At 70.5% G+C, this 44,897-nt stretch carries 42 protein-coding genes and 1 pseudogene; 26 read left to right on the top strand and 17 right to left on the bottom strand.

Annotation, left to right across the window (positions count from 1 at the left end; translation table 11 throughout):
• On the bottom strand, positions 1 to 1,397 hold a 1,397-nt coding region (gene ligD / locus E1202_RS25700; protein ID WP_132685705.1), incomplete at its 3' end, for a non-homologous end-joining DNA ligase LigD.
• A gap of 123 nt (positions 1,398 to 1,520) precedes the next feature.
• Between ligD and E1202_RS25695 the strand changes: the two genes are divergently transcribed.
• Together E1202_RS25695 and E1202_RS25690 are read left to right on the top strand one after the other, a co-directional pair.
• Positions 1,521 to 2,039 (top strand): VOC family protein, encoded by a 519-nt coding sequence (locus tag E1202_RS25695; RefSeq protein ID WP_132685704.1) that lies wholly within the window; start codon positions 1,521 to 1,523, stop codon positions 2,037 to 2,039.
• 80 nt (positions 2,040 to 2,119) lie between these two features.
• A complete protein-coding gene (locus E1202_RS25690; protein ID WP_132685703.1) occupies positions 2,120 to 2,872 on the top strand; it encodes a lipoate--protein ligase family protein in 753 nt (250 codons plus the stop codon).
• Here the strand turns inward: E1202_RS25690 and E1202_RS25685 are convergent.
• The 3 genes from E1202_RS25685 to E1202_RS25675 are packed head-to-tail and all read right to left on the bottom strand — an operon-like array spanning position 2,862 to position 4,392.
• Positions 2,862 to 3,512 carry a zf-HC2 domain-containing protein gene (locus tag E1202_RS25685; RefSeq protein ID WP_132685702.1) on the bottom strand — a complete coding sequence of 217 codons (651 nt, stop codon included), beginning with the start codon at positions 3,510 to 3,512 and terminating at the stop codon, positions 2,862 to 2,864. The genes E1202_RS25690 and E1202_RS25685 overlap by 11 nt on opposite strands.
• Positions 3,509 to 3,994 carry a sigma-70 family RNA polymerase sigma factor gene (locus E1202_RS25680; RefSeq protein WP_235879010.1) on the bottom strand — a complete coding sequence of 162 codons (486 nt, stop codon included), beginning with the start codon at positions 3,992 to 3,994 and terminating at the stop codon, positions 3,509 to 3,511. Before E1202_RS25680 ends, E1202_RS25685 begins: the two co-directional genes overlap by 4 nt.
• A 23-nt stretch (positions 3,995 to 4,017) precedes the next feature.
• The gene (locus E1202_RS25675) at positions 4,018 to 4,392 is read right to left on the bottom strand and encodes a hypothetical protein (protein ID WP_132685700.1); all 375 of its coding nucleotides are present in this window, start codon (positions 4,390 to 4,392) and stop codon (positions 4,018 to 4,020) included.
• Positions 4,393 to 4,512: 120 nt separating this feature from the next.
• Here E1202_RS25675 and E1202_RS25670 point away from each other — a divergent pair, with 120 nt between their 5' ends.
• The 12 genes and pseudogenes from E1202_RS25670 to E1202_RS25615 all read left to right on the top strand — a co-directional run bounded on the left by E1202_RS25670 (position 4,513) and on the right by E1202_RS25615 (position 17,702).
• Positions 4,513 to 4,941, top strand: coding sequence for a Rieske (2Fe-2S) protein (locus E1202_RS25670; protein WP_132685699.1), 429 nt, complete (start codon positions 4,513 to 4,515; stop codon positions 4,939 to 4,941).
• 179 nt (positions 4,942 to 5,120) lie between these two features.
• Complete coding sequence (locus E1202_RS25665; protein WP_132677730.1) at positions 5,121 to 5,321, top strand: heavy-metal-associated domain-containing protein; 201 nt, start codon at positions 5,121 to 5,123, stop codon at positions 5,319 to 5,321.
• Positions 5,322 to 5,350: 29 nt separating this feature from the next.
• Positions 5,351 to 7,579, top strand: a complete 2,229-nt coding sequence (locus E1202_RS25660) for a heavy metal translocating P-type ATPase (protein WP_132685698.1) — start codon at positions 5,351 to 5,353, stop codon at positions 7,577 to 7,579.
• A 91-nt stretch (positions 7,580 to 7,670) separates the two neighbouring features.
• Entirely contained in the window at positions 7,671 to 7,907 is a 237-nt protein-coding gene (locus E1202_RS25655; RefSeq protein WP_235879009.1) for a hypothetical protein, read from the top strand.
• 124 nt (positions 7,908 to 8,031) lie between these two features.
• Complete coding sequence (locus E1202_RS25650; RefSeq protein WP_132685696.1) at positions 8,032 to 8,451, top strand: CBS domain-containing protein; 420 nt, start codon at positions 8,032 to 8,034, stop codon at positions 8,449 to 8,451.
• Position 8,452: 1 nt separating this feature from the next.
• Complete coding sequence (locus E1202_RS25645) at positions 8,453 to 9,109, top strand: response regulator (RefSeq protein WP_132685695.1); 657 nt, start codon at positions 8,453 to 8,455, stop codon at positions 9,107 to 9,109.
• A 105-nt stretch (positions 9,110 to 9,214) separates the two neighbouring features.
• A pseudogene (locus E1202_RS25640) lies at positions 9,215 to 12,325 on the top strand (HAMP domain-containing protein); the annotation flags it as partial.
• 153 nt (positions 12,326 to 12,478) lie between these two features.
• Positions 12,479 to 13,675: a four-carbon acid sugar kinase family protein gene (locus E1202_RS25635; protein ID WP_165943989.1), complete on the top strand. Its 1,197-nt coding sequence runs from the start codon at positions 12,479 to 12,481 to the stop codon at positions 13,673 to 13,675.
• Positions 13,672 to 14,664, top strand: a complete 993-nt coding sequence (gene pdxA, locus E1202_RS25630; protein WP_235879008.1) for a 4-hydroxythreonine-4-phosphate dehydrogenase PdxA — start codon at positions 13,672 to 13,674, stop codon at positions 14,662 to 14,664. The genes E1202_RS25635 and pdxA overlap by 4 nt, the downstream gene beginning before the upstream one ends.
• 23 nt (positions 14,665 to 14,687) lie before the next feature.
• Positions 14,688 to 15,470 (top strand): DeoR/GlpR family DNA-binding transcription regulator, encoded by a 783-nt coding sequence (locus tag E1202_RS25625; protein ID WP_235879007.1) that lies wholly within the window; start codon positions 14,688 to 14,690, stop codon positions 15,468 to 15,470.
• Between the two features lie 184 nt (positions 15,471 to 15,654).
• On the top strand, positions 15,655 to 16,779 hold the full coding sequence (locus E1202_RS25620) for an MFS transporter (RefSeq protein WP_132685691.1): 1,125 nt from the start codon (positions 15,655 to 15,657) through the stop codon (positions 16,777 to 16,779).
• 134 nt (positions 16,780 to 16,913) lie between these two features.
• Positions 16,914 to 17,702, top strand: a complete 789-nt coding sequence (locus tag E1202_RS25615) for an endonuclease I family protein (RefSeq protein ID WP_132685690.1) — start codon at positions 16,914 to 16,916, stop codon at positions 17,700 to 17,702.
• A 223-nt stretch (positions 17,703 to 17,925) separates the two neighbouring features.
• Here the strand turns inward: E1202_RS25615 and E1202_RS25610 are convergent, their stop codons facing one another.
• The 5 genes from E1202_RS25610 to E1202_RS25590 form a co-directional block, all read right to left on the bottom strand.
• Positions 17,926 to 18,342 (bottom strand): nuclear transport factor 2 family protein, encoded by a 417-nt coding sequence (locus E1202_RS25610; protein WP_132685689.1) that lies wholly within the window; start codon positions 18,340 to 18,342, stop codon positions 17,926 to 17,928.
• On the bottom strand, positions 18,339 to 18,881 hold the full coding sequence (locus E1202_RS25605) for a PadR family transcriptional regulator (RefSeq protein ID WP_132685688.1): 543 nt from the start codon (positions 18,879 to 18,881) through the stop codon (positions 18,339 to 18,341). The genes E1202_RS25610 and E1202_RS25605 overlap by 4 nt, the downstream gene beginning before the upstream one ends.
• Positions 18,882 to 18,895: 14 nt before the next feature.
• On the bottom strand, positions 18,896 to 19,870 hold the full coding sequence (locus tag E1202_RS25600) for an NAD(P)H-dependent flavin oxidoreductase (protein ID WP_207918914.1): 975 nt from the start codon (positions 19,868 to 19,870) through the stop codon (positions 18,896 to 18,898).
• Positions 19,871 to 20,017: 147 nt separating this feature from the next.
• Positions 20,018 to 20,794 (bottom strand): SDR family NAD(P)-dependent oxidoreductase, encoded by a 777-nt coding sequence (locus E1202_RS25595; protein ID WP_132685687.1) that lies wholly within the window; start codon positions 20,792 to 20,794, stop codon positions 20,018 to 20,020.
• Positions 20,791 to 22,377, bottom strand: a complete 1,587-nt coding sequence (locus E1202_RS25590) for a long-chain-fatty-acid--CoA ligase (protein WP_235879006.1) — start codon at positions 22,375 to 22,377, stop codon at positions 20,791 to 20,793. Before E1202_RS25590 ends, E1202_RS25595 begins: the two co-directional genes overlap by 4 nt.
• A 21-nt stretch (positions 22,378 to 22,398) precedes the next feature.
• Here E1202_RS25590 and E1202_RS31575 point away from each other — a divergent pair, with 21 nt between their 5' ends.
• The 3 genes from E1202_RS31575 (at position 22,399) to E1202_RS25580 (ending at position 24,555) form a co-directional block, all read left to right on the top strand.
• The gene (locus E1202_RS31575; RefSeq protein ID WP_165943988.1) at positions 22,399 to 22,548 is read left to right on the top strand and encodes a hypothetical protein; all 150 of its coding nucleotides are present in this window, start codon (positions 22,399 to 22,401) and stop codon (positions 22,546 to 22,548) included.
• 49 nt (positions 22,549 to 22,597) lie between these two features.
• Positions 22,598 to 23,815 (top strand): MFS transporter, encoded by a 1,218-nt coding sequence (locus E1202_RS25585; protein WP_132685686.1) that lies wholly within the window; start codon positions 22,598 to 22,600, stop codon positions 23,813 to 23,815.
• A gap of 116 nt (positions 23,816 to 23,931) precedes the next feature.
• Positions 23,932 to 24,555 (top strand): HNH endonuclease family protein, encoded by a 624-nt coding sequence (locus E1202_RS25580; RefSeq protein ID WP_132685685.1) that lies wholly within the window; start codon positions 23,932 to 23,934, stop codon positions 24,553 to 24,555.
• Between the two features lie 45 nt (positions 24,556 to 24,600).
• On the opposite strand, the gene E1202_RS25575 is transcribed toward E1202_RS25580, so the two are convergent.
• Together E1202_RS25575 and E1202_RS25570 are read right to left on the bottom strand one after the other, a co-directional pair.
• Positions 24,601 to 25,581, bottom strand: coding sequence for a TAXI family TRAP transporter solute-binding subunit (locus tag E1202_RS25575; protein ID WP_132685684.1), 981 nt, complete (start codon positions 25,579 to 25,581; stop codon positions 24,601 to 24,603).
• Positions 25,571 to 27,631 carry a TRAP transporter permease gene (locus tag E1202_RS25570; protein WP_132685683.1) on the bottom strand — a complete coding sequence of 687 codons (2,061 nt, stop codon included), beginning with the start codon at positions 27,629 to 27,631 and terminating at the stop codon, positions 25,571 to 25,573. Before E1202_RS25570 ends, E1202_RS25575 begins: the two co-directional genes overlap by 11 nt.
• Before the next feature lie 154 nt (positions 27,632 to 27,785).
• Here E1202_RS25570 and E1202_RS25565 point away from each other — a divergent pair, with 154 nt between their 5' ends.
• Entirely contained in the window at positions 27,786 to 28,406 is a 621-nt protein-coding gene (locus tag E1202_RS25565; RefSeq protein WP_132685682.1) for an L-threonylcarbamoyladenylate synthase, read from the top strand.
• 27 nt (positions 28,407 to 28,433) lie between these two features.
• Here the strand turns inward: E1202_RS25565 and E1202_RS25560 are convergent, their stop codons facing one another.
• The gene (locus E1202_RS25560) at positions 28,434 to 29,546 is read right to left on the bottom strand and encodes an LLM class flavin-dependent oxidoreductase (RefSeq protein ID WP_132685681.1); all 1,113 of its coding nucleotides are present in this window, start codon (positions 29,544 to 29,546) and stop codon (positions 28,434 to 28,436) included.
• Between the two features lie 349 nt (positions 29,547 to 29,895).
• Here E1202_RS25560 and E1202_RS25555 point away from each other — a divergent pair, with 349 nt between their 5' ends.
• Positions 29,896 to 30,099 (top strand): cold-shock protein, encoded by a 204-nt coding sequence (locus tag E1202_RS25555; RefSeq protein WP_125088080.1) that lies wholly within the window; start codon positions 29,896 to 29,898, stop codon positions 30,097 to 30,099.
• A 144-nt stretch (positions 30,100 to 30,243) separates the two neighbouring features.
• Here E1202_RS25555 and E1202_RS25550 read toward each other — a convergent pair whose 3' ends face one another.
• The gene (locus E1202_RS25550; protein WP_132685680.1) at positions 30,244 to 30,801 is read right to left on the bottom strand and encodes an FABP family protein; all 558 of its coding nucleotides are present in this window, start codon (positions 30,799 to 30,801) and stop codon (positions 30,244 to 30,246) included.
• A gap of 132 nt (positions 30,802 to 30,933) precedes the next feature.
• On the opposite strand from E1202_RS25550, the gene E1202_RS25545 reads away from it, so the two are divergent.
• The 4 genes from E1202_RS25545 to E1202_RS25535 all read left to right on the top strand — a co-directional run bounded on the left by E1202_RS25545 (position 30,934) and on the right by E1202_RS25535 (position 36,452).
• The gene (locus E1202_RS25545) at positions 30,934 to 31,464 is read left to right on the top strand and encodes a hypothetical protein (RefSeq protein ID WP_132685679.1); all 531 of its coding nucleotides are present in this window, start codon (positions 30,934 to 30,936) and stop codon (positions 31,462 to 31,464) included.
• 407 nt (positions 31,465 to 31,871) lie between these two features.
• On the top strand, positions 31,872 to 31,997 hold the full coding sequence (locus E1202_RS32685; RefSeq protein WP_268952363.1) for a hypothetical protein: 126 nt from the start codon (positions 31,872 to 31,874) through the stop codon (positions 31,995 to 31,997).
• A gap of 188 nt (positions 31,998 to 32,185) precedes the next feature.
• Positions 32,186 to 35,341, top strand: a complete 3,156-nt coding sequence (locus E1202_RS25540; protein WP_132685678.1) for an arabinosyltransferase domain-containing protein — start codon at positions 32,186 to 32,188, stop codon at positions 35,339 to 35,341.
• A 190-nt stretch (positions 35,342 to 35,531) separates the two neighbouring features.
• Entirely contained in the window at positions 35,532 to 36,452 is a 921-nt protein-coding gene (locus E1202_RS25535) for an AEC family transporter (RefSeq protein WP_132685677.1), read from the top strand.
• Positions 36,453 to 36,461: 9 nt separating this feature from the next.
• Here the strand turns inward: E1202_RS25535 and E1202_RS25530 are convergent, their stop codons facing one another.
• The 4 genes from E1202_RS25530 to E1202_RS25515 are packed head-to-tail and all read right to left on the bottom strand — an operon-like array spanning position 36,462 to position 41,384.
• The gene (locus tag E1202_RS25530) at positions 36,462 to 38,738 is read right to left on the bottom strand and encodes a molybdopterin-dependent oxidoreductase (RefSeq protein ID WP_132685676.1); all 2,277 of its coding nucleotides are present in this window, start codon (positions 38,736 to 38,738) and stop codon (positions 36,462 to 36,464) included.
• Between the two features lie 58 nt (positions 38,739 to 38,796).
• On the bottom strand, positions 38,797 to 39,621 hold the full coding sequence (locus tag E1202_RS25525; protein ID WP_235879005.1) for a hypothetical protein: 825 nt from the start codon (positions 39,619 to 39,621) through the stop codon (positions 38,797 to 38,799).
• A 57-nt stretch (positions 39,622 to 39,678) separates the two neighbouring features.
• Entirely contained in the window at positions 39,679 to 40,437 is a 759-nt protein-coding gene (locus tag E1202_RS25520; protein WP_132685674.1) for a CoA-transferase subunit beta, read from the bottom strand.
• Positions 40,438 to 40,445: 8 nt separating this feature from the next.
• Positions 40,446 to 41,384: a CoA transferase subunit A gene (locus E1202_RS25515; RefSeq protein WP_132685673.1), complete on the bottom strand. Its 939-nt coding sequence runs from the start codon at positions 41,382 to 41,384 to the stop codon at positions 40,446 to 40,448.
• A 119-nt stretch (positions 41,385 to 41,503) separates the two neighbouring features.
• Here E1202_RS25515 and E1202_RS25510 point away from each other — a divergent pair, with 119 nt between their 5' ends.
• From E1202_RS25510 to E1202_RS25500, 3 genes are all read left to right on the top strand, one after another.
• Complete coding sequence (locus E1202_RS25510) at positions 41,504 to 42,397, top strand: LysR family transcriptional regulator (protein WP_132685706.1); 894 nt, start codon at positions 41,504 to 41,506, stop codon at positions 42,395 to 42,397.
• Between the two features lie 97 nt (positions 42,398 to 42,494).
• On the top strand, positions 42,495 to 43,835 hold the full coding sequence (locus tag E1202_RS25505; protein ID WP_132685672.1) for an MFS transporter: 1,341 nt from the start codon (positions 42,495 to 42,497) through the stop codon (positions 43,833 to 43,835).
• Complete coding sequence (locus tag E1202_RS25500) at positions 43,786 to 44,835, top strand: cyclase family protein (protein ID WP_235879004.1); 1,050 nt, start codon at positions 43,786 to 43,788, stop codon at positions 44,833 to 44,835. The genes E1202_RS25505 and E1202_RS25500 overlap by 50 nt, the downstream gene beginning before the upstream one ends.
• The last annotated feature ends 62 nt before the right edge of the window (positions 44,836 to 44,897 follow it).

The following is a 44,897-nucleotide window of genomic DNA, read 5'->3' as shown; positions in this document are numbered from 1 at the left end:
GGTCGGGCGCTGTAGGGGGCGACCAGCGTCTTGTTGAGGACGTTCTGCGTGTAGTCGAGCCGCGCCAGGCCACGCCGGTCGGTCTTCGTCCACGCCCAGCTGACGAGTTCCGGGACGGTGTTGCCGACCGCGCGCGACACCTTCTCCACCCACGCCCGGGTCTCGGCGTAGGTGTAGCGCGGCTCGATCGGGACCCAGATCTGGATGCCGCGCTGGCCGGTCACCTTCGGTTTCGCGACGACGCCCAGGTGATCCATCGCCGCCCGGTGCAGCCTCGCCAGCGTCAGCACCTCGTCGAAGCTCGTCTGCTCGCCGGGGTCGATGTCGAACAGCGCCCAGCTCGGATGTTCCACGTCGCTGGTCGGCGAGGTCCACGGGTGCAGTTCGAGCGCGGCGTAGTTGGCCAGCCAGGCGAGCGCGGCGGGGCTGTCCGGGACGATGTAGCGCTGCACGTCGTCGGCGTCGGCGCCCGGGTACTCCCAGGTGGACAGCCACTCCGGGGCGTGGCCGGGCGCCTGCTTGTGCCAGAAGCCGGGGGAGTCCACGCCGTTGGGGAAGCGGTGGCTGTTGAGCGCCCGGCCCACCAGGTACGGCAGCATCACCGGCGCGATCCGCGCGTGGTAGGCGACCAGCTCGCGCTTGGTGATCGGCTCCTCGCCGTCGCGGCCCGGGAAGAGGACCTTGTCGAGGTTGGTCAGGGAGATCCGGTGGCCCTGCAGGTTCCAGGTCCCCTTGGACTTGAGCCCTTCCAACTCGGCGAGCTCGGAATCGGTCGGCGGTTCCCAGCTCGGGCGCAGCCGGATCTCGGCCTGGTCGGCGGGCAGGTCCCCGCGCCACATCGCCTCCGGGGCGGCGGCGACCTCCTCGTTGGTGCGGCCGCTCTTGACCGACCTCGGGTGCTGCTCGGGATCCCAGCCGTCCTCGGCGTGCTCGTCGCGCTTGTGCAGCAGCAGCCACTGCTTCTCGCCGCGCCGGACCAGCACGAACCGGCCGCGCAGCTTCTCGCCGTGCAGCTCGAAGTGCAGGGTGCCGGCTTCGAGGGCGGCGGCCGTGTCGTCCTCGCCCGGCGTCCAGGTGCCGCGGTCCCAGACGATCACGTCGCCGCCGCCGTACTCGCCTGCCGGGATGGTGCCCTCGAAGTCGGCGTACTCGAGCGGGTGGTCCTCGACCTGCACGGCCATCCGGCGCACCGCCGGGTCCAGCGTCGGCCCCTTGGGCACCGCCCAGCTCAGGAGCGCACCGTCGAACTCCAGCCGCAGGTCGTAGTGCCTGCGGCGAGCGCGGTGGCGCTGCACGACGAAGCGGTCGCCGGTCCCGGTGGTGCCGTCGCCGCGGGGCTCGGCGGTGCGCTCGAAGTCGCGCATCCGCCGGTAGGTCGCCAACCGGCCTTCGTTCACGGGTTCAGCCTGACACGGGCGGGCGCAGGTCAGCGCGTCGTGACGAGCGGTTCGCCGGAGTTCGGCTGATCGCCGGGGAACCGGGATGGACTAAGATTGGTTGAAAGTGAAAGGAGTTTGACCATGCCGCAGCCGCAAGGGGCCGAGCTGGAGGCCATCCGGGCCCGCCGCGACGAGCTTCGCGACCAGTACCTGATGCCCGGCGGGAAGCGCCTGGCGCCGACCGTCAAGGGCTTCCACCACGTCGCGCTGATCTGCAAGGACGTCGAGGAGACCATCCGCTTCTACCAGGAGCTGCTGGGCTTCCCGCTGGTCGAGCTGGTGGAGAACCGCGACTACGCCGGTTCCAGCCACTTCTTCTTCGACGTCGGCAACCGCAACCTGCTGGGGTTCTTCGACTTCCCCGGCCACGACCACCCGCCGTTCGAGGAGACGATCGGCGCGGTGCAGCACATCGCGCTGTCCACCGACGCCCAGAACTTCGCCGCCGCCCGCCAGCGACTCGATGAGGCCGGCGTCGGCTACGTCGGTCCGGATCGGGGCATCGACGACAGCCTCTACATCCGCGACCCCAACGGGATCGGCCTGGAGTTCTACCGCGAGGAGCTCGCGGTGTTCAACGGAACCCCGCTGCTGGACTGACGGCTGGGCCGCGTCCAGCGGAGGTCGGCCGCCCGGTTTCCGCTGCGATCGCGGAGTCGTGCGCTGCGTAGACTGTCGCCGTGGATGTGTTGCGCGGGGCGTTGGGCGTGGGCGGGGATCAAGCGCTGGAGGTGGCCACGGCGCACGCGATGCTGCGGCGGATCAGCGCGGGTGAGACCGGGGCGGCGCTCCGCGTCTACCGGCCCGAGGCGCGGGTGGTGGCCTTCGGCCGCCGGGACAGCCTCCTGCCGGGGTTCCCCGACGCCGTCGCCGCCGCGCACGACGCCGGGTTCACGCCGGTGCTGCGGGCGCCCGGGGGACGGGCCGTGGCCTACACCGAGAACTCGCTGGTCGTCGACCACGCCGGGCCCGACCCGGGACGGCTGGCGGGCTTGGAGGAGCGGTTCGTCGGCTATGCCGAGCTGTGGTCCGAGATCCTCGCCCAGCACGGCATCGACGCGCAGGTCGGGGCGGTGCCGGGGGAGTACTGCCCCGGCGCGCACAGCGTCAACGCCCGGGGGCGGGTGAAGCTCGTCGGCACGGCGCAGCGGATGGTGCGCGGCGCGTGGCTGTTCAGCGCGGTGGCGATCCTCGATGACGCGGACGTGCTGCGACCGCTGCTCACCGAGATCTACCGCGCACTGGACCTGCCCTTCGACGACGACTCGGTCGGCTCCCTCGCCGATGAGGCCCCGGGTCGCTCGCTGGAGGGCTTCGAGGACTCCGTCCTCGCCGCCTACGACCAGCGCTACGGGCTCGAACCGGCGGCGCTGCCGGAGGAGCTGCTGACCCGCGCCAAGGGGCTGGCCGAGGACCACCGCGTCACCGGGTGACGGGCAGCGTCAGCATCGCCGGGCCGTTGGGGGTGCGCAGCTCCAGCGACCGGATGTCGCTGCGCCGCACCGGTGTCGTCACCTTGAGCACGGCGTTGTTGTCGGGCATCGCGAACCACCGCGCCAGCACCTCGCTGGTGCCGTCCCGGCGCACCACGACCAGCACGTAGTCACCGCCGCGCCGGCCCTCGTACTCGCAGTCCACGTCGACCCGCGTTCCCGAGCGCAGGTCGCGGAGGTTGACGCTGGCCGCGACCGGGTAGGCGCCCAGCGCGGTCATCTCGGTGCCCGGCCCGGTCTGGGCGAGCTCGGTGGACAGCACCAGCGCCGCGCACGCGGCCACCGCCACCGCGGCGGCCGAGACCGTCCCGGCCAGGCGCCGCGTCCTGCTCCGGCGGACCTCGGCGAGCAGGGTGGGCAGCGGGTCCGCGGGGCCGGTCCCGGCGTCGAGCGGGGCGGGATCTGCCCGGGCGAGGAGTCCGGGCAGACCGGCGAGCTCGCCGACGGCGGCCGCGCAGGTCTCGCAAACACCGAGGTGCCGCTCGAACTCGGCGCGGTCCTCCGGGGACAGGGCGCCGAGCACGTAAGCGGCGTCGAAGTGGGCGAACTGATCGCCCTGCGGGTCTCGTCGCCGGCTCACCGCGTCACCCCTCTCTCCTCCAGCGCCAGGCGCAGCGCGCGCAAGGCGTAGTGCGTGCGGGACTTGATCGTCCCCTCCGGGACGCCGAGGCGTGCGGCGGCGTCGGCCACCGACATGCCCTGGTAGAAGCACAGCGCCAGGACCTCGCGGTGGCGGGTGCTGAGCTCGGCGATCGCGTCGGCGACCAGCCAGCCCTGCACGGCGCGCTCGGTGGCGTCGTCGTTGATCTGCTCCGGGGGAGCCTCGGTCATGATCTCCGCGCGCGAGGTGCCGGAGCGCCACTCGTCTATGGCGATCCGCCGGGCCACCGTCAGCAGCCACGAGCGGGCGGAGCGCTCGGACTGGTCGAGGACCTTCGGGTGGCGCCAGGCGCGCAGCAGGGTCTCCTGCACGACGTCCTCGGCGTGGGCGCGGTCGCCGTTGGTGAGCTCCAGCGCGTAGGACCGCAGCGCAGCCGCGTGCTGGTCGTGCAGCACGCGCATCAGCTGCGCCTCGGGGCCGTCGGTCACACCGCGGCCCGGGTGCGGTCGCGGGTGAGCAGCAGCGCGGTGCCGAACACCACGCAGCCGAGTTCGGTGATCACGCCCCAGGCCTCCTCGCTGGTGGCGAACTGCTCCTGCACGCCGAAGAAGCCGACGGTCAGCGACAGCGTGTAGGCGGCGAGGGTGGCCAGACCGAAGCCGATGGCGGCGATCGCGGGCAGCGGTGAGCGCCAGACGAGCACGGCGATCGCGATCACCACCCCGGCCACGACGTTGACCAGGAAGGACGGGCCGACGACGGCCATGTCCTTGGCCCAGTCCTGCCACACCACCCAGTGCACCCACGCCGAGCCGAGCAGGCCCAGCGCCACCAGTGCTCGCAGTATCCAACCGACCATCGCCGCGCTCCTAGAGCCGCCGGAACATCCGTGTACGCGAGTGAACACGCGGAGTCGGTGCGTTCGGTTCAACGTCGAACGGAATTGAACCGATCTCGCCGGACTCTCGTGTTCGAGCGCATGACAGATGAGACACGCTCCCGCCGTTCCGTTCTCGCTGCCGGTGGCGCCGTCGCCGGTGTCGCCGCCCTGTCGGCCTGCGGTGCCGAGCCCGCGCCGCAGCAGCCCGCCCCGGACCAGCCGCCCGCGCCGTCGGGGCGGTCGCTCACCCCGCTGGCCGCGGTACCTGTCGGGGGTGCGATCCCCGTGCCGGCGCCCGATGGCAGGCAGGCCATAGTGGCCAGGCCGGACGACTCCGCGGTGGTGGCCTTCGACGCCGCCTGCACGCACAAGGGTTGCCCGGTCAAGCCCGAGGGCGCGGAGCTGAAGTGCCCTTGCCACGGTTCGGTCTTCGACGCCCTGTCGGGTTCGGTGAAGAAGGGTCCGGCGGACCGCCCGCTGGCCTCGATCCCCGTTCGGGTGGAGGGCGACCAGATCGTCACCGCCTGAGTCCGGGCGTGGAGCCGGGCGTCATCGACTCCCGGCTCCACCGCAGGTGACGTTACCCCTGAGGGGTATTCTGAATTCACGTCGGACCTCGCTTGAACAGGTACCCCCTGGGGGTATAGATTCGAGGGTGTCGGCGCGACGCGTCGGCGTGCGACCCGCGAACCGAGAGGGATGGACCGATGAGCGAGACGACCTACCACGTGACCGGAATGACCTGCCAGCACTGCGTGGCTTCGGTGACCGAGGAGGTCGGCGCCATCGACGGTGTGACCGACGTGAAGGTCGACCTGCCCAGCGGCGCGGTCACCGTCGTCGGCAGCGCGCAGGAGGCCGCGGTGCGCGCGGCTGTCGAAGAGGCCGGCTACGAGCTGGCCTCATGACGGACCGGACCGGCGCGAAGGGAACTGGCATGACCACGGTAGAGCACTCCGCAGACCGGACCGTCGAGCTGGCGATCACCGGTATGACCTGCGCTTCGTGCGCCAACCGCATCGAGCGCAAGCTCAACAAGCTCGACGGCGTCGCCGCCAGCGTCAACTACGCCACCGAGAAGGCGCAGGTCTCCGCGCCCGACGGCCTGGACCCGCAGCGGCTGGTCGAGGTCGTCGAAGCGGCCGGTTACGGTGCCGCTCTGCCCACCGCGGAGCCCGAGCAGGAGGAACCGGCCGACGCGCTGCGGCAGCGGCTGCTCGGATCGCTGACCCTGTCGGCGCCGGTCGTGGTGCTGGCGATGGTGCCCGCGTGGCAGTTCACCTACTGGCAGTGGATCTCGCTGGTGCTGGCCGCGCCGGTGGTGGTCTGGGGCGGGTGGCCGCTGCACCGCGCGGCGTGGCTGAACCTGCGGCACGGCGCGGCGACCATGGACACCCTGGTGTCGATGGGCACGCTCGCGGCGTTCCTCTGGTCGCTCTACGCGCTGCTGTTCGGACACGCGGGCATGCCGGGCATGACCCACCCGTTCGCGCTGACCATCGAACGCGGCGATGCCACGAGCTCGATCTACCTGGAGGTCGCCGCAGCGGTCACCACGTTCGTGCTGGCCGGGCGCTACTTCGAGGCGCGCGCCAAGCGTCGAGCCGGAGCCGCGCTGCGGGCGTTGCTGGAACTGGGCGCCAAGGACGTGGCCGTGCTGCGCGACGGCGAAGAGGTCCGGGTGCCCACGGCGCAGCTGACCGTCGGCGATCGCTTCGTGGTCCGCCCCGGCGAGAAGATCGCCACCGATGGCGTGGTCGAGGAGGGCGGTTCGGCCGTCGACGCCTCGATGCTCACCGGTGAGTCCGTTCCGGTCGAGGTCGGCCCAGGTGACGCGGTCGTGGGCGCGACCGTCAACGCCGGTGGCCGGCTGGTCGTGCGCGCCACCCAGATCGGGGCCGACACCCAGCTGTCGCAGATGGCGCGGATGGTCGAGGAGGCCCAGACCGGCAAGGCGCAGATCCAGCGGCTCGCCGACCGCGTGTCGGCGGTGTTCGTGCCGATCGTGATCGGTCTGGCGCTGCTGACCCTGCTGGGTTGGCTGGTGGCCGGGCAACCGATGACGGCGGCGTTCACCGCCGCGGTGGCCGTGCTGATCATCGCCTGCCCGTGCGCGATGGGATTGGCCACGCCGACCGCGCTGCTGGTGGGAACCGGTCGCGGCGCGCAGCTGGGCGTGCTCATCAAGGGCCCGCAGGTCCTGGAGTCCACCCGCCGGATCGACACGGTCGTGCTGGACAAGACCGGAACCGTGACCACCGGGAAGATGCAGCTGCTCGACGTGCACACCGCCGAGGGCACCGATCGCGACGAGGCGCTGCGGGTGGCCGGAGCCGTGGAGAACGCCTCCGAGCACCCCATCGCCCGCGCCATCACCACCGGCGCGCGCGACGAGGTCGGTGAGCTCCCGGAGGTCGTGGAGTTCGCCAACCTGGAAGGGCTCGGCGTCCAGGGGGTGGTCGAGGGTCGGGCTGCGCTGGCCGGTCGCGCGGCGCTGCTGGAGCAGTGGGGCCTGCACCTCGACGGACCGCTCGCGGAGTCCAAGGCCGCGGCCGAGTCCGAGGGCAAGACCGCGATCGCGGTGGCCTGGGACGGCGCGGTGCGCGCTGTCCTGGTCGTGGCCGACACGGTGAAACCGACGTCGCAGCAGGCGATCTCGCAGCTGCGGGAGCTCGGCCTGACCCCGGTCCTGCTCACCGGCGACAACGCGGCGGTGGCCGCCGCGGTCGCCGCGCAGGTCGGCATCGACGAGGTCATCGCCGAGGTCATGCCCGCCGACAAGGTCGAGGTCGTCAAGCGCTTGCAGCGCGAGGGCAAGGCGGTGGCGATGGTCGGCGACGGCGTCAACGACGCCGCGGCCCTGGCGCAGGCCGACCTCGGCCTGTCGATGGGAACCGGCACCGACATCGCCATCGAGGCCGGTGACCTGACGCTGGTGCGCGGTGACCTGCGCGCCGCGGTGGACGCGATCCGGCTGTCGCGGCGCACGCTGACGACCATCCGGGGCAACATGTTCTGGGCGCTGGCCTACAACGTGGCGGCGCTGCCGCTGGCCGCGGCCGGGCTGCTCAACCCGATGATCGCGGGTGCGGCGATGGCGTTCAGCTCGCTGTTCGTCGTCGGCAACAGCCTGTGCCTGCGTGGCTTCCGCACCACGGCGCGATAACCGGCACTCGCCGCGCACGACGCCCACCCGGTCCTTGATCGGGTGGGCGTTTGCGCGTGCCGGGCTTGACCGGGTGGGGTGCAATGGGGGCATGGCGGAATTCACCACAGCAACCCTGCAACCAGGGCAGATCGAGTCCAACGACCAGGGCGAGCGCATCGGTAGGTCGGCCGGTGGGCGGCTGGTCCAGCTGCGTCGGCGGCGCGCCGACCGCGGGTTCGTCGTCACCGTGGACGCCGAGCCGCGTGCGGAGGTTCCGGCGGAGGTGCTCACGCTGGAGTGGGCCGCCGCCAACTCCGCGTTCGACCGCCTGATGCACGAGTACTGAGCCCGGAGCGCCCGGCGTCGCCCCGGCGCCGGTTCTGCGGATTCGGCATCCGATCACGCGGGTTTCGGTCTCCGGGGCCTCGGGTAGTGCGGGAACATCCCCACAACGAAGAGGAGGCCGCATCATGACCACGGCACGCGACATCATGCATCCCGGTGCGGAATGCATCGGGGAGAACGAGACCCTCTTCAAAGCTGCGCAGATGATGCGCGATCTCGACGTCGGTTCACTGCCGATCTGCGGGCAGGACGACCGGCTGCACGGCATCATCACCGACCGCGACATCGTGCTCCGCTGCTGCGCGGAGGGCCGCGACCCCTCTCACGTCAAAGCGGGCGAGTTGGCGCAGGGAGCGCCACACTGGATCGATGCGCGTTCGGACGTCGACCAGGTGCTGACCGTGATGGAAGAGCACAAGATCCGCCGGGTACCGGTGATCTCCGACCACCGGTTGGTCGGCATGATCAGTCAGGCCGACCTCGCCCAGCACATCGGCGATGACCAGCTCGCGCACTTCGTGGAGACCATCTGCGCCGGGAAGTGAGATGACCACAAGGGTGTTCGTGGTCGATGACCACGACGTGATCAGGCGCGGCATCGCCGCGCTGGTGGATGCCGAGCAAGACCTAGAATTGGTGGGAGAGGCGGGCAGCGTGGCCGAGGCGCTGGCCTGGGTGCCGAAGAGCAACCCCCAGGTGGCGGTGCTCGACGTGCGCCTGCCCGACGGCAACGGCGTCGAGCTGTGCCGCGAGCTGCGCTCCCAGCTGCCGGAACTGCGTTGCCTGATCCTGACCTCGTTCGACGATCACGAGGCCCTGATGGACGCGATCATGGCCGGTGCCAGCGGTTTCGTGCTCAAGGGTGTGGTCAGCCAGGAGCTGGTCAGCGCGCTGCGCACGGTCGGTGCGGGCAAGTCGCTGCTGAGCCCGCAGCGGACCGAGGCCATGCTCAACTGGCTGCGCAAGGAGCAGGAGAGGGCCGATCCGCTGCGGGAGCTCACCGCCCGCGAGCGGCAGGTCTTGGAGCTCATCGGCGAGGGCATGACCAACCGCGAGATCGCCGAGCGGATGGTGCTGGCCGAGAAGACCATCAAGAACTACGTCTCGCAGATGCTGGCCAAGCTGTCGATGCGGCACCGCAGCGAGGCCGCGGTGCTGGCCACCGAACTGCGGCTGGACCGCGATTCCCGCAACAAGCACTGAGGCGCCGACGGCGGGAGGAGGGCGTCGATGTCACAACCGCCGGACCGCGATGACGCCGAACAGGTGCTGGACCGGTTGCTGCCCGCCCTGCGGGAGCTGCGCGACGGCAACTTCCGGCGCCGCTTGGTGGTCACCGGTGACGGTGCTGCGGCGGAAGCCGCCGCGATCTACAACGAGGTGGCCGAGCGCAACCAGCGGCTGGCCGGTGAGCTGCAGCGGGTGGGGGAGTCGGTGGCGCGCGGCCAGCTGCCGGTCGCCCCGGTCGCGCTCGACGGCGACGTCCAGGGCGGGTGGGCGCTGGCGGCGGACTCGGTGAACTTCATGGCCGACAACCTCACCAGCCAGGTCCGCGACATCGCCAACGTCGCCACGGCGGTGGCGGCCGGCGACCTGACGCAGAAGATCGACGTCGACGCGCAGGGCGAGATCCTGCAGCTGAAGAACACGATCAACACGATGGTCGATCAGCTCTCGGCGTTCGCCGCCGAGGTCACGCGGGTGGCGCGCGAGGTCGGTACGGAGGGCAAGCTCGGCGGCCAGGCCCGGGTGTACGGCGTGGCGGGGATCTGGAAGGACCTCACCGACAACGTCAACATCATGGCCGACAACCTGACCAACCAGGTGCGCGGCATCGCCCAGGTGACCACGGCCGTGGCGCGCGGCGACCTGTCCAAGAAGATCGACGTCAACGCGCGAGGCGAGATCCTGGAGCTCAAGACGACGATCAACACGATGGTCGATCAGCTCTCGGCGTTCGCCGCCGAGGTCACGCGGGTGGCGCGCGAGGTCGGTACGGAGGGCAAGCTCGGCGGCCAGGCGGAGGTCGCCGACGTCTCGGGCACCTGGCGGCGGCTGACCGAGAGCGTCAACCGGCTCGCCGGAAACCTGACCACCCAGGTCCGCGCCATCGCCCAGGTCGCCACCGCGGTCACCGAAGGGGATCTGACCAGGCAGATCACCGTCGACGCCTCCGGTGAGGTCGCGGAGCTCAAGGACAACATCAACGCGATGATCAGCAACCTCAAGGAGACGACCCGCGCCAACCAGGAGCAGGACTGGCTCAAGACGAACCTGGCCCGGATCTCCGCGCTGATGCAGGGCCAGCACGACCTCGACGCGCTCGCGCAGCTGATCATGTCCGAGCTCGCGCCGCTGGTGTCGGCCCACCACGGCGCGTTCTTCCTGACCCGCACCGACGAGGACGGCCACCGCTACCTGGAGCACACCGCGGGCTACGGCAGCCCGCCGCCGCGCCAGGGCCCGCCGCTGCGGTTCGACTTCGGGGAGTCCCTGGTGGGGCAGGCGGCCGTGGACCGAAGGTCGATCCTGGTCGAGGACGCCCCGCCGGACCACATCCAGATCACCTCGGGGCTGGGCGAATCCGCGCCGACCAACGTGGCCATCGTGCCGGTGCTGTTCGAGGGAGCGGTGCTCGGCGTCATCGAGCTCGCCGGGATCCACCGGTTCAGCTCGGTGCACCTGGACCTGCTGGACCGGCTCAAGGAGTCCATCGGCGTCGAGGTCAACACCATCGTGGTCAACACGCGCACCGAAGCGCTGCTGGGCGAATCCCAGCACCTGGCCAGCGAGTTGCAGGCCCGTTCCGAGGAGCTGCAGAACCAGCAGGACGAGCTGCAGCGCTCCAACACCGAGCTGGAGGACAAGGCCGCGCTGCTGGCCAGCCGGAACAAGGACATCGAGCTCAAGAACATCGAGATCGAGCAGGCCCGCCAGGAGCTCGAAGAGCGCGCCCGCCAGCTCTCGCAGGCCTCGGCCTACAAGTCGGAGTTCCTGGCCAACATGTCCCACGAGCTGCGGACACCGCTCAACAGCGTGCTGATCCTGGCCAAGCTGCTCGCCGACAACATGGACGGCAACCTCACCCCGCAGCAGGTGGACCTGGCCAAGACCGTGCACCAGGCCGGATCGGACCTGCTGCAGCTGATCAACGACGTGCTCGACCTGTCCAAGGTGGAAGCCGGCCAGATGAACCTGCTGCCCGAGGACGTCGCCCTGGGCGAGCTGGCGCGCAGCCTCGAGTCGATGTACCGGCCGGTGGCCGCCGAGAAGGGCCTGGAGTTCCGGGTCGTCGTCGCGCCCGCGCTGCCGTCGAGCGTGCACACCGACCGCAGCCGGCTGGAGCAGATCGTGCGCAACCTGCTGGCCAACGCGGTGAAGTTCACCGACCGCGGCAGCGTCGAACTGCGGATCCGCCCGGCCCAGCCCACCGAGGTCAACAGCGGGGCGCTGCGCCGGGCCCGGCAGCGCATCGTGTTCTCGGTGCGCGACAGCGGGATCGGCATCCCCGCCGACAAGCTGTCGCTGATCTTCGAAGCGTTCCAGCAGGTCGACGGCACCACGGTGCGCAAGTACGGGGGCACGGGACTGGGGCTGTCGATCAGTCGGGAGCTGACCACGCTGCTCGGCGGTGAGCTGCAGGTCCGCAGCGAACCCGGCCAGGGCAGCACCTTCAGCCTCTTCCTGCCGAGCGAACCCGCCGTCGACAAACCACCTCAGATTGTGGAGCCCGCGGACGATGACGCAGCTGCCGAGGAAGCACCTTCCGAGGAAGCACCTGCCGTCGAGACGCCGGACGTTGAGACGCCTGCGGTCGAGGCACCCGCGGCGGAGGCACCCGAGGTTGAGACGCCTGCGGTCGAAACACCCCCGCACCCGCGGGTTCCGAGCGAGGCCGAGAGCAGCCTGGACGTCTCCGCCGAAGGCATCGACCCGCCGCTGCGCTCCAGCGAGCTGATCAACCGCGAGACGCAGCCGCACGTGCACCGCGCCGCCGAACCCGGACAGCGCGGTGCGTTGCAGTTCAACTCGGAGAAGGTCCTGGTCGTCGACGACGACGAGCGCAGCGTGCACGCCATGCGGGTGCTGCTGGAACAGCACGGGCTGCTGGTCGTGCACGCCGACAACGCGCTGGGCGCGCTCCGGGAACTGCGCAGGCACAACGACATCGTCATCGTGCTGATGGACGTGATGATGCCGCAGCTGGACGGCAACGAGGCCATCCGCATGATCCGCGAGATGCCCCGCTACCGGGATCTGACCATCATCGCCGTGACCGCCAAGGCGATGAAGGGCGACCGCGAGCAGAGCATCTCGGCGGGCGCGACGGAATACCTGACCAAACCGGTCGACGCCGACCTGCTCCTGGACCTGCTCTCGGAACACCTACCAGCGGGAATGGTCACCGAAGCCGAATAGCGGCCCGCCGTCCGACACATCGCGCACAACGTTGCGCACTGTGCACTCGCTGGATAGGACTATTGCGTGATTCGCGCAGCGATCTCTATGGTTAGACCAAGCCCGACGGGGGGTGCTCGTTGGGTTTTTCGGCGAGCAGAAGAGCAGGTGATCATGGGATCGCGAGTCCTGGTCGTGGCCGATGACCTCAGCGGTGCCGGTGATTCCGGAGTCCCCTTCGCGCTGCGCGAAATGCGCACTCTGCTGGCGTTGGACGACACCGGTGACGCCGAGGTGTTCGTGGCCGACACCGACAGCAGGCACATCGAACCCGATCTCGCCGCCAAGCGCGTGCACGAGGCACTGGACGGGCACGCGCAAGGCCGCGTCGTTTTCAAGAAGATCGATTCCACCCTTCGCGGCAACGTGGCCGCCGAAGTCGGTGCGATCGTCGAGCACGCCGCCGGAGCGGGGGTGCTGCTGTGCCCGGCCTCGCCGGCCACCGGTCGCACCGTGCTCGGCGGAGTCGTGCACATCAACGGAATCCCGCTGCACCACACCGATTCCTGGAACGCCGAACCCGACGACGCGCCGGTGGACATCGCTTCCGCCCTCGACGGGCTGAAAGTCCGCCACGTCGCACTGGCCTCGGTGCGCGGCAAGCCCGCGCAGCTGCGCGAACGGGTCGCGCAACTGCTCACCGAAGCCGAAGTGGTCATCTGCGACGCGGTGTCGGAGAGCGACCTGCGCGCCGTGGCCACCGCGGGCTCCGCCGCTCCCGCCCCGCCGCACTGGGTGGGAGCCGCAGGTCTGGCCGACGCGCTGGCCGAACTGCTGCGCCCCGGATACGACATCGAACCGCCACCCCCGGTCGACGGACCCGTGCTGGCCGTGGTCGGCAGCGCCCACCGCGTCTCCCGCCAGCAGGCCGACTACCTCGCCGAACGCTTCGGCCACACCCGGCGGCTGTCGGCGCGCGCCCTCGTCGACGCCGAGCCCGCCGCGCTCGCGCGCATCGGCGAACAGCTCCACGACGCGCTGTGCACGGGCGACGTGCTGGTCACCGTGGAAGGACCGGTGGAAGCGGGCCTGGCGCGAGAGCTCACCGCCGCGCTCGCGGAGGTGTGCGCACCGGCGACCGAACGGGCCGGGCTGCTGGTGCTCACCGGCGGTGAGACCGCCCGCGCCGTCCTCGGCAGACGCGGGGTCAGCGGGTTGCGGCTGCTCAACGAACTGGAACCCGGTGTGGTGCTGGGCCGCACCATCGAGAAGGAACCCGGCTACGTCATCACCAAGGCCGGCGCGTTCGGCGCGCCGGACACCCTGCACCGCGCGGTGTCCGCGGTGCGTTGCGGAAGGGCCGTCGCGTGACCTTGCCTGCCATCGCCGTGACCATGGGCGACGCCGCCGGAGTCGGACCCGAGGTGATCGTGCGCGCGCTCGCCGAACCCGAGCTGCAGGGCCTGGCCCGCCCGGTGGTGATCGGCGACGCCGCCCGGTTGACCAGGGCCGCCGAGATCTGCGGGATCGACGTGCGCGTCAAACCGGTCTCCGGACCGGCCGAGGCCACCGAGGATCCGAACACCGTCGAGGTGCTCGACCTCGGGGGCATCCCGGCGGACCTGCCCTTCGGGGAGCTCTCCGCGGTGGCCGGTGAAGGCGCCTACCGCTACGTCGCCGAGGCCGCTGAACTTGCGATGGCGGGGCAGGTGCAGGCGATCTGCACCGCGCCGCTGAACAAGGCCGCGCTGCATTCCGCCGGGCACCGCTACCCCGGCCACACCGAACTGCTCGCCGAGCTGTGCGGTGTGCCGGAGGTGTCGATGATGCTGTCCACCGGGACGGTGCGGGTCATCCACGTGACCACGCACATCGGGCTCATCGACGCCATCGAGCGGATCGAGCCCGGACTGGTCGAGCGCACCGTGCGGCGCGGGCACCGCACCCTGGTCGACTCCGGTGTGGCCGCGCCCCGCATCGCGGTGTGCGGCATCAACCCGCACGCGGGGGAGAACGGCCTGTTCGGGCACGGCGAGGAGGAAGCCAAGATCGAGCCGGCGCTCGCCGCCTGCCGCGCCGACGGCATCGACGCGCAGGGCCCGCTGCCGGCCGACACGGTGTTCTTCCGCGCCGGACGAGGTGATTTCGACCTGGTCGTGGCGATGTACCACGACCAGGGGCACGGGCCGGTGAAGATCCTCGGCCTGGAAGCAGGGGTGAACATCACCGTGGGACTGCCGGTCATCCGGACCTCGGTGGATCACGGGACGGCCTTCGACATCGCGGGCACCGGCACGGCCGAAGCGGGAAGCATGGTGGAGGCGCTGCGCCAAGCGGCGGCACTGGCCGGAAGACCATGATCCGCTTCTGGGAGGATCGCGGCGTGAGCGCGGAAGTCGAAGGACGCCTCTCGGCAGGGCAGCGCCGGGCGTTGATAGAGCGGCTGGTGACCGAGCAGGGCGCGGTCCAGGTCGAGGAGCTGGCCGCGTCGCTGGCGGTCACGCCTTCGACGATCCGGCGCGACCTGCAACTGCTGACCGACCAGGGCAAGCTCGCCCGCACCTACGGCGGTGCGATGCCGGCCTCCAGCGCGGAACCCTCGCTGGGGCAGCGCACGGCGCTGGCCTCGGCCGAGAAGGACCGCATCGCCGCGTGGGCGGCCGAGCAGGTCTCGATCGGCGACACGCTGATCCTCGACGCCGGGACCACGACCGGGAAGCTGGCGCACCGGCTGCGCGACCGCTCCGGTCTGACGGTGATCACCAACAGCGTCATGGCGTTGACCGAGCTGGTCGACGCCGACCCGGTGCAGGTGGTGTCGCTCGCCGGCGAGCTGCGGCACATCAGCCAGGGCTTCGTCGGTCCGCTGGCGGAGCTGACGCTGTCGAGGGTGACCGCGGACAAGGCGTTCCTGGGCGCCGACGGCCTCGACTCCCGTCACGGCATTTGCGAGGCGAGTCTGCTGCAGACCCGCCTCAAGGAGCAGATGATCGCCCAGTCCCGCGAGGTCTTCATCCTCGCCGACAGCAGCAAGCTCGGCGCCAAGCCCTTCAACGCCTGGGCGCCCCTGCCGGCGACGTGGACGCTGGTCACCGACACCAACGCGGACGAGACCGACCTGGCTCCCTTCCGCTGCCTCACCGGAGTCACCATCATCACCGTCTGACCCCCCGGGCCTCACGACGCCGCCGGGTTCGGTCCGAACCGCCCGTGATCGACGTCCGTTCAGCCCGATCAGGTGGGACCAGAACCGCCCGTTGCCGGGATCTCGGCCACAGTGGACCTCGCGGTCGCGTTCCCGGTGTTACCGTTCGCGCGGCTAACGGTATTCGCGGTGTGGAGGTGGCGCGGTGAACTCCCGGGTCGCGCTGTACATCGGAGGGCTCCTCGGACCCTTCGGCGGCGGCATCGTCGCCGCGATGCTGCCGGAGCTCAGCGCCGACTACGCCGTGACACCGAGCCTCGCCGCGACGACCACCACCACCTACCTGCTGCCGTTCGCCCTGGTCATGCTCGTGTCCGGCAGCCTCGGCGAACGATGGGGGAGCAGCCGCACCATCCGCGTCGCCTACATCGGGTACGCCGTGGTCGCGGTGCTCGGAGCCATCGCGCCGTGGTTCTGGCTGTTCCAGCTCACCCGCGCGCTGCAGGGCGTGGCCAACGCCTTCACCACACCGCTGCTGCTCTCCAAGATCGCCGCCGGAACACCCCGGGAACGGCTCGGCCGGGCGATGGGCACCTACGGCGCGATGCAGGCCATCGGCCAGACCACCGCGCCGCTGGTCGGCGGGCTCGCCGCGGAGAGCGCCTGGCAGCTCGCCTTCGTCGGCGTCGCCGCCGTGGCCGCGCTGCTCGCCGTCAGCCCGCTACCACCCGACACGGAACCCGCGGCCACCCGCGCACCCACCGCGCTGCGCGACGCCTGGACCCCGGTGGTGCTGCTCAGCGGCGGCATCGCCGGCGTCGCCTGGATGTCGTCGGCCGGACTGCCGTTCCTGGTCTCCTTCCGACTCGACGACGCCTTCGCCCTGAGTCCCGGTGCGCGCGGCCTGGCGCTGACCGCCTACGGCATCGCCGGCGTGCTCGGCGCCCGCCTGACCGGCAGCGCCGTCGACCGCTTCGGCGTGCGAGCCATGCTGATCACCGGCGTCCTGTCCGCAGCCCTCGCCATCGCCACGATCGGGTTGGTCGACTCGCTGCCCGTGGTCGTGCTGGCCTGGGCCGCCGCCGGGGCGTGCGGACAGCTGATCCTGGTCGCCGTGCACTCCACCGTGCTCGGCGGCAGCGGCGGTGGCGGGGCCATCTCGGTGGTCACCGCCTGGCGCTTCCTCGGGATGTCGGCCGCACCCGCGGTGTTCACCGGCCTGTACTACCGCGACGCCGCGCTCGGTTTCGGGCTCGCGGGCCTGCTGCTCGCACTGATGATTCCCGTTGTTTCCATTTGGTGGCCTCGGACGCCCCGTGCCTCCGACTGACTTATCGCAGCTCGCCGCGGATTTCGGGCACTGAAGCGTCCATTTCACGCCATCTCGTCACCAGATTTGTGTCACCCAATGGTGATCCTTTCTGTGTCACGCTTCCCCCGACTCGACCACGGGGAGAGGGAATCATGAAGATCACCCGCTGGAAGCCCTTATCGCTGCTGTGCGGAGCGGTCCTGGTGGCCGTGCCGACCGCCGCTGTCGCGGTGGCCTCGCCCGCCCAGCCCACCGCTGAGGACTACTACCAGGACGCCATCGGCAAGACCGGTCCCGAGCTGGAAGCCGCGCTGCACGGCATCATCAGCAACGGCGTGACCACCCTGAACTACGACGACGTGTGGGACGCCCTCAAGGTCACCGACGAGGACCCCAACGACACCGGCAACGTCGTCCTGCTCTACACCGGCCGCTCCCAGGCCAAGGACACCAACGGCGGCGACGCCGACCAGTGGAACCGCGAGCACGTCTGGGCCAAGTCCCACGGCGACTTCGACACCGTGCCCGGCCCGGGCACCGACGTCCACCACCTGCGGCCCACCGACGTCACGGTCAACTCCGACCGCGGCAGCAAGGACTTCGACATGGGCGGCACCGAGTCCGCCGAAGCCCCCGGCAACTTCACCGACGACGACTCGTGGGAGCCCCGCGACGCCGTCAAGGGCGACGTCGCCCGGATGATCTTCTACATGTCCGTGCGCTACGAGGGCGCCGACGGCTTCGCCGACCTCGAGGTCAACGACCAGGTCGGCAACGGCAGCGCCCCCAACATCGGCAAGCTCTCGGTCCTCAAGCAGTGGAACGAGCAGGACCCGCCGGACGCATTCGAGCAGCGCCGCAACGAGGTCATCTTCACCGACATCCAGCACAACAGGAACCCGTTCGTAGACCACCCGGAATGGGTCGAAGAGATCTGGTGATTCTTGGGTCGTCCGCTGGCTGATTTGCTGGGCGGTGCGGGTGGGGGGACCTCAGACGTCCTCTGGCTCCGGGATCCGCGACTTGAGTATGTCGAATACGCGGCGCTGCGGCTGTCCTCCCCAGAGAACGTCTGAGAACCCCCGGCGGTGCGAGTTGCGCAGATGGGGGCACGGAGAAAGCACCTTCGGTGCTTGCCTGACGCGCGCCACTTGAGTGCTCAGGTCAGCCTGGGAGGACTCCGTCTTGGACGAGGCCTCGGTGGATGGCTTCGCTGACGGCCTGGAGTGAGGACAGGGGCCGGATCATCACCGTGAAGGTGGTGATCCGGTCGTGCGCGTCGAGGTGGATGAGGTCGATGCCCTCGACCTGCTTGCCGTCGACGACCGTGCGGAAGTGCAGGACGTGGGCCCGGGTGCTCTCGCCGTCGGGCGTCCGCCCCTCCCCGGTGAAGTCGCCGACGTAGCGGAAGTCCTCGAAAGTCCGCTGCAGCACCCGGAAGAGCGCGCGCACGGTGTCGATGCCCTCGAACGGGGTGAACTTCACCGGGCTGAAGAAGCGGATGTCGTCGGTGAACTCCTCGACCGCGGCGTCGAAGTCGCCCGCTTCGATGGCTGCGCGAAAACGTTCTGCGGCGTTCATGTTCCTCGATCCTGGTCGTCGTCGAGTGCTCGGAGCGTCTCCTCGCACCACTCCAGCAGCGCCTGCTCGGTGCGGATCCCGCCGCTGAGCACCAGGTGCTGGTGCAACGCCTGGCCGGACAGCTTCGCGGTGTCGAGGAAGTCGCGCCGCTCGATCTCGCGGTAGATCGCGATCCGCGCGGCGTGCTGGTCGCGATGCCGCGCGATCTCCTCCCGCACCTGCCCGACGTCGCCGAACGACGCGCCGCGCAGCTTGACGGTCAGATCGTTGCGGGTGGCGGCGGGTTCGGCGATCCAGCGCGCGAGCTCCTCGGCGCCGGAATCGCTGACCCGGTAGACCTTCTTGTCCGGTCGCTTCTGCTGGGCGACCTCGTCGCAATCGACCCAGCCGAGCTCGACCATGCGCTTGAGGCTGCGGTAGATCTGCTGGTGACTCGCCGCCCAGAAGTACCCGATCGACTTGTCGAACCGCCGCGCCAGCTCGTAGCCCGAGCCCGCGCGCTCCCGCAGCGACACCAGGATCGCGTACTCCAGGGACAACGGCAGCCTCCCGCTCAGCCGGCGACGAACTTCCCGAGCCGGTCGTGGATGAGCTCGCCCGCCTCGGTCACGATGCGGTCGACCAGGTCCCCGACGGTCGGAACGTCGTTGATCAGTCCCTGGACCATACCGACGCTCCAGATGCCCAGTTCGGTGTCACCCTGCTCGTAGACCTGGCGGCCCCGGGCGCCGGCGACCAGCTCGCGGACGTCCTCGAAGGCGCCTCCGTCGTCGAGCTTGGCGACGACCTCGCGGCTCACCGAGTTGCTCGCCACCCGCGCGGTGTTGCGCAACGGGCGGAAGATCAGCTCGGTGTCGCGCTCGCCCGCCTCGGTGATCCGCTTCTTGACGTCGTCGTGGATCGGCGACTCCTGGGTGCACATGAAGCGGGTGCCCATGTTCACCCCGTCCGCGCCGAGGGCCAGCGCCGCGACCAGGCCGCGGGCGTCGGCGAGGCCTCCGGAGGCGATGATCGGGATGGTGAGCTCGTCGGCGGCCCGGGGGATGAGCACCAGACCTGGGATGTCGTCCTCGCCCGGGTGCCCGGCGCACTCGAAGCCGTCGATGCTCACGCCGTCCACGCCCAGCTGCTGGGCCTTGAGCGCGTGACGCACGCTCGTGCACTTGTGCAGGACCTTCACCCCGGCCGGCTTGAACGCCGCGACCTGGTCGGCTGGGTTCGACCCGGCGGTCTCCACGATCGTGACGCCGGATTCGATGATGGCCTGCCGGTACTCCGCGTAGGGCGGTGGCGTGATCGCGGGCAGGATCGTCAGGTTGACGCCGAAGGGCTTGTCGGTCAGGTCGCGGCAGCGCGCGATCTCCTTGACCAGGTCTTCCGGCGTGGGCTGGGTCAGCGCGGTGATCATGCCCAGAGCACCGGCGTTGGCGACCGCCGCGACCAGCTCGGCGCGACCGACCCATTGCATGCCGCCTTGCACGATGGGGTGCTCGACGCCGAACTCCTCGGTGAACCTGGTCCGCAGCACGATGCTCACTGCCCTTCTGAAGTCAAGAACCACTCCGCCCGACCTCGACGGTACTATGCACCGAGTTGCAATGCAACGGGTTGCATAGGTGCGCGATCGGGTGGACACCCGGAGATCGCTCGCCGGAGGGGTGAGGAGCCGCCCGGGCTAGAAGTTCACGTAGCCGCCGTCGACGGTGAGCGCGTCAGCCGTGTGGTACGCGCTGGCGGGACTAGCCAGGTACACCGTCAGCGAACCGAAGTCGCCCGGCTCGCCCCAGCGGCCGGCCGGAACCCTCGGCAGCACCTTGCGGTGGAAGGCCTCCGAGTCGAGCATCGGATCGGCCAGCGGCGTGCTCACCCAGCCCGGCAGCACCGCGTTGGCGCGGATGCCGTGGCGGGCCAGCTCGACCGCGATCGACTTGATCATCGACACCAGCGCGCCCTTGCTCGCCGCGTACGCCTGCCCGCGCGGCTGGCCCTGCCGGGCCGCCAGGCTGGAGGTGCCCACCAGGCTGCCGCCCTCGCCCTGCGCCAGCATCTGCCGCGCCGCCGCCCGCAGCGTCAGGAACGCCCCGTCCAGGTCCACCCGCGTGACCCGCCGGAACTCGCTGAGCTCGGTGTCGACGAAACGGCTTCCCACGCCGCCGATCCCGGCGTTGGCGAAGCAGGAGTCCAGCCGCCCGAAGGTCTCCACCGTCCGCGCCACCGCCTGCTCGACCTGCTCCTCGTCGCCGACGTCGCAGCGCACGGCGAGCACCTTCCCGCCGTGCCCTTCGAGCTCGCGCGCCGCCGCCTCGTTGCGCTCGGCGTTGGTGCCCCAGACGCACACCGACGCGCCGGCCGCCGCCAGCGCGTCGGCCATCGCCAGGCCGATCCCGGAGTTGCCGCCGGTGATCAGCGACACGTGCCCGGTCAGGTCGAACGGATTGGGCTTGTCGCTCACGGGGCGCCGCCTCCCTGCGGGGTGGACTGCTCGCGGTACCGGCTGCGCAGCGCGGTCTTGAGGACCTTGCCGCTGGGGTTGCGCGGCAGCTGCTCGACCACGCGGATCTGCTTGGGCCGCTTGTAACCCGCCAGGCGGGCGCGGCACCAGCTCTCGATGTCCTCGTCGGTCGGCGGATCGGCGGGATCGCGCGGAGCGATCACCGCCAGCGGGGCCTCGCCCCACCGCGGGTCCGGCACACCGATCAGCGCCACCTCGCCGATCTTGGGGTGCCCCGAGAGGGCTTCCTCGACCTCGGCGCAGTAGATGTTCTCGCCACCGGAGATGATCATGTCCTTCTTGCGGTCGACCACGTAGATGTAGCCGTCGTCGTCCTGACGCACCAGGTCACCGGAGTGGAACCAGCCGCCGCGGAAGGCCTCCGCGGTCTCCTCCGGCTTGTTCCAGTAGCCGCTCGTCACCGTCGGGCCCCGGTAGACGATCTCGCCGACCTCGCCGGGGGAGACGTCGTTCATCTCGTCGTCAACGATGCGCACCTCGACGTTGAGTAGCGGTGTTCCCACCGAACCGATCTTGCGCAACGCGTCCTCGGCCCGCAGCGCCGTGGTCACCGGGCTGCACTCGGTCTGCCCGAACACGGTGCTCAGCTCCGCCTGCGGGAACGTCACCATGATCTGCCGCAGCAGCGTCGTCGACGCCGGTGCCGCGCCCCAGCTGATCCGCCGCAACGCCGAGAGGTCGTGCTCGGCGATGTCGGGCAGCGAGCAGATCGCCTGCCACTGGGCGGGCACGAAGAAGCAGCCCGAGATGCGCTCCCGCGCCAGCATCTCCACCGTCTCGCGGGGATCGAACCGCCCGGAGGACGACAGCACGATCCGGCCGCCGCGCAGCAGCGGTCCCATCAGCCCCGACACCCCGGCGATGTGGAACAGCGGAACCCCGACCAGGTACACCCTGTCGTCCTCGGAGACACCGTTGTGGATCAGCAGGCTGCAGGTGTGCATCAGCAGGTTGTGGTGGGACAGCACCGCGCCCTTGGGGCGCCCGGTCGTGCCGGAGGTGTACATGATGAACGCGGGGGAGTGCAGGTCCACGTCGAGCTCGTCGTGCTCGGGCGAGGCCGCGGCCAGCGCCTGCTCGAAGTCCGCCGACTCCGAACCCGCGTCGCCGTCGCCGATGACCAGCGCGAACCGCGTCTCCGGAGCCTGCTGGCGGGCCTCGGCCACGGTCTCGGCGAGGAACGAGTCGGTGATCACCGCGCTCGCCCCGCTGTCGGTGAGGGCGTAGGCGATCTCGTCGGCCACCAGCCGGAAGTTGACCGGCACGCAGATCGCGCCGATCCGCGAACCGGCCACGAAGGCCTCGATGGTCTCCAGGTGGTTGAGCGTCGCGACCGCGAACCGGTCGCCGGCGCCGAGCCCGCGGTCGCGCAGGGCGTTGGCCAGCCGCGTGACCCGTTCGTCGAACTCGGCGTAGCTGCGGGAGGCCTCGCCGTGCCGCAGCGCGATCTCGTCGGGGATCTTGCGGGCGTGGCGCGCGAGCTGGTCGCTGAGCGTCATGCCCTGGCCGGGCTGTGCGGACATCGTCACCTCACCGTTGAGGGGATGGGCCAACTCATCGTGCGGGCGCGGCTGGAGGCGGTCAAGGCGAGGATCGGGCGTTTTGCCCACCCCGGCGTAATGAACTTCACGCTGTGCGAAGGGATTTCGGCGGCTCCGGTCGTTCCGGGCCTGGTCTCCGGCGTGCGAGGCTGATCGCGGAGCGAGTGGTCGAGCCAATGTCGCGGCGAGGTGTCAACGGAGAGTGACCGAGAAAGAGCAGCCCTTCGAGCTGAGAACCGTTGCCCTCGCGGCCTTCGGACCCACCCTGCTCTTCGCCACCGGTGAGGGCGCGATCCTGCCGATGATCCCGCTGGTGGCCGCCGACCAGGGCGCCGGGCTCGGCGCGCTCGGCCTGATCGCGGCCATGATCATGGTCGGCGAGCTCATCGGCGACCTGCCCAGCGGCGCGCTCGTGCACCGGCTCGGCGAACGCACCGCGATGATCCTCGCCTCGCTGCTGTCGATCGCCGGGCTGCTCGGCTGCTACTTCTCCACCAACCCGTGGCTGCTCGGTGCCGGTGTCTTCCTCGTCGGGCTGTCCACGGCGGTGTTCGCGCTGGCCAGGCACGCGTTCATCACCACCAGCGTTCCGGTGCGCTTCCGGGCCCGGGCGCTGAGCGTGCTGGGTGGGCTGTTCCGCGCCGGCTACTTCATCGGCCCCTTCGTCTCCTCGCTGGTGCTGGTGATCAGCCCCGAGAAGCGGTCGGTGTTCCTCATCCACGTCGGCTTCGCCGTCGCCACGCTCGTGCTCCTGCTGTTCACCGGCAACCTCAGCGGCGCCGACGGTCCCGGCAGGCGGGAAGCCCACCACGGCCTGCTGCCCACCATGACCCGCCACCGCGGCGTGCTGCTGCGGATGGGTTCCTGCGCCGCGCTGCTCGGCGGACTGCGCGCCTCCCGCAACGTGGTGCTGCCGCTGGTGGCCGTCGCGGCCGAACTCCCGCCCTCGACCACGGCCCTGATCATCGGCGTCGCGGGCGGTGTCGACTTCGCGCTGTCCTACTCCTCCGGGCAGATCATGGACCGCTGGGGACGGCTGTGGGCGGCGGTGCCGTCGATGACGGGCCTGGCCATCGGACACATGCTGCTGTTCGCGGTCACCGACGTGCCCACCTTCGCGGCGGTGGCGGTCCTGCTCGCCCTGGCCAACGGCACCAGCAGCGGCATCCTGATGACCCTCGGCGCCGACCTCGCCCCGCACCCCGGACCGGCCCCCTTCCTCGGCGCCTGGCGCTTCACCGGCGACTTCGGCCAGGCCGTCGGACCACTGGTCATCTCCGGTCTCACCGCGCTCGCCGGCGTCGAGATCGCCGGTGTCGGAATGGGAATCGTCGGTTTCCTCGGCGCCGGCCTGCTGCTGCGGTACACCCCGCGCTACGTGCCGCGGCAGCCCGCGCTGGGCCTCACGGGTGATCGTTAGCTGGGACACATAGCCCACGTGGTGGAGTGATCGCCGGACTCCCCGGGTGATCGAATTGGTCGAACACCTCGCCGAGAAGGGGGAGTCGGGTGTCGGCTAGCAAGAAACCTGTCTGGATGTCGGTCGTGGCGGCGGTGCTGCTGGGCGCGATGTGGCTCGTCTTCGAGTCCGGGCTGCTCGATTCGAAGGTCAGCGCGGCGACCGGTCCCGCGAGCGACCAGCTCGCGGAGCTCGCGGTCGCACCGGCCGGGTCGATGACCGGCTACTCGCGGGAGAAGTTCAAGCACTGGATCCCGCAACCGGACGCCGGGAAGAACTGCAACACCCGCGAAGCCGTGCTGGCCCGGGACGGCCAGAACGTCGAGGCCAACTCGGCGTGCGAGGTCACCTCGGGCTCGTGGACGAGCCTCTACACCGGGGAGAAGGTCGCGCAGGCCAAGGGCGTGGACATCGACCACATGGTTCCGCTGGCCAACGCCTGGCGCAGCGGCGCGAACAAGTGGGACGACGCCAAGCGCCGGCAGTTCGCCAACGACATGAGCCTGCCGCAGCTGGTCGCGGTGGACTCCAGCTCCAACCGCAGCAAGGGCGACCAGGACCCGTCGACCTGGAAGCCCACCGCCCAGGGCCAGTGGTGCGTCTACGCCACGGACTGGATCACGGTCAAGAAGAGCTACGGCCTGTCCGTCACCGACGCCGAGAAGAAGGCGCTGACGGAGATGCTCGCGACCTGCAAGTGAGTTGCGCGGGTGGGGGAGCGAGCTGCGCTTCCCCACCCGCTGCGCTCAGCCGCCCAGAGCCTGCTTCGCACCCGGGTGCAGCGGCACCGGGTCGCTCTTGGTCGCCTGGTCTCGGTTGATCTGCTTGGCGGAGGGGTGCACCGCCTCCAGGTCCGCCCTGCGGTCGAACAGCAGCCTGGTCACCGCGCAGGCGTTGTTGGCCGCGAAGTCGTCCCGCACCACCAGCAGGTTCGGCACCTCGACCGTGGGCACGTCCGCCGCGAGACCGTAGGTCGCCGCCGGGATGGTGCCCTGCTCGTAGACCGGGCTGATCTTGTTCAGCTCCGGCAGCAGCGGCGTGATGTCGATGAACTTCACCGCACCGCCCAGCGTCGTGGTCAGATCGGTGATCTCCGGCGTCGGCAGCCCGCCCGACCAGAACAACCCGTCGATCGTGCCCGACTTCATCCCGTCCACCGACTTGCCCAGCGCCAGCCGCTGCGCCTGGACGTCGGAGTTCGGGTTCAGGCCCGCGGACTCCAGCAGCCGGTTCGCGATCACCTCGGTGCCCGACTTCGGTGACCCCGTCGAGATCCGCTTGCCGCGCATGTCCGCGACGCTGTTGATGCCCGAATCCGCCTTGACCACCACGTGCGTGGAGTTCGGGTAGATCCTGCTCAGCGCCTGGATCGACTGCTGCCGGCCGTCGAAGGAGCCTGTGCCCGCCACCGCGTCGGCGGCGGTGTCGGCCAGGGTGAAGGCGATGTCGTAGTCCCCGGCCACCAGCTGCTGGATGTTCTGCACCGAGGCACCGGTTTCGGCGGCCGTGGCGCGCAGCTTGGTGTGCTGGCTGATCACCTGCGCCAGGCCACCGCCGAGCACGTAGTACACGCCGCCGGTGTTGCCGGTGGCGATGGTCAGCCGGCCGTCACCCGCCTCGCAGGACGCCGCCTGCCCGGTGGGCGCTTCCTGGACCTGCTTGCCGCCGCAGCCGGTGAGCACCAGCGCCGCCGCGGCCGCGGTCGCCAGCAATGCCTTAATCCGCATCGAGCTCCTCCTTGAACTTCGCCTTGCGGCGCAACACCAGCTGGGCGAGCAGGCCCAGCACGCAGAAGCCGAGCCCCACGGCGATCACCGGGGGTTCGAGGTAGAGCAGGCACAGCGCGCCCGGCGCGAACAGCACGCGCACCAAGGCGGGCACCGGGCCGAACAACCAGCCGCCGGTGACCACGCTCAACGCGCCCACCGCCACGACTGACACCGCCAGCACCCACAGCACGGTCACCGCATCGGCCTGCAGCAGCAGCGCCGCGCCGTTGTCGGTGAGCACGAACGCGATCGGCACCAGGAACGCAGGCAGCGTGTACTTCCAGGCCTGCATCATCGTGCTGATCACGCGGCCGCCGGTGATCGCCGCGGCGGCCACCGCCGCCAGCGCCGTCGGCGGCGTGACCTCGGACAGCACCGCGTAGTAGAAGATGAACATCGCCCGCTCGGCGTCGGCCACCCCGAGCGCGCCGAGCGCCGGGCCGATGACCACCCAGGCGATGATGAACGACGCCGTCACCGGCACCGCCAGGCCCAGCACACCGACGGCCAGCGCCGAGAACACCACCGTGAGCACCAGGATCACCGTCGGGTCGGACGAGAGCGCGTGCGCCGCCTGCACCAGCGCGTCGGCGAGCTCCTGGCCGAGGCCGGTCTTGGTGATGGTCGAGGTGATGATCCCGGCGGCCGCGCACACCGCCACCACCGGCAGCGCCCCGCGCACCCCGAGCGACAGCGCGTCGACCATGCTCCGCGCCCAGTCCAGCACCGCCCGGCCGGGACCGCCGGTGGCGCGCACCAGGTTCGAGACCAGGGCGAACAGAGCCGCCACACCGGTGGCGTAGACGACGGCGGCGAACGGCGGGATGTTCATCGCCAGGAACACCACGATGATCGCCAGCGACAGGAAGTGGTACCCGCCGCGCAGCAGGATCCGCCATGCGCTGCCGTGCTCGGTGTCCACCGCCTCGGCGCCGAAGCGTCGCGCGTCGGCCTCCACCGAGAACACGATGCCCAGGTAGTACAGCAACGTGGGCACGCACGCCCAGATCAGCACCGTCAGGTAGGAGGTCTGGAGGTACTCGGCGATGATGAACGCCGCCGCGCCCAGCGTGGGAGGCGACAGGATCGCCCCGATGCCCGAGGCCGCGAGCAGGCCACCGGCGTTCTCCTTCGGGTACCCGGCGCGGCGCAGGATCGGCCAGGTGATCGATCCCAGGCTCACCGCCGTCGCCGTGCCCGAACCGGACACGGTGCCGAGCAGGAATCCCGACAGCACCGCGGTGCGGCCGGGGGCGGTGCGCGAGCGCTTGAACGCCGCGAAGGAGAAGTCCACGAAGAACTGCCCCGCGCCGGAGGCCGACAGCACCGCTCCGTAGAGGGTGAACAGCACGATGTAAGAAGCGGCGACGTCGAGGGGAGTGCCGTAGAACCCGCTGGCGTCGTTGTAGAGCGCGTTGACGATCTGGCCGAAGTCCACCCCGGCGTGCGCGATTCCCCAGTGCTGCGGGAGGAAACCGCCGTAGTAGGCGAAACCGACGAAGGCAACGCAGATCACCGGCAGGATCCAGCCGGTGGTGCGCCGGGTCGCCTCCAGCACCAACAGCAGCAGCAGCGATCCCGCGAGGATGTCCAGACCGGACAGGCTGCCCTGCCGGTCGAGGAACGCGTCGAAACCGCCCGAGCCGAACGGCAACACCGGGTAGAAGCCCACCAGCAGCGCCAGCGCCGACAGGACCCAGTCGTACCAGCCGGGGTCGTCGCGTTCGCCGGAACCGCGCCTGCCACCGGGGCGGTAGGACAGGAACACCAGCGGCAGCGTGCATCCGAGGAAGATGACCAGGTAGAACTGGTTGCCCTTGGTCAGCGGGAAGAACACCTGCCGGAGCACCAGCAGCGCGACCGCCAGGGCCGCCAGGTAGACCAGCAGCTCCGGGCGGCGGGAGAGGCGGCGGGCCGGTTTCTCCTCGTCGTGGGTCGCGGCGATCTCGCCGGGATCGGTGGTGTCGTCGGGAAGTTCCTCGCGATCAGGCCGCGTCGCCCGGCTCATCCTTCGCCCTTTCGGCCCGTTGTACCCCTTCGGGATGTAACCGAGGTCACTCCCGGGGCAACAGGATGCGCGGGCGAACGGGGGATGTCCATAGATCGACTCGCCGCGTTCGGTTGCGCTTGGCAACCGTGGCACGACTCCTATGCTGGTCCGCATGGCGAAGTACTTCGACGTTCATCCGGACAACCCGCAGCCGCGCTCGATCGGGCAGGTGGTGGACATCCTCCGGGACAACGGGCTCATCGCCTACCCGACGGACTCCTGCTTCGCCCTCGGCGCCCAGCTGGGCAACAAGGACGGCATGGACCGGATCCGCTCGATCCGCAACCTCGACGACCGGCACCACTTCACGCTGGTGTGCCAGAACTTCGCGCAGCTCGGGCAGTTCGTGATCATCAACAACGCGGTGTTCCGCGCGATCAAGGCCTCCACGCCCGGCAGCTACACCTTCATCCTCCCCGCGACGAAGGAAGTTCCGCGCCGACTGCTGCACCCCAAGAAGAAGACCGTCGGCGTCCGCATCCCCGATCACGTCGCCGCCCAGGCGCTGCTGGCCGAACTGGGCGAGCCGATGCTGTCGAGCACCTTGCTGATGCCTGGGGAGGAGGAACCGATGACGCAGGGCTGGCAGATCAAGGACGAGCTGGACCACGTCCTGGACGCGGTCATCGACTCCGGTGACTGCGGTGTCGAACCCACCACGGTCGTCGACTTCTCCACCGACGAGCCCGAGGTGGTGCGGGTCGGCGCGGGAGACCCGTCGCGGTTCGAGTAGCGGAATCCGAAGCGGTGGCTTCCGCTTTCAGCTCCGCTCGGCGAGCGGGAGCCGGATCCCCTTGGCCTCCAGGCGCGGCAGCACCTCGGCGACGAAGTCCTCGAGTTCGCCGACGTAGTCCAGGAACGCCAGCGCCATGCCCGAAAGGCCCGCCCGGGCGTAGCGCTCGATCTCGTCGGCGACCTCCTGCGGGGTGCCGATCAGCGGGCAGGTCCCGTGCCCGGCGGCGAAGCGGGTGCGCAGGGTGTCCATGATGTCGTTGGCGAAAGACCGGGCGTACATGCCCTGCAGCCGCATCAGCTCCTCGACCGCATCCCAGTCGGCGTTCTCCTCGGCGTAGTGGCGCAGGAATTCCTCGGCTTCGGCGCGGGTCTTGCGGCACACCACGAAAGCCGGCGCCATCACCCCGACGTCGCGGCCGTGCCGGGTGCGCGCGTCCCGCCGCAGCTCGGTGACCACTTCGGATCCGTGGCCGGGGTCGCTGAGCGCGGTGAAGGCGAAATCGGCGTTGCGCGCGGCGAAGGCGCGGCCCTGCGGGCTGGACCCGGCGTTGATCAGCGGCAGCGTGCCGTGGACCGGCTTGGGGCTGGCGCCGACTCCTTTGAGGTCGAAGAACCTGCCGGACAGGTCGAACCGGCCCTCGCGGGTCCACAGGGCTCGGACGTGGTCCCACCACTCCTGCGCGAGGGCGTAGCGGTCGTCGTGGGATTCGGGCAGTTCCAGGCCCATCGCCCGGTATTCGGGCTCGTTCCAGCCGGCGACCACGTTGAGCCCGGCCCGGCCTTCGCCGACGTGGTCGAGCGTGGCGAGCTGCTTGGCGCTGACCACCGGGTGGTTGAAGGCGGTGTGGACGGTGGCGAACACGGTGATCCGCCGGGTGGCGGCGAGCAGTCCCGCGGCCCAGGGGATGGGTTCCAGAACGCTCTCGTGGAAGCCGGATCTTCCCGGGTAGCCGATGAATCTGGCGATGGGAAGGATGAAGTCGATCCCGGAGTCGTCGGCGAGGCGGGCGAGCCGGAGGTTGTCGGCCCAGCTCGCACCCCACCTGTCGGCGACGTTGGTGATGGCGAGACCGCCGGAGCAGTTGGGGGAGAAGAGGCCGAGCTTGAAGTCCCGGCCGGTGAGCAACGTGCTGGACATGGTTCTCCTCATTCGATTGTGAATGGATTTCACCTCGAACAGGAGGGCCGGGACAAGATCCTCTTCTTCCCGGAACTGCGTTCCCGCACGCGTTCGGACTACCGAGAAAAATGTGACGCCGGTCACGACACGGCCGGGCGATAGAGGCAGACGTGTCCACGAGGGACCGTGTAGTGTTCGTGGCGGTCGTATTTTTCTGGGGTCGTGTTCGCGCACACTCGCAGGATGGTGATGCGAGCGTGCTGCTTTCTGGTTGTAGCTGGACAAGTCGCCGTTCGATCCGCGGCCCAGGCCGTCACGCAGTGTGGCGGTCTGATGTAGTACCGGCTCCCAGAAGGAGAGAGCAAGCATGGCACAGGGAACCGTGAAGTGGTTCAACTCGGAAAAGGGCTTCGGCTTCATCGCCCCGGACGACGGTGGCCCGGACGTTTTCGTCCACTACTCGGCCATCGACGCCCGCGGCTTCCGCAGCCTCGATGAGGACCAGAAGGTGAGCTACGAGGTCAGCCAGGGCCCGAAGGGCCCGCAGGCGGCCGACGTCCGCGTCATCTGAACACGGCGTCTCACGTAATACCGGAACGAACTGCCGATTGAGGTAGCCGTTCCACTTCAAAGAGCCGGTCACACGGCCCGCAGACAAGAAGCCCCGCACTTCGGAAACGAGTGCGGGGCTTCTTGCGGTTCACCCCGAGTGGTCTCAACCGCCGGAGCTCACCCGGCGCAGGGTTGCCGAGACGTGCGGGGTCATCGGCTCACCGACCATCTCCCGGCTCTCGGCGTAGTCCAAGACGTCCCCGCGCAGCGCGTAGGAGCGTTGCGCGGCCCTCACGTCCTTGGCGGTGGCCGTCGCCAGCACGGTCTCGGTCTCCAGCGTCCAGCGTCCCGGCTCCGCGCTGCCGTAGAAGAGTTCGAGCAAGCCGGTCGCGTGCGTCAGCAGCAGTTCCAGCCGTCCCTCGGCGCCGGGGCGCCACCAGCCGGTCTCCCAGGCGGCCGGGCGCAGCACCTGGCCCTCGGCGTCGAGCAGCCACGCCTGCGCCTGGTGGCGCAGGAAGGGGCGCCCGTCGTGGGAGATCGTCACCTGCTGGCCGAAGCGGAACGGGCCGTCGATGGTCGGGTAGTCCACCTCGCCCTCGCCGCGCCACGCGCCGACCAGCTCCCGCAGCGGTGCGCACGCGTCGTGCAGCGGCGGGCCGCTGTCCGGCTCGGTGGTGTCGGCGGGGATCGGCAACCGGGTGATGTCCTCGGGAGTGCTCACCCCGGCAGCCTAGAAGCCGGTGCGAGGGGCGTTCGCACCGACACGGCGGGGCGCGTACCGGCATCTGGTAAATCCACAGTGGACATTGCTCGTGGTGGGTGGTCGTCCTTGTCGTCACGGGCGGCGCTGTGCTTGTCTTCGGGTGTGTACCGGATCTACTGCTTCGAGAAGCTCGCGGTGACCGTGGAGGGCGTCGACTTCGCCGACCCCGCGCTCGCCGATGAACCCGACGTGCGCGAACGAGGTGTTCGCCTCGAGCTGCGCGGCCTGTCGGAGTCCGCCGAGGCCGGCTCGATCTACTCCTCCAGGGCGGCGTGGCTCAGCCGCGGCATCTGCCGCTTCGACCTGCTGGAATCGCGGCCGCACGCGGCCGACCGGATGCACTGGCACCCGGAGATGTCCGACGGTGAACCCGGCGAGCGCGTCTTCGACGCCGAGCTGTCGGCCGACCCCATCGCCTGGATGGGGCGGGCCCTGCGCGACGTCGGCCCGCTGCTGCGCCGCGCCGGGTTGGATCCCGCCGCGCACGCCGGCGACGTGACCGCGATGGCCGAGTCCGCGGGCGAGATCACCGACGTGGTCGCCAAGATCCTCGCCGAAGCCCGCAAGCCGTGGCCCGAGGTGACTCGGGACGAACGCGGATTGGCGCCGATCAACATGTGACCCCGCTTGCATCGCGCATTTCGGTCCGGGGCGGAACGTGAATTCCGAGCGCTTTTCGCAATGGATTCCCAAGAGAGTGACATCCGTTAACCGGTTGCGGATTGTCCGCATGAGAGGCGACGGCTTCGGCCGGGTGGCGGTCTGGTCCCGAGACCGGATCTCGTGCATGCGGGCAGCTCACCAAGGCCCTTGGCCGCACGCCCCAACGGGCGCCCGCTACTCCGTTCGCGGGTCGGGGAGATGACTGACCGTGATCGGGTGTTTTCGAGGGGTGGCGTGGTCGGTCATTTAACGGCCGGTTATCGTTTGTGCAACGGCGCTGCCACCCGACGGGTTGAGCATTTCCCCATGAGAAGCAGGTAGTCGGGTCCAGTGGATCGGGCGCCGCCGAGAAGAGGAAACCTCCCATGGTGCGTGCTGTCGGAACGTTGGCTGTCGTTGGTGCCGGCGTCATCGGGTTCTGGGTCGGATACTTGTTCGACGCCCGGCGCAACCCGATGACCGGTGACGTGGAACCGGCCCTCGCGGCCTGATCCTCCGCTCGTTCCACGGTGGCCGGTCCGCTCGTCGGTCCGCGGCGGAAGCCGGGTGACGAGGATGCGCCCTCCGATGCTCGCCTGACCACGCAGGCACTCGGTTCTTCACCCGCCAGGGGTAAGCGGACCGTCGTCACCGTTTAAGCTCTGCGAGGAGCAGTCCTGCGAGGTTAGGTGGCGAGCGCGTGAGTCAGCGTTCGACGCGGTTCACGCGTCGCGACCCGGCGCGGCGAGGCGCGCGCATCGTGGCCGCGGTACTCGGTTTGCTGTCAGCTCTGCTGGCCGTCGCCGTACCGCTCCTCCCGGTGAACCACGACGTCACGACCCTGAAGTGGCCCACGGCCGAAGGCACCCGTTCGGTGTCGGCCCCGCTGCTCACCCACGAACCCCTCTGGCTCAACGCCACCGTGCCCTGCGCCGCGGCCCGCAGCCTCGACGGGCGCATCAACGGTGCCGGCGAGCTGCTGGCCACCAACGCGCCGTCGGGCACCTACGGCGGCCTGACCGGCATGCACCTGCAGATCGACAACGGGCAGGTCAGCTTCTTCTCGCGCGGCCACCAGATCGGCTCGGCGGCCCTGCCTGCCGGAGCCTGCGAGATCACCGTCAACTCCGACGCGGGGCAGACCCGCGCCGAGGTCGCGGGCGTGCCGCTGGGCTCCGCCGGTGGCGACCAGCGGCCGCAGCTCACCGGGATCTACTCGCAGCTCGACGACCAGCGCGACGACGTGCGCGGACTGGACTTCCAAGCCGGGGTCGACACCCGCTTCGCCACGACTCCGACCGCGCTGAAGACCACGGCCATGGTGCTGGCCGTGCTGTGCTTCATCGGCTCCCTGCTCGCGCTGCGCAAGCTGGAGATCCGCGCACCCGTGCGGAGGCTGCCTGTGGGCTGGTGGCGGCTGGGAGTGCGCGACGTCGTGGTGTTCGCCGCACTCGCTCTCTGGTGGCTCATCGGCGCCATGACGGCCGACGACGGCTACATCCTGACGATGCTGCGCGCCGCCCCGGACGCCGGTTACGTCACCAACTACTTCCGCTGGTTCGGCAACCCCGAATCGCCCTTCGGCTGGTTCTACGAGATCTACGCGCTGTGGGTGCACATCTCCGCGGCCACCCCGTGGGTGCGGTTGCCCGCGCTGTTCCTCGGCGTCGTCAGCTGGCTGCTGCTCAGCCGCGGTGTGCTGCCGCGGCTCGGCCAGCAGGTCCGGCGCAGCGAATCGGCCGGATGGGCCGCCGCCGCGGTCTTCCTCGCGTTCTGGCTGCCGTACAACAACGGGCTGCGGCCGGAACCGGTCGTGGTGGTGTTCTTCCTGCTCTCGTTGTGCGCCGTGGAACGCGCCGTGGCCACCGAGCGGCTGACCCCGGCGGCGCTGGGACTGCTGGCCGCGGCCCTGGGGCTGGGCGCGAACCCGCACGGCATGGTCGCGGTGCTGCCGTTCCTCGCCGCGGCCAAACCGCTGCTCCGGCTGCTGTGGCGGCGCATCCGGGAGGTCGGCGCCTTGCCCGTGCTGGCCCCGATCGCCGCGGCCGGTCTGGTGATCCTGGTCGGGGTGTTCTTCGACCAGACGCTGCAGTCGGTGCTGGACTCCGTCGAGCTCAAGACCGAGTTCGGCCCCAACGACTCCTGGTACGAGGAGCTCGGCCGCTACGAGAAGCTGTTCGACAAGTGGCCGGACGGCTCGCTGACCCGCCGATTCCCGGTCCTGCTGCTGATGCTGTGCATCGCCGCCAGCGGTGTGGTGTTCCTGCGCCGCGGCAAGATCCGCGGAGCCGCTGTGGGACCGAGCAGGCGGATGCTGGGCATCGCGGTGCTGTGCTTCGTGGTGCTGGCCGCCACCCCGACCAAGCACACCCACCACTTCGGCGTCTTCGCCGCCATCGGAGCGGTGCTGGCGGCGCTGACCGCGCTGGCCACCAGCGCCGCCGTCCTGCGCTCCCGCCGCAACCGGGCCGGTTTCTTCGCCGGGTTGATGGTGGTGTGCGCGTACTCGGTGACCGGCACCAACTCCTGGTGGTACGTCTCCGGCTGGGGAGTGCCGTGGTTCGACAAGGCGCCCAGCCTCGATGGGCGGCACGCCAGCACCGCGTTCCTGGTCATCGGGTTCCTCGCCCTGGTCGTCGCCTTCATCGAGCACGTCCGCCACGGCGAGCCGCCGGTGGAGACCCCGACCGCGCGCAAGCGCGTGCTGAGCCTGGGCGCCGCGCCGCTGACGATCACCTGCGCGCTGTGCCTGGTCGGCGAGGTCGGGCTGTTCGCCGTCGGCATCGAGAAGCAGCGCGGCAGCTACAGCCTGGGTCCGGACAACGTCAAGCAGATCGCCGGGAGCAGCTGCGGGCTGTCGGACTACATCAACGTCGAAGCCGACCCGCGCCGCGGAGTGCTCGCCCCGTCGGGCGACCAGCCGCGCACGTCCAGCGATCCCGCGCAGCCGGCCGACTACCTGCGCGCCGAGCAGCAGGGCTTCCACCGCTTCGGCTATCCCGGCAGCCCGCAGTTCACCCCGCCGTTCGGCTACGGCGGTGACGACGCGCCGGTGTGGGGGACCTTCGACGCCGACGCGACCGGCACCGGCGAGATCCGCACACCGTGGTTCGACCTTCCGCCGCAGGCCACCGAGGGCACCACGCCCGTGGTGCTGCAGTTCGCCGGCTCGTCGACCGGCGGGAACGCGCTGCGCGTGGAGTGGGGCCGCGAGCTGCCCGGCGGCTTCGAGGTCAGCGGGCACCGGGACTTCTCGCTCAACAGCGGGGCCTGGCAGGACGTGCGGTTCGACGCACCCGGAGCTCAGAAGGTCCGGGTCGTGGCGGCCGACCAGCGCGACGACGAGGGCGGGTGGCTGGCCTTCAGCGCCCCTCGCGTGCCGGTGCTGACCACCATGACCAACCTGATCGGCAGCCAGCCGACGTTCGTGGAGTGGCCCGCCGCGCTGGTGTACCCGTGCCTGCAGCCGGCGAAGATCCGCAACGGCGTGTTCGAGATGCCGCGCTTCCGGATCGCGGGTGGCGGCATCATGCGCGACATGGGGCAGTCCTGGTCGGCCCCGGGCGGCGGCGGCCCGTTCGGCTGGCTCAACGTCGGGGCCAGCGTCCGGCAGCTGCCCGCCTACCTGCGGGGAGCGCCGAACCGGGACTGGGGAGCGATCTACGTGGTCGACCCGTACAACCCGGACACCGTCGGTGCCGAGGCGGCGATGCAGGTGCGGAGCGAGACGCATTGGGGCGACTGGAGCCCCGGCCCGCTCACCGACGCCGTCAAGCTCCCCGGCCGGGTGCCCACCTCCGACGGCCGGACCGACCTGCGCCCGGTGGAACCGGCGATCACCGGCAACGAGAGCTGACGGCCCGCAGCGCGTCGTGGTGTGAGAGTGGCCATTCGGACCCCGCGCCGCCGGTTGTGATCGATTAGGATCGCTAACGGGTGGGCGCCCGGGCGATGACGCCGAGGTGAGCGCCGAAAACCGCGTTGAGGAACCGCAATGGCTTCGCGCGCGCCTCCACAGTGGACCGCGTGCCGGGGGTGGAGGCGTCGTGTCGGGTGTGATCCAGGGCTTCGGCGTGATCGGCGCCATCGTTCTGGTCGGTTACGTGCTGGGGCGGACCGAGGTGCTCGGCGACAACGGCCGCGACGTGCTCGCCAAGATCTCGTTCTACGTCGGAACCCCGGCACTGCTGCTGCAGATGCTCTCCGAGTCCGACGTGCGCGTCCTGTTCTCCGCTCCGCTGCTGGTCACCGCTCTGAGCACGTTCGCCGCGGCGGCGCTGTTCGTGCTGGTGGCGCTGTGGCGGCGGTGGAACATCCGGCGCACCACCATCGGCGCGCTGTGCTCCAGCTACGTCAACGCGGGAAACCTGGGCATCCCCGTGGCGGTCTACGTCCTCGGCGACGCGACCCTGGTCGCTCCGGTGATGCTGTTCCAGCTGCTGGTGATGACGCCGATCGGGCTGACCGTCATCGACTTCGCGCAGGCCGGGGAGAAGACCTCGGCGTGGTCGCGGCTGCTGGCACCGTTCAAGAACCCGATCGTGATCTGCTCGCTGCTGGGCGTCTCGCTGTCCCTGCTGGGCTGGCGCATCCCCGGGCCGGTCTCCGAACCGCTGACGCTGCTCGGGCACCTCTCGGTGCCCACCGTGCTGCTCGCCTTCGGCGTCTCGCTGCGCGGCTCGCAACTCCCGGCGGGCGGAGCCGAGCGGTGGCCCGTGCTGGTCTCGGTCGGGTTGAAGTCGTTCGTGCACCCGGTCATCGCCTGGGCGATCGGCGCGGGGCTGTTCGGCATGGAAGGCGCCCCGCTGTTCGCGGCGGTGGTCATCTCCGCGCTGCCCGCCGCGCAGAACCTGTTCGTCTACGCCTCGCGCTACAACGTCGGGGTCCGGCTGGCCCGGGAGTCGATCCTGCTCTCCACGATCCTGTCGGTCCCGGTCCTCGTCACGGTCACGGCCCTGCTGGGCTGACCCCGCGGGTCAGGCCCGGTGCAGGGGCGGCGGGGTGTGGGCGGCGACCTCGGGCAGCGGGCCCGTGAACGGCTCGACGTCGACGTGGGTGCGCTGGCCCGCGCACCCCTGCGACAGGCGTGAGGCGGGGACGTCCTCGGTGAGGACGTTGGGGTTGCCGTGAGCGCACAGCTCCTGATCCGGGTGCATCGGGTCGGGCTGCGGATCGAACCAGGCGCCGGTGGGCAGCACCGCGACACCGGGCCGCACCCGCTCGCTGAGGCGGGCACCGGCCAGGCACGAGCCCCGGTCGTTGAACACCCGCACCACCGAGCCCTCGGTGATGCCGCGCGCGGCGGCGTCGTCGGGGTGCAGCGTGATCGGTTCGCGACCGGCCACCTTGGACTCGCGGCTGACCGCGCCGACGTCGCCCTGCCCGTGCAACCGGGTCGGCGGCTGGTTGGCGATGAGGTGCAGCGGGCCGCGACGCTCCTGCGGCAGCCAGACCGGGTGGCCGGGGCAGTCGTCGTAGCCGAAGGACTCGACCTTCGGCGAGTGCAGCTCGATGCGTCCGCTGGGCGTGTGCAACGGGTCCCCCTCGGGATCCTTGCGGAACCGCACCAGCGGCGGGTTCTCGGGCATCGCGGGAAGCCGCAGCTCGCCGTCCGCCCAGAAGGTGTCGAAGTCGGGCAGCTCGTGGCCCTGGGCGCGCAGCTGGTCCCGCCACTGGTCGTAGAGGTGCTCCAGCCAGCCCCGGGCGCTGCGCCCCTCGGTGAAGCGCTGCCGCACCCCGAGCCGGTCGGCGAGCCCGCTCAGGATGTTGAAGTCGTCGCGCGCCTCGCCGACCGGGTCCAGGACGCGGTGCATCGCGGTGAGGTGTGTGTCGCGACGCCCGGCGCCGAGGTCTTCGCGTTCCAGCGTCGTGGTCGCCGGGAGCACGACGTCGGCGTGCCGGGCGGTGGCGGTCCAGTGCGTCTCGTGCACCACCACGGTTTCGGGCCGGGCGAACGCGCGACGCAGCCGGTTGAGGTCCTGGTGGTGGTGGAACGGGTTGCCGCCGGCCCAGTGCACCAGCCTGATGTCGGGGTAGGTCAGCCGCTGGCCGTTGTAGTCGTACTGCGCTCCCGGGTTGAGCAGCATGTCGGCGATGCGCGCGACCGGGATGAACGTGCCGACGGGGTTGGGGCCCTGCGGCAGGGTGGGCAGCCAGAGCACCGGTCCCTCGTCGCCGACGTCGGCCATCGACCCGTAGCCGTGCCCGAAACCGCCGCCGGGCGAGCCGATCTGACCCAGCATCGCCGCGAGCGCGATCCCCGCCCACACCGGCTGCTCGCCGCCCCGGGCGCGCTGCAGGGACCAGGTGACGGTCACCAGCGTCCGCCCGGAGGCCATCCGGCGGGCCAGCTCGCGGATGTCGTCGGCGGCGATCCCGCAGATCGGGGCCGCCCACTCCGGTGTCTTCGGCACGCCGTCGGTCTCGCCCCGCAGGTAGTCGGCGAACACGTCGAACCCGGTGCAGCAGCGGGAGAGGAAGTCGGTGTCGTGCAGGTCCTCGGCGAGCAGGACCTGCGCCAGGGCGAGCTGCATCGCCACGTCCGTGCCCGGCTCGATCGAGTACCAGCGCCCGCCCGCGGGAACGTCGGCGGTCAGCGGGCTGATCGAGGCGACCGCCACTCCGGGATCGGCCGCCGCGGCAGCGCTGGTGTGCCGGGTGACGCCGCCGGGCGAGACCGACAGGTTCTTCGTCGGCAGCCCGCCGAAGGCCACGATCAGGTCGGTGTGCTCGCGCACCGTCGCCCAGCTGTCGGCGTAGCCGAGGACCGCGGCCGAGCTGCCCACCACGTGCGGCAGCAGGACCTGCGAGGTCCCGAAGCTGTAGTTGTTCCGGGAGGAGGCGTAGCCGCCGATGGTGTTGAGGAACCGGTGCAGCTGCGACTGCGCGTGGTGGAACCGGCCGGCGCTGCCCCAGCCGTAGGAACCGCCGAAGATCGCCTCGTTGCCCGACTCGACCCGCACCCGGTCCAGCTGCGCGGCGACCAGGTCCAGCGCGGTGTCCCACTCGACCTCGACGAACTCGTCCCGGCCGCGCTGCGAGGACGGCCCCGGCCCACCGGTGAGCCAGCCGCGGCGGATCGCCGGGCGCATGACCCGCGTGTCGTGCCGCGCGATGCCCGGCACGTTGTCCAGCAGCGGCGAAGGGGCCGGATCGTCGGGGTGCGGCCGGACCCGGACACCGCCGTCGGCGTCGGCCGTCGCCCGGTAGGCGCCCCAATGCGCGGTCGTCGGCACCCAGCGCTCGGTCGGCATCCGGCTCCTCCCGTGGCCGGAGGTGCTCCGACCTGCGAACTCGTGATCGGCCTCGATGTTACCGGCGCTCGGAGAACGTCACCGACGCCTCCGCGGAGAGCTGGTCGGAGCGCACCGACATCGCCCCGTCCTCGTCGCCGCACACCAGGACCGGATCACCGGAGAACACCGGGCGGCGCAGCCGGTAGGACACCGAGCCGAGGGGTCCGTGCTCGCGGGCGAGCTCGGTCATGAGCAGCACCAGCAGCGGTCCGTGCACCACCAGCCCCGGATAGGCCTCGACCTCGCGGCAGTAGGGCTCGTCGTAGTGGATGCGGTGGGTGTTGGCCGTCAGCGCGCTGAACCGGAACAACCGCGTCGGCTCGCCGACGAACCGCCGCTGCCACGGCGCGTCGGAGGTCGGGAAGTCGGTGGGCCGCAACCGGCCCGGGCTCTTGGTGTCGGTCTCACCGCTGCGGTAGACGTAGTCGGTCTCCTCGGTGATCCGCAGCCGACCGTCCTGGCGGAACTCGCGGCGCTCGGTCACGAACGCCATCTCGCCCGAACGGCCGTGCTTGACCGTGACGTCGCCCAGCTCGGTGGTCCGCTCGGCGGGGGTGCCCAGCCGCAGGGGCTCGTCGATCGTCATCCGCCCACCCGCGAACATGCGGCGCCGGTCGGGCACCGGCGGCAGGAAGTCGCCGTTGAGCGGGTGCCCGTCGGGTCCCAGCTCGGAGTGCGGCGGCCAGGACAGGAAGTGCACCCAGTGCCACAGCGGAGGCAGCTCGTCGACCGGCGCCGGCACCTCCAGGACGTTGGCCAGCGCCCGCGACTGCTCCGGTCCCATCGAGTCGTGCTCGACCACGGCCTCCGGCCGCCAGTCCCGCAGAAACTCCTCCAACACCAGAAACCTCCTCGTCGACCGTCGAGGTGTCCCGGTCATCCAAACATGCCGGAGGCCTCAGCGGAGGTAGACGCGGTCCGGGTCCACCTCGTGCCGGAGCGCGTGGAGCTCGGCCTCGGTGGGCGGGGTGATGGTGCTGAGGTCGTCGGCGACCTGGAGGTCCCAGCCGGTGGCCTCGCGGACCTGCTCGGCGGTGACCCCCGGGTGGGTGGCCACGAGCCGGAGCTCCTCGCCGGCCCCGTCGCGCGCGAGGATCCCCAGATCGGTGATGACCCGGGTGACCCCCTTGCCGCGCGGGCGGATCCCGTCGGCCAGAGCGCGATCCGGGCCGGGGGAGGTGCAGAAGTCGAGCTCGGTGGTGAACGAGCGGGGGTCGTGGCGCCGCATCACCACGAACACCTCGCCGGAGTTGGCCATGACTTCCATGGCCCCACCCGATCCGGGCAGCCGGACCGCGGGGGAGTGCCAGTCGCCGATCACCGAGGAGTTGAGGTTGCCGAAGCGGTCGATCTGCGCGGCCCCCAGGAATCCGACGTCGATCCGCCCGCCCTGCAGCACGTAGCCGAACAGCGCGGTCATCGGCAGCACGGCCTCCGAGCCGGTGATCAGCACCGCGTCGGCGATCGTTTCCGGCAGCTGGTCGGGATGCGCGCCGCAGACACCGGACTCGTAGACGATCTCCACGTCCGGCGCCACCGTCCGCTGCGCCAGCGACACCGCCAGCGTGGGCAAGCCGATACCGGCGAAAACCGTGTTCGCACCAGCGAGTTCGCGCGAAGCGACCGAAGCCAGCAGCTCCGACGACGTGATGGACATGATCCTCCTCAAAGCCTGCGGCCGTAGTTGACCGGCTCGCTCCACGCCTCGCCCACGGCCAATCCCGCCCAGCGCTGCTCGCCGAGCTTGGCGACGTACTCGGAGTGCTCGGCCGTGCCGAGCACCCACTCGTCCAGCCACACCCGCAGCCGGTCGGGATCACCGCTGATCCGCGACCACTCCCGGTAGAACTCGCCGTCGCGGTCGTAGTAGCCCTGCACGAACGCCGGATGCGCCCCGCGCGGGCACTCCACCACCGCGTGCACCGCGTGCGCGGGGATCACCGTGCGGTTCGGGTCGGAGCGGACGACCTCGTCGGCCACCACCTCCTCGACCACCACGATCGCCTTGCGCGCGGCGTAGACCGCCTCGGCCTGGATGCCCGTCAGGCCCCAGATCTGGGTGTTGCCGGACCGGTCCGCGCGTTGGGCCTGCACGATCGTGACGTCCGGGTTCAGCGGCGGCACCACGTAGATCTGCTCCTCGCCGCCGTCGGAGGCCGGGTAGGGCGAGGTGACCTTGCGGATGTCCGGGTTGATGCCGGGGACGTCGCTGCCGGCGTAGGAGCGCAGCGGGTAGAACGGCAGCCGCTGCGCCCCGGCCAGGTAGCGGCAGATCATGCCGTAGTGGCTGTACTCCTCGAAGGCCAGCACGCCCGCCTCGACCCGCCGTCGCAGCTCACCGAGCGAACCGGCCGTGGAGTTGCCGACGAACGAGGAGATCAGCCTGCTCACGCAGTCGCCCGCGATGAGCTGATCGGTGACGATGTCGGCGGTCATCCGCGCGATGGTGAGGTCCCGGCGGCCCTGCCGGATGATCTCGTGCCCGGCCGCGGTCGGGATCAGGTGCGTGAAGCCCTCCAGCGACACCGTGGCGCCGTCGGTGACGAACTCGGCGATGGCGTCCCGCATCGACGTGGTCTTGTCCGACTTGCTGACCTGCGACATCGATGCCCCCAGGGATTCCGCGGTTCGCCTGCGCCTCAGCCTGCCACCCCGGATTGAGACAGGTCCAATACCGAATTAGTGTCAGATCCAGAGCTGAGTCGAATGGATCGGGGATGGGTGTGGAGCTGCGCTACCTGACCGCCTTCGTGGCGGTCGCCGAGGAGCTGCACTTCGGCCGCGCCGCCAAGCGCCTGCAGATGGCCCAGCCGCCGCTGAGCCAGCAGATCAGGCAGCTGGAGAAGGAACTCGGCGTGCGGCTGTTCGAGCGCAACACGCGGTCGGTCCGGCTGACCAACGCCGGGGAGTCCTTCCTCGAACCCGCGCGCACCGTCCTCGACGACGTCGACATCGCCGTCGGCGCGGCCAGAGCCGCCGGGCGAGGCGAGCGCGGACGGGTCACCGTCGGGTTCGCCGGTGCCTCCAGCCACGAGGCGCTGCCGGTGCTCACCCGCGCGGTGCGCGCCGCCCACCCGGGTTTGGAACTGGTGATGCGCGGGCAGACCTACGCCGACGTCGCCCTGGCCAAGGTCGCCGACGGAACGCTGGACCTCGGGTTCGTCCGGATGCCGGTCAACCAGCCCGGCGTGAACACCCGCGTCATCGAGGTCGAGGAGCTCATCTGCGCGCTGCCCACCGACCACCGGCTGGCCGAGCTGGACCGCGTGCCGATCGACGCACTCGCCGAGGAGCCCTTCGTCAGCTTCCCCTCCAACGCCGGGTCCACGCTGCGCGACGCGCTGGTCAAGGCGTGCGTGGCAGGCGGATTCACCCCGCGCGTGGTGCAGGAGGCACCCGACTCCTACACGATCCTCGCCCTGGTGGCCGCCGGTGTCGGAGTCACGCTGACGCTGACCTCCTGCCAGCACATCCAGCAGACCGGCCTGGTCTACCGGCGGCTCGCGGGCGAACCGACCCGCTTGCGGGCAGCGCTGGCCTGGCGCGAGGACAACACCAACGCCGCGCTGCACACCGTCCTCGGCATCGCCGAAACCGCGCTGCCCACGCCCGATTGATCTGAGCGGCGTCTCAAACGGCGCCGATCTCGTATTGGACGCTCTAGCGTTCGGCCTGCCACGGTGCTGAGATCACACCGGGTTCAAAGGGGAACGCATGAGCAGCGCGCGCACGGCGAACCGTGCCGGGTTCGGGGCCTTCATCGGCTCCACCATCGAATGGTTCGACTTCTACATCTACGGCACCGCCTCCGCGCTGGTCTTCGACGAGGTCTTCTTCCCCGAGCTCGACGGTGCCCTGGGCACGCTGGTCGCCTTCGCGACGTTCTGGGTCGGCTTCCTCGCCCGCCCGCTCGGCGGCATCATCTTCGGCCACGTCGGAGACCGCCTGGGCCGCAAGAAGACCCTGGTCATCACCCTGCTGATGATGGGCATCGCGACCACCGCCATCGGACTGCTGCCCGGCTACGCCGAGATCGGGGTGTGGGCGCCGATCCTGCTGGTGTGCATCCGGATGGTGCAGGGCATCGGGCTCGGCGGCGAGTGGGGCGGCTCGGTGCTCATCGCCTCCGAGCACGCGCCCAAGGGCAAGTCCATCCTCTACGGCGCCTTCGCCCAGCAGGGCTCGCCGGTCGGCAACACGCTCAGCACCGTCTGCTTCCTGCTGATCAGCAAGCTGCCCGAACCCGACATGCTCAGCTGGGGCTGGCGCATCCCGTTCCTGGCCTCGGCGGCACTGGTCGTGGTGGGCCTGTTCATCCGGCTCCGCGTCACCGAATCCCCGGCGATGAACCGGCTCATCCAGGCCAAGCAGACCGCGAAGCTGCCGGTGTGGGAGGTCGTCCGCTCGCACCCGGGACTGCTGGCCCTGGGCATCGGCGCCTGCACCATCGGCCTGTCGGCCACCTACTTCAAGTCGACGTTCGCGCTCGCGTGGGCCACCAGCGACCTCGGGTTCGCCAAGACCGACTTCCTGACGATCATCCTGGTCGCCAACATCGCGCAGATCCTCGTGCAGCCCTTCGGGGCCGTGATCGCCACCAGGATGCGCAGCCTGTCGCGCGCGGTGACGTTCATGCTGCTCCCGGAAGTGGTGCTGCTGCCGCTGATGTTCCTGCTCATCGCCACCGAGAACTACTGGCTGGCCATGGTCGGCGTCGCGGTGGCCACCGTCCCGCACTGCCTGTACTACGCGGCGATGGCCGGCATCCTCGCCGGCCGCTTCCCGGCCGAGGTGCGCTACACCGGGCTCTCGCTGTGCTACCAGCTCTGCGGCACGCTGCTCGGCGGAACGACCCCGGTGGTGGGCCAGTTCCTGCTCAGCGCGTCGGGCTCGATCAACGTCGTCATCGCCTACGCGCTGTTCCAGGTGCTGCTCACGCTGGGCTGCATGCTGTTGCTGCTGCGCCGGCCCAGTCATGACGAACGCGACAACCCGGGAGGCGAAGGTGACCAGAGCACGCTGGATCCGGCGGCCGGAAGGGTCCAACTGGGGTGAGTTCGGCCCGGATGACGCGCTGGGCCGGATGAACCTGCTGACCCCGCAGCGGGTCCGCGCCGCGGTGGCCGAGGTGCGCGAGGGCATCACCCACGCGCTGAGCCTGCCGCTGAACCTGCCCGGCGGGAACGGGTTGAACCCCAACCGGTTCCCGCCGGTCCTGCGCCCCACCCGGCGCTTCGGGGAGATCAACTTCAACTACGAGCTGCACCGCAGGGTCGAGGGCGCCACCGACGTGCTCTGCGACGACCTCGCCGTGCTGCACCTGCAGTACTCGACGCAGTGGGACTCCTTCGCCCACGCCGGGGCGCTGTTCGACGCCGACGGCGACGGGGTCGCGGAACCGGTCTTCTACAACGGGTTCCGGGCAGGTGAGGACGTCGTCGGGCCGTCCGACCTGGACGATTCCGGATTCGGCGGCCTGCACGAGCGCACCACCTCCACCGGCGGGGCGCTGGGCATCGACAACCTCGCGCGCACCGGGGCGCAGGGCCGGGGCGTGCTCATCGACCTGCGCAGGCACCTCGGCGAGGAACGCGCGGTCGTCGGCTACGACACCCTCGCCGAGATCATGGACGCCGACGGTGTCGAGGTCGAGGAGGGCGATCTGGTGTGCCTGCACACGGGTTTCGCGCAGCGGCTCGTCGAGATGGGCGGTGATCCCGACCCGGACGTCCTGCACGGCGCGTGCGCGGCCCTGGACGGGCGCGACGAGCGGCTCCAGCAGTGGATCACCGACAGCGGGCTCAGCGCGCTGATCGCCGACAACTACGCCGTCGAGAACCTGCCGTCTCTCCCGGCCGACCTTCCGGCACCGGCGCTGCCGCTGCACCACCACTGCCTGTTCAAGCTCGGCGTGCACCTCGGCGAGCTCTGGCACCTCACACCCCTGGCGGACGACCTCCACCGCCTCGCCCGCTCCCGCTTCCTCCTCACAGCGCCACCCCTCAACCTCCCCGGAGCAGTCGGTTCCCCGACAACCCCGATCGCCACCCTCTGACCCGTCCCGCCGAACGTCCACCCGGCAACCGCCCGCTCACACCCGGCCGCCCTGTCCCACCC

This window comes from Saccharopolyspora karakumensis (assembly GCF_004349225.1).
GTDB lineage: Bacteria > Actinomycetota > Actinomycetes > Mycobacteriales > Pseudonocardiaceae > Saccharopolyspora > Saccharopolyspora endophytica.
This window is presented reverse-complemented; position numbering and strand designations above follow the sequence as displayed.

Bases quoted from the DNA above. Each gene is read 5' to 3' on its own strand.
- E1202_RS25695 (WP_132685704.1), top strand. From the start codon at position 1,521: ATGCCGCAGCCGCAAGGGGCCGAGCTGGAGGCCATCCGGGCCCGCCGC.
- E1202_RS25680 (WP_235879010.1), bottom strand. From the start codon at position 3,994: ATGCGCGTGCTGCACGACCAGCACGCGGCTGCGCTGCGGTCCTACGCG.
- E1202_RS25675 (WP_132685700.1), bottom strand. From the start codon at position 4,392: ATGGTCGGTTGGATACTGCGAGCACTGGTGGCGCTGGGCCTGCTCGGC.
- E1202_RS25670 (WP_132685699.1), top strand. From the start codon at position 4,513: ATGACAGATGAGACACGCTCCCGCCGTTCCGTTCTCGCTGCCGGTGGC.
- E1202_RS25665 (WP_132677730.1), top strand. From the start codon at position 5,121: ATGAGCGAGACGACCTACCACGTGACCGGAATGACCTGCCAGCACTGC.
- E1202_RS25660 (WP_132685698.1), top strand. From the start codon at position 5,351: ATGACCACGGTAGAGCACTCCGCAGACCGGACCGTCGAGCTGGCGATC.
- E1202_RS25655 (WP_235879009.1), top strand. From the start codon at position 7,671: ATGGCGGAATTCACCACAGCAACCCTGCAACCAGGGCAGATCGAGTCC.
- E1202_RS25650 (WP_132685696.1), top strand. From the start codon at position 8,032: ATGACCACGGCACGCGACATCATGCATCCCGGTGCGGAATGCATCGGG.
- E1202_RS25645 (WP_132685695.1), top strand. From the start codon at position 8,453: ATGACCACAAGGGTGTTCGTGGTCGATGACCACGACGTGATCAGGCGC.
- E1202_RS25635 (WP_165943989.1), top strand. From the start codon at position 12,479: ATGGGATCGCGAGTCCTGGTCGTGGCCGATGACCTCAGCGGTGCCGGT.
- E1202_RS25615 (WP_132685690.1), top strand. From the start codon at position 16,914: ATGAAGATCACCCGCTGGAAGCCCTTATCGCTGCTGTGCGGAGCGGTC.
- E1202_RS25610 (WP_132685689.1), bottom strand. From the start codon at position 18,342: ATGAACGCCGCAGAACGTTTTCGCGCAGCCATCGAAGCGGGCGACTTC.
- E1202_RS25590 (WP_235879006.1), bottom strand. From the start codon at position 22,377: ATGTCCGCACAGCCCGGCCAGGGCATGACGCTCAGCGACCAGCTCGCG.
- E1202_RS31575 (WP_165943988.1), top strand. From the start codon at position 22,399: ATGGGCCAACTCATCGTGCGGGCGCGGCTGGAGGCGGTCAAGGCGAGG.
- E1202_RS25580 (WP_132685685.1), top strand. From the start codon at position 23,932: ATGTCGGTCGTGGCGGCGGTGCTGCTGGGCGCGATGTGGCTCGTCTTC.
- E1202_RS25575 (WP_132685684.1), bottom strand. From the start codon at position 25,581: ATGCGGATTAAGGCATTGCTGGCGACCGCGGCCGCGGCGGCGCTGGTG.
- E1202_RS25570 (WP_132685683.1), bottom strand. From the start codon at position 27,631: ATGAGCCGGGCGACGCGGCCTGATCGCGAGGAACTTCCCGACGACACC.
- E1202_RS25565 (WP_132685682.1), top strand. From the start codon at position 27,786: ATGGCGAAGTACTTCGACGTTCATCCGGACAACCCGCAGCCGCGCTCG.
- E1202_RS25560 (WP_132685681.1), bottom strand. From the start codon at position 29,546: ATGTCCAGCACGTTGCTCACCGGCCGGGACTTCAAGCTCGGCCTCTTC.
- E1202_RS25555 (WP_125088080.1), top strand. From the start codon at position 29,896: ATGGCACAGGGAACCGTGAAGTGGTTCAACTCGGAAAAGGGCTTCGGC.
- E1202_RS32685 (WP_268952363.1), top strand. From the start codon at position 31,872: ATGGTGCGTGCTGTCGGAACGTTGGCTGTCGTTGGTGCCGGCGTCATC.
- E1202_RS25530 (WP_132685676.1), bottom strand. From the start codon at position 38,738: ATGCCGACCGAGCGCTGGGTGCCGACGACCGCGCATTGGGGCGCCTAC.
- E1202_RS25520 (WP_132685674.1), bottom strand. From the start codon at position 40,437: ATGTCCATCACGTCGTCGGAGCTGCTGGCTTCGGTCGCTTCGCGCGAA.
- E1202_RS25515 (WP_132685673.1), bottom strand. From the start codon at position 41,384: ATGTCGCAGGTCAGCAAGTCGGACAAGACCACGTCGATGCGGGACGCC.
- E1202_RS25505 (WP_132685672.1), top strand. From the start codon at position 42,495: ATGAGCAGCGCGCGCACGGCGAACCGTGCCGGGTTCGGGGCCTTCATC.